The following is a 54,751-nucleotide window of genomic DNA, read 5'->3' as shown; positions in this document are numbered from 1 at the left end:
GCGCGTGGCTGCCTTTGGCCGGATGCGCGACGGTGGAAGACGCGCCCCGCGAAGAAGCCGCTTATGCGGTCGTCCCGCCGCCACCTGCTGTCGGCATGGATTATCGCATCGCTCCAGACGATGTGCTGCGCATCCAGATCTATCATGAGCCCGACCTTTCGCTGGAGGATGCCCAGGTGACCGCCGCCGGCATGGTGCGCATGCCGCTGATCGGCGACGTTTCCGTGGCCGGGCTGTCCGCCGGCGAAGCCTCCGACGTGATCGCCGGGCGCTTGGGCGAGCGCTATCTCGTCTCGCCGCAGGTCACGGTGTTCGTGAAGAAGGCGGTCGGCCGCCGCATCACCGTGGACGGCGAAGTACGCGAACCCGGCCTCTTTCCGGTTGACGGGCGGCTGACCCTCGTGCAGGCCGTCGCGCTCGCCAAGGGGCCGACGCGGCTGGCGAGCCTGGGGCAGGTGGTGGTCGTGCGCCAGATCCAGGGCCAGCGCCAGGCGGCGATGTTCGACCTGGCCGCGATCCGCCGGGGCAAGGCCGCAGATCCCGAAATCCTGCCCGGCGACATGGTGATCGTCGGACTGTCGCGCGCGAAGGCGATCCTGGGCGGCGCGCTGCTCGCGGTGCCGGCATTGGCGACCGGCTTCATCGCGCTGGACGGCGGCCGGTGAACGCCGTGCCGCACATCCTGGCCGAGGAGGAGGCGATCGCCACGTCGGAAGGACGGACGGCCCGTTTCGTCGCCGGCGCGCGCCGCACCTGGACGATCATCCGCCGCCACCGCGTGATTCTGTTCGTCACCATGGCGCTGTGCATGCTCGCCGGCGCGGTGCTGATCCTGATGTCGACGCCGGACTATCGCGCGACCGCCTCGGTCGAGGTGGAGGACGTGCCGGCCGGCGCGGCGGGCGCGGGCGCGCTCCAGCACGCGGGCACGCCGGAGGATACGGCCTCGCTGATGCAGACCGAGCTGGAGGTGCTGCGCAGCCGGGCGCTCGCGGAGAGCGTCGCGCGCGAACTGGCATTGGTGGGCACGCCCACCTTCTTCCAGGGCATGGGGAAGCGGCGCCCCGCGCAGGGCACGGGCACGCTCAGCCAGCGACAGGTTGAGCAGGAGGCGGTGATCGGTCTGCTGCGGGAGAATCTGGACGTCGAGCTGCCCGGCAAGTCGCGCGTGCTGCGCATCAGCTTCACCAGCGCTGACCCCGTGCTCTCCGCGCGGGTCGCGAACAGCTATGCCGACAGCCTGATCCGGGCCGACCTCAAACGCGGGTTCGATTCCGGCGTGCAGGCGCGACGGTTCCTGCTGGGGGAACTGGACGGCGCCCGCCGCGACCTGGAACGGGCGGAGCGGGACATGGCGGTCTATGCCGCGCGTACGGGCGTGGCGGGGGACGAAGAGAAGGCCGGCGGCGCAACGGCCTTGCCGGCGCAGGGTTCGACCACCGCGCGCCTCGACCAGCTCAACGCCTTCCGCGCGCAGGCGATGGCGGACCGCATCGCTGCCCAGAAGCGCTGGGAGAGCGCGCGCCTGGCCAGCGCGGAAACGCTGCCGGAGGTGCTGGGTAACGGCGCGATGCAGCAGCTGATGGCGGAGCGGGCGCAGGCGCGCGCCGCGATCGTGGAGGAGCGGCAGTTCCGCAAGGACGATCACCCTGAAATGCGGGAAGCGCGGGCCCGGTTGGCGGCGCTGGACGACCAGGCGCAAGCGATGGCTGGAACTATCCGCGCCTCGCTCAAGGAGCAATATGACGTAGCGGTTCATGGCGAAAGGCAGATCGCCGCGGAGATCGCCGACCTCGAACGACAGGCGGTGGTCGAGCGCGGCCGCGATGTTCAGCTCGGCATCATGGAACGCACCGTCGATACCTACCGCATGCTGCATGACAGCCTGCTCCAGCGCTATCGCGACATGGCGTCGCAGGCGGGCTTTCAGGCCGGCCGTATCCAGCCGCTCGATCGCGCCGCGGTGCCTTCGCGCCCGTCCTCGCCCAATATCGGCATCACCATGCTGCTCGCCTCGCTGGGCGGGCTGGCACTTGGTCTGCTGCTGGTGGCGGGGCGGCATATGTTCGACGACGCCGTGACCTCTGCCCAAACGCTGGCCGAGCGCGCCGACGTGCCGTTGCTGGGCGCCGTGCCGGTGACCGGCGACAGCCCGCAGCCGCCGGAAATCTTCACGCCCATTGCTGCCTCGCTGCAGCTTGCCTCGCCGGCCGGCCTGCCGCGGTCCATCCTTGTCACCAGCGCTCAGGAAGGGGAGGGCAAGTCGCTGACCCTGCACGCGCTGGCGCTGGCGCTGGCGAAGCTGGGCAAGACCGTGCTGGTGATCGACGGCGACATGCGCCGCCCAGCGCAGCACCGCCTGTTCCGGGTGGCGCCCGCCGCCGGCATCAGCGAGGCGCTGACCGGCCAGGCGGCGGCGCAGGAACTGATCGTCGATACGGGCGTGCCGGGCGTGTCGCTGCTCGCTTGCGGTGCAATGCCGCCCAATCCGGCGGAGCTGCTGTCCACACCCGCGCTCGACGCGTTGCTGGCTGAAATGACCGGGCGCTACGACAGCATCCTGGTCGACGCCCCGCCCATATTGGGGCTGACCGACGCGCCGCTGCTCGCCGCGAAGACGCAGGCGACGGTGCTGGTGGTGGAATGGGGCCGCAATCATCATGGCGGCCTGCGCGTGGCGGTAGAGCGGCTGCGACGCGCAGGCGGCTCCATCGTCGGCGCGATCCTGACGAAGCAGCAGGGCCGGGCGCAGGATTACGACTATCACCGGGCGGGGTAGGGGCGGTGACTGCTAGCGACCATTTTTGGCCCTTCCGCCAGATATCCTCATCCTTGAAATCGGCCGCTCACTCAAATGAGAGTGAGGGCCGAATAACGAAATCTGGTGGAAAACAGACCTAAAGCTGTTCTGCAACAACGCCCCATTTCGCCCGGCCACATATTTGACTAGACGAAGTAGCAAGGCCGGGTTGGGACTGTTCTCGCCGCCAGATATTACGTCCGTTTGCGCCGTGCCCAATCTTCAATGCGATCACCTGAGCACCGCCGTTCATCGAGGCGATGTATCCATGCGCTGGTATTACATCGCTCACCTGCCTACCGTCATCTAAAACCTTCGTGACTTGCAAAGGTTCGGCAGCGCAGTTCCATATACGCTGGCTCAATTGGTCGCAGCCAGTAACGCTTAACAGCACAAAAATCAGGACGATCCGCATCAGAGCGATCGTCGCACGGTGTCCAAACGTCCGCAACCGGGGCAATCGTCCGCGATTGAATTTCCCCGCCCGCAGTCAGCTATCGGCGGTGTTCTTCACAAAACAGATCGTCTGAAATCCACCCATGATCGCCGGCCATTACAAATCACCGATGCTTGAAGGTCCAGCTTCGATGTTCGGCTTCCTCCCCGTTGATGAGATATTGCATCAGATGGGTTTCACCGTTCGGCCACGCGACAAGCTCATGATCGTTGATAAAACCAACTGTGATAGCGTCACCGCTTTCGGAGGCGTCCCATATAAGAGTTAGCCTGTCGCCCGGTTCCAACTCAAAGCACTCTGGCCATGGTTCGACCGACACATAGATCGGGCCTTCCTTCTGGTTTACAAAGCTGTGCTGGATTTGCGGCATAGGGCGGGCATAAAACGCCTGCCGGATTGTGCCAAGCGTCCGCTTGCGTCAATTCTCTTCCGCAAGCCGACCTTCCGCTAGCCACCCATCCCCATCATGCCAGCGCAGGCTGGCATCTCCCTTCTTCCGGCGAGGCGCTTCGTGAAATGAGATCCCGGCTTCCACCCGAATGCCGGATACTTGGATCAGCACCAGCCCTCAGACCCGCGCCAGCAGCCCTTCCACCAGGCCTTCGAACAGCCGTCGTCCATCCGTGCGGCCGTGGGCAGGCTCGATCACGCGCTCCGGGTGGGGCATCATCCCCAGCACATTGCCGCTTTCGTTGAGGATGCCGGCGATGTTCCGGGCGGAGCCGTTGACGCTCTCCCCATAGCGCAGCGCGACGCGGCCTTCGCCTTCCAGCCGGTCGAGCGTCGCATCGTCAGCGAAATAATTGCCGTCATGATGGGCGACCGGGAAATGGATCGCCTCGCCGGCGTCATAGCGGCTGGTGAAGGCGCTCTGGGCATTGTCCACCGTCAGCGCGACGTCGCGGCAGACGAAGTGGCCGCCGGCGTTGCGCAGCAGCGCGCCGGGCAGCAGCCCGCTCTCGGTCAGCACCTGGAAACCGTTGCAGATGCCGAGCACATAGGCGCCGCGTTCCGCCGCCCGCGCCACCGCCTGCATCACGGGCGACCGGGCCGCCATCGCCCCCGACCGCAGATAGTCGCCATAGGAAAATCCGCCAGGCACGCCGATCAGGTCGATGTCGTCGGGCAGTTCCGTGTCGCGATGCCAGATCATCGCCGGCTTCGTGCCCGAAACGGCCTCGAACGCCACCGCCAGGTCGCGGTCGCAATTGCTGCCGGGAAAGACGATGACGGCGCTCTTCATGGCTCAGGCGACCTTTTCGATGCGGTAATTCTCGATCACCGTGTTGGCGAGCAGCTTGCGACACATGGCGTCGATGTCCTCGTCGCTGGTGCCGTCGGCCACGTCCAGTTCGATCAGCTTGCCGGCACGCACGTCGTTCACGCCGGAAAAGCCCAGCCCCTCCAGCGCATGATGGATCGCCTTGCCCTGCGGGTCCAGGACACCGCCCTTGAGCGTGACGAAGATGCGGGCTTTCATGGGGGCTCCTTTTGCGGGTCGGCTTTGCCGCTCCCCCTAGGCCCGGCGCGCCCGGCAGGCAAGCCATTATCCCTTTGTTAGCACCTGCGGCGATAGCGTCGCAGCCAGGGGGAATGGTAGAGCGGTATGTCGGGTCTCGCACTGGCGATGTTTGTCGGGCTGTTCGCCTGGGGGCAGCAGATCGTGGGATATGACGATCCGCAGGGCAAGGTACAGCTCGCGCTGCTCGCGACGTTCAGCTTCGGCCTTCTGATCGGCTATCGCGCCAATAAATGATGCGCGATCCGCCCGCCTGCGTTAGGCGCGGCGGATGAGTCCCGAAGTCACCTATTATCTCTGCGCCATCATCGCCGTCACGCTTTCCGGCCTTGCCAAGGGCGGCTTTTCCGGCATCGGTGCCCTTGCCATGCCGGTGATGGTGCTGGGCGTCGATCCGGTGCGGGGCGCGGCGATCATGCTGCCGATCCTGATCCTGCAGGATGCCGTCAGCGTGTGGGCGTTCCGCCGCAGCTGGGACAGCTCCGTGCTGCGGGCGATGCTGCCGGGCATGGCGATCGGCGTGGGGCTGGGCTATCTCTTCGCCGCCCAGGTGTCGGAAAAGGCGGTGCTGGGCGCCGTCGGCGGCATATCGCTGGTCTTCGGCCTGCAACGGCTGTGGAGCGAGCGGGGCGGGGCCGTCGTCCTGCCCTCCAACTCGCCGGCCTGGGTGGGGACGCTGTTCGGCGTCGCTTCCGGCTTCACCAGCCAGATCGCCCATGCGGGCGCGCCGCCCTTCCAGATGTGGGTGCTGCCCAAGCGGCTGCCGCGCGACGTGCTGGTGGGCACGACCGCCATTGCCTTTGCCGTGATGAACTGGATCAAGGTGCCGGCCTATGCCGCGCTCGGCCAATTCACCCGCGCCAACCTCCTTGCGACGGCGCTGCTGGTGCCGGTCGCCTTCGCCGCGACGCTGGCGGGCGTGGTGCTGGTCCGCCGTGTCGATCCCGCGCGCTTCTACACCATCATCTATGCGCTGATGGTGCTGCTGGGGCTGAAACTGGTGATCGACGCGCTGCTGTGAGGTTGAGGCGCGATGGACCATGGCGGTTCGCGGCCAATCTCCGTCATCCCAGCGAAGGCTGGGATCTCACTTTTCTTTTCCCGCATCAGCCTCAAAAGAAGGAAGAGAGATCCCAGCTTTCGCTGGGATGGCGGTGGACTTATGTCCGCTCTCCACCCACCATCCTGACCCTCGGATGACCCGCAGCACTAGGCTCTTCAAATGTAGGATTTCCCATGGTTTACCATGGCGGTGGAGCAGCCTCACCCCATTCGTCGCGCGCCCCGGATCGCAGGGCATTTCACCAGTCCGAATGTGGCGCCTGACTGGCGCGTCCCTGTGGCCTTGCCGTTACCCGACTGTCGCGTCGCTGGCGCGTCGGTGTCGCGCAACTGTCGCGTCAGTGGCGCGTCGCAGAGACTTTGGCGTTACTTTCCGTCCGAAAAACCCGACGACACTGTGAACTTCGCCGTGGCGCGTCCCTATCGCGCCGCGATCCCCTCACGGCGCGTCCCGTCCTCAGTCCTTGCTGCGCTTCTTGCGGTGAGTGTCGAGGTCCAGCACGGTGGTGTCCAGCCCCTCGGGCAGCAGGCCCAGCCGGCGCGCGACTTCCTGATAGGCCTCCACCTCTCCGCCCAGGTCACGGCGGAAACGGTCCTTGTCCAGCTTCTCGCCGGTCGCCATGTCCCACAGGCGGCAGCCGTCGGGGCTGATCTCGTCGGCCAGGATGATGCGGCTATAGTCGCCGTCATACAGCCGGCCGAACTCCAGCTTGAAATCGATCAGGCGGATGCCGATGCCCGCGAACAGGCCGCACATGAAGTCGTTGATGCGGATCGCCATGTCGGCGATGTCGTGCATTTCGTCCTGATTGGCCCAGCCGAAGCAGGCGATATGCTCTTCCGACACCAGCGGGTCGCCCAGCGCGTCGTCCTTGTAGCAATATTCGATCAGCGTGCGGGGCAGCTGCGTGCCTTCCTCGATGCCCAGCTTCTTGCTGAGCGATCCGGCGGCGACGTTGCGCACGATCACCTCGATCGGCACGATCTCGACCTGGCGCACCAGCTGCTCGCGCATGTTGAGCCGGCGGATGAAATGGGTGGGCACGCCGATCTGGCCGAGCAGGGTGAAGATATGCTCGGAAATGCGGTTGTTGAGCACGCCCTTGCCCGAGATCGTGCCCTTTTTCTGGGCGTTGAAGGCGGTGGCGTCGTCCTTGAAATACTGAATGATCGTGCCGGGCTCCGGGCCTTCGTAAAGGATCTTTGCCTTGCCTTCGTAGATCTGGCGGCGACGGGCCATGCGCGTTCCTGACTTCCCAACAAAGAATGCGCCCCGGCAAACCCGAATCGAAAGGATCAGCGGGTGCCGGGGCTGCTTGGAAGCGGCCCATAGAACAAAGTGGGCCGAGGCGCAATTCTTCCTCCCCGGCAGCAAGGGGCTGCTAGGCGACGCCCTTCATCTTGCGGAACGCATCGAACAGGCCAAGGAAGCGGTCGATATCGCTCTTCGACAGGAAATAGGGCGTCGCCAGGCGCAGGCGGCTGGGATTGCCGCCGCGGATGCGGACCTTGTGGTTCTTCCACAGCCAGTCCTGCAATTCCATTCGCTGTACCGGCGGCACGTTCACCGTGGCGATGGCGCAGCGCAGCGCCGGATCGGGCGAGGTCCAGCTTTCCGCGCCGCGCTTCATCATCTCCGCGTGGATATGGTCGGCCAGCATCCGGTTGCGCTTCTCGATCCGGTCGATGCCGATGGCGTTGGCGAAGGCGACCGCCGCATTGAGGCCCATCAGCGTCGGGATGCAGGACGAACCGATCTGCATGTACCGGTCCGCCTTGCGCGTCGGATCGTCATAGCCGCCCGTCGCGATGGTGTTCCACACCCGGTCCATGATCGCCTCGTCCCGCAGGTAGAGGAAGCCCGTGCCTTTGGTCGCGAACAGCCATTTGTGCATGGACCCGGTATAGAGGTCGCAGCCCAGGTCGTTGAGGTCGACCTTCATCATGCCGGGCGCATGGGCGCCGTCGACCGCGGACACGATGCCTTTCGACCGGGCGAGCGCTGCAATGTCCTTGATGGGGAGGACAACGCCGGTCGCCGTGCTGATATGGCTGACGAAGAAGATCTTCGTCCGGGGCGTTATCGCGTCGTTGATGCGGTTCAGGATGTCCGCCGGACTCTTGGGCGGTTTGGGCATGGCGAATTTCTTGACCACCATGCCGTAGCGGCGCTGGCGGAGCATCCAGGGCATTTCGCCCGACCCGTGCTCCTCGTCGGAGATCAGCACCTCGTCGCCGGCCTTCATGTCGAAGCCGTTGGCGATATAGCTGTTCGCTTCCGTGCAGTTGCGCAGGATCGCCATCTGATCGACCTGGGCGCCCATGAAGTCGGCGAAGGGCTTGCGATAGTCATCCCACGACCCGTAGCCCCAGATCGGATAATCCTCCGAACCGGCCTGTGTCATCTGCTCGGTCTGCTCGAAACCGTCGAAGATTGCCTTGAGCACGGGGCGGGGCGAGGAGCCGACGGTGCCGACATTGAGGTTCACGACGTCGGCCGGGATCAGGAACTGACGGCGCAGGGCTGCCCAATAAGCATCCTCATTCTTCCCGTAGAGGTCAGGCGGGGGCAGCGGCACCGGGGCGAGCGCCTGCGCGGACAGGGCCTCGGGCAAGGGCAGGAGGCCGCCGGCGACCGCCGCGCTGCCGAGGAAGGAACGACGGTCGAACATCGGGCACCTCGCTTGCAAAGGACGGAAGCGATCGGCGGCTCCCGCTTCCGCATGAACGAGGAAGGCAAGGAAATCCCCCGCTACAGCACGTCGCCGAACATGAACCAGAGAAGCGCGAGCCAGGCGACGAGACCGACGACGCCCACGATCACACCCGCGCGGGCACGCACTGCGGCAAGCGGGCCGCTGGGTTCATCCTCCTCGATCATGCGGGAAGGTTTAACCGTTGGTCACTTCCGCTTCAACGGCTGGCGTACCGTTCTCCTGGCGGACGGCCATGAGTCGTCCCGTGAAACACTGGCGCCACCAACTGATGTCCTGCTTCTCCACGCTGTCCATCATGGCCTGCCAGCGCCGCTTGCGTTCATCGAGCGGCATGGCAAGCGCCCGGCTGATCGCGTCCGACATCTCCTCCGGGCTGTAGGGGTTGATGAGCAGCGCGTCCTTCAGTTGCATCGCAGCGCCGGCGAAGCGCGACAGGATGAGGACGCCGGGATCGTCGGGGTCCTGGGCGGCCACATATTCCTTGGCGACCAGGTTCATGCCGTCGCGCAGCGGCGTCACCAGTCCGATCTTCGCCGCTCGGTAGATGCCGGCGAGGCGATCGCGCGGATAGCCCTGGTTGACGTACCGGATCGGCGTCCAATCGACATCGCTATATTCGCCGTTGATGCGGCCGGCGAGCGAGTCGAGCGTGGCCCGGATCTGCTGGTAACTCTCCACCTCCCCGCGGGAGGGCGGGGCGATCTGCGTCAGCACGACCTTGCGATGATGTTCGGGATGGTCCTTCAGGAAACGCGCATAGCCGTTGAAGCGCTCCTCCAGACCCTTGCTGTAGTCCAGCCGGTCGACCCCCACGATCATGGAGCGGTCCTGCAGCGAACGGCGGACCTTTTCGTGCATGTCCTTGGCAATGTCGCTGCCGGCTGCGTCGGCGAATTCCTGCGCGTTGATGCCGATGGGACAGGCCACCGCCTGGATCGTGCGGTCGCCCACGGTGACGAAATCGCCGTCCACCGTCCCGCCCATCTCGCGTTCGACATAGTGGCGGAACGATTCCAGCCATTCCTCGGTATGAAAGCCAACGACGTCATAGGCGAAGAGCGTGTTCACCAGCTTGCTGTGATGGGGCAACGACACCAGCAACCGCGTCGGCGGCCAGGGGATATGCAGGAAGAAGCCCATGCGATTCCGGTGGCCCCGGTCGCGCAGCATCTGGCCAAGCGGGATCATATGATAGTCGTGGACCCAGATGACGTCCTCGGGCTCGATCAAAGGGCTCGCAGTGTCGGCGAAGCGCTCGTTGACGCGATTGTAGCCGCCCTCGAAATCGCGCGCATATTCGGCCAGGTCGATGCGGAAATGGAACAGCGGCCACAGCGTCTTGTTGGCGTAGCCGTTATAATATTCGTCGACGTCCTGCTCCTCCAGGTCGATCGTCGCCGTCTTGACGCCGTCATCCTCGTTGAAGCCGATATGGCCGGTGAAGTTGTCGGTGACTTCGCCGGACCAGCCGACCCATATGCCGCGGCTTTCGCGCAGCGCCTGCGACAGGGCGACGGCGAGGCCGCCCTGATTTCCGGCCTTGTTCGGACGGCTTACGCGGTTGGAAATGACGATCAGACGGCTCATCGCATGACGCTCCATGGCTTGCTGAGCAGCACGGCGCAGTTGACGATGCCGACCAACGAATAGGTTTGCGGGTAATTGCCCCACAGTTCTCCCGTTGCCGGGTCGATATCCTCGGACAGCAGGCCGGCGGCCGTGCGGCGGGACAGCATCTCCTCGAACAGGGCGCGCGCCTCTTCCGTCCTACCGGTGCGGTGCAGTGCCTCGATCAGCCAGAAGGTGCAGACGTTGAAGGCGGTCACCGGCTCGCCGAAGTCGTCGGGCGCGCTGTAGCGAAGCATGTTGTTGCCGCGCCGCAGATCGGCCTCCAGCGCCTTGAGCGTGCCTATGAACATCGGATTGTCGGCGCTGAGGAAGCGCAGGTCGAGCAGTTGGAGCAGCGAGGCGTCGCGAGCGTCGTCCTCGAAATTGGCGGAGATGGCGTTGCTGTCCGTGCGCCATGCCGATTGGAGGATGCGCGCCTTCATCACCTCGGCGCGTTGGCGCCAATGCACTTCCTTCTCCGGCAGGCCCAGCGCCTGCGCCGCATGGGACAGACGGTCACAGGCTGCCCAGCACATGACCGCGCTATAGCTGTGCACATGCGCGCGCGTGCGCAGTTCCCAAAGGCCTGCGTCCGGCTTGTCATAGACCTGCCAGGCGCGTTCGCCCACGGCCTCCAGCGCTTCGAAATCGGCCAGGCCGGCCATCCGCAACAGGCGCTGGTCGATGAAGCCTTGGACGGAGGAGAGCACGATCTGGCCATAGGCATCGTGCTGGATCTGGTTATAGGCGGCATTGCCTACGCGAACCGGTCCCATGCCGCGATAGCCGGGCAGGTTCGTCGCTTCCCATTCGGTCAGCGTCGCATTTCCGCGGACGTCGTAGAGTGGCTGGATATGCCCGCCACGCGCCCCGTCCACGATATTGCGGAGGTAGACGAGATAGCTTTCGAGCACGTCGAGGGCACCCAGCCGGTTCAGAGCCTCCACCGTATAATATGCGTCCCTGATCCAGCAGTAGCGATAGTCCCAGTTGCGTCCGGAATCAGCATGCTCGGGAATGCTGGTCGTCAGCGCCGCGACGATCGCACCGGTTTCTTCATGCTGGCAGAGCTTCAGAGTAATGGCGGATCGGATGACCGCCTCCTGCCATTCGGCAGGAATGGCGAGGCCGCGCACCCAGAGCTGCCATTCATTGATGGTATCGTCCAGCATGCGTTCGACCGCCGGCCGTAATGCGTCGGAAAAGCTTTCATCCGGCCCCAGGAAGAAATGCATGTCCTGTTCCAGCCGGAAGAAGCTTTCCTGCGAGATCAGGCCGATGGGCGCGTTGGTCGACAGGCGCATCGCCATGTAGGACAGAACGATGCGGACATGGTTGGAGCCATAGGTGATCGGCACTTTTTCGCCATTCCACGAGGTCGTCGGCCGCAGGCGTACCCGGATGCGGGGGGAGCCAGCCACCGGGCGCACGACGCGGGCGAAGGCGACCGGGCGGTACATGCGGCCCTTGTGCCGGTGCCGGGGGCAGAAGTCGTAGATTTCGATCGCGTTGCCCTGGTCGTCGCTCTGCCGGGTAACGAGGACAGGCGTGTTGCGGACATAGCGCTGCTCGGTGCGCTGGCAATGCTCCAGCTCAATAGCCCAGAAGCCGCTCGCGTTCGGCGCGTCCCAAGCCTTGTCGTCTAGCAGCGCCGAAAAGACGGGGTCGCCATCGACTCGGGGAACGCAGGCCCACACCAATCGACCTGCGCAGTCGATGAGCGCGGATGCCTGGCAATTTCCGATCGGCCAGAGGTCGAGCGTTCGCTCGTTGCCGGGTGCGATATTGTCCTGCTCTGCGCTGATCGGTCCGTCCCCCCTTTTCCAGTGAACAGGGGATGCCGGACTTTCATATGTCGCGGACGGCCCCTTGGGAGAGATAATGCCTGACGGCGGCAACCTGTTCCAAGGAAAATGCCGCAGCCGTATTTCGCGGCGGACCAACCAGAATACCGGCCCCACCCAGTTCTGCAGCGGCGGCGAAGCCTTCCTCATCCGTGACATCGTCGCCAATGAACAGGGGGGTGCCGCCGGACATGGGTGCCTTTTCCATCAGGGCGCGGACGGCACTTCCCTTGTCGGCGCCACCGGGACGCAGTTCGACCAGCATCTTGCCCAGTTGCAGCGCCAGGCCGGAGCGTGCGGCAATGCGGCGGGCGAGATCGTCCGCTTCCTCCGCCCATTGCGGAGCGCCGCGGAAATGGAGGCCGACGCTGATCGTCTTGCGTTCGACCAACAGGCCAGGCTTGCCGTCTGCGAAGGCGTGGAAGGCGGCTTCGGCCTCGTCGACGGCGGGTAGGCGTGCGGGTCCCTCGATGGCCTTACCAGGATGCGCCAGTTCCAGGCCATGGGTGCCAGCAAGCAGGAAATCGCCCAAGCCTAGAGAGCGCAGGGTCGCGATAGAGCGGCCGCTGACGATGGCCAGGCGACCGACAAGCGCGCCCTGAAGCTGGGCCAGCAGGTCAAGCAATTCCCCGTCCACCACCACGCCGTCGGGTGTGTCGGCGATCGGCGCGAGCGTCCCGTCGAAATCGAGGAACAGCGCCGCCCCGCTCAGTAGCGCGGGCGGCGGAGGGGGAAGATCGGGAAGAGGGGAAAGAGCGGATTCGGACACGCGCGCAAGGTGGCGTGGTCGTCGCATTTGGCAAGCCCCGTCGCACTCTTTCCGTCGATTTTCCCGTGCGGCTTCAACGCCTGCACGGCTGCTGCTCGGCCCAGGGAGCGGACCAACTGATCCGGTGCAACACGCAGAAGGCCTGCATGATATGGGCAAGCAGCCGGTCTATTCCGGCGGTGGTTTCGACATGCCCCTCGTTCCAGAGCTGGGCATCGTAATGATCGCGCATCGTGATTTCCTTTCCTGACATGGACAGCGAGGCGGACAGTTGCGACGGGTTTCGGAATATGCCGGCCGTCGCCAAGAGGCCAACAAAAGGATGGACTGCAAATATAAGTTCAGCTTATGATATGGCGATGATGTCCCTGCCTCCCCTGGCCGCCGTCCGCGTGTTCGAGGCTGCCGCTCGACTGGAGAATTTCACTGCCGCTGCGCAGGAGCTGGGGATGACCCAGGCGGCGGTGAGTTATCAGGTCAAGTTGTTGGAAGATCGGCTTGGCCTCAGCCTGTTCCAGCGCGCGGGACGCAAGGTCGCGCTGACCGAAAAGGGACGGGAACTGGCACCGGTCATCATTCGCGCCTTCGACCAGATGCGCCAGGGCTTCGCGGCACTGACTCAGGACCATTCGGCCGTGCTGACGATCAGCTGCACCAACAGCTTCGCGCATCTGTGGCTGGCGACACATATCGGCGCGTTTCAGATGCGCCATCCCGATCTTGCCGTCCGCATCCACGCGGCGGACTCGCTGGTCGACTTCGCCCGCGATGCAATAGATGTCGCGGTCCGTGGCGGGCGCGGCAATTGGCCTGGGCTCGATGCCCAATTGCTGACGCACAACCGGCTGGCGCCGCTGTGCAGTCCCGACTGGCTGAAGCGGCACGGGCCTATCGCCGACGCGGCGACACTGCATGCCCTGCCGCGATTGTCGCCGGACGACATGTGGTGGCATGAATGGTTCGCTGCCATGAAGGTAGAGGTCGACGGCGAAGTGCCGATGCGGGGCATTGCCCTTGATTCCCAAGTGATGGAGGGGCGCGCCGCGCTGGCGGGGCAGGGTGTGGCGATCGTCAACCTCTTCCTGTGGAAAGCGGAAGTGGAGGCGGGGCTGCTGGTCGAGGCGGTGCCCTCCTATGTGCGCGAACAGGGTAGCTATTGGGTGGTGTATCCGCCGCGATCCCGCAACATCCCCAAGGTGAAGGCGTTCCGCGACTGGATCAGCGCCGAGTTCGCGGCGGAGATCGCGGCGGACCCGGAAGGCCGGTTCCTGCCGCGCTAGTCTCCCCGCCGCTTGGCCTTTGATCCCGCTTTGACGCCGGCCGCGGCCCTGCTATCCCGCACCCGATGACTGATTTCCGCGACCCGTTCGATGCCATCAAGGATCACCCGTTCGACGATGCGCTTTCGCAGCGCTATCTGGTCTATGCGCTTTCCACCATAACGGCGCGGTCGCTGCCCGACCTGCGCGATGGGCTCAAGCCCGTGCATCGGCGGTTGCTGTGGGCGATGCGGCTGTTGCGGATGGAACCGTCGGGGGCCAATCCCGACATCCTGGCGGCCAATCCTGCCCGCAACACCACGTCCTACAAGAAATGCGCGCGCGTGGTGGGCGACGTCATCGGCAAATATCATCCGCATGGCGATGCGTCCGTCTATGACGCGATGGTGCGGCTGGCGCAGGATTTCTCGCTGCGCACCCCGCTGGTCGACGGGCAGGGCAATTTCGGCAACATCGACGGCGATAATGCGGCGGCGATGCGCTACACCGAGGCGCGGCTGACGCAGGCCGCCGCCGACCTGATGGAGGGGCTGGACGAGGGCACCGTCGATTTCCGCCCCACCTATAATGGCGAGGACGAAGAGCCGGAGGTCTTTCCCGGCCTGTTCCCCAACCTGCTCGCCAATGGCGCCAGCGGCATCGCCGTCGGCATGGCGACCAGCATCCCCCCGCACAATGTCGCCGAACTGATCGACGCCGCCAGCCTGCTGATCGAGGAGCCGGAGGCGGACCATGCCCGGTTGATGACGATCGTGCACGGCCCGGATTTCCCGACCGGCGGCGTGCTGGTCGACAGCCCGGCGATCATTTCCGAAGCCTATGCCACGGGGCGCGGCGCGTTCCGCACCCGGGCGCGCTGGCACAAGGAAGAGGGCGGGCGCGGCACCTGGGTCGCGGTGGTCACGCAAATCCCTTTCCAGGTGCAGAAGTCGAAGCTGATCGAGCAGATCGCGGCGCTGATCAACGAGAAGAAGCTGCCGATCCTGGCCGATGTGCGCGACGAGAGCGACGCGGAGATCCGCATCGTGCTGGAACCGCGCGCACGGACCGTCGACGAACAGGTGCTGATGGACAGCCTGTTCCGGTTGACCGACCTGGAAACCCGCTTTGGCCTCAACCTGAATGTGCTGGATGCGACGCACACTCCCCGCGTCATGGGCCTGCGCGAGGTGCTGGTCGAATGGCTGAAGCACCAGATCGATGTGCTGGTGCGGCGGGCCCAGCATCGGCTCGACAAGATCGCGGCGCGACTGGAACTGCTCGACGGCTATATCATCGCCTATCTCAACCTCGACCGGGTGATCGAGATCATCCGCACCGAGGACGAGCCGAAGGAGGTGATGATGGCCGAGTTCAGCCTGAACGACCGCCAGGCCGAAGCGATCCTCAACATGCGGCTGCGATCCCTGCGCAAGCTGGAGGAGATGGAACTGCGGCGCGAGCATGGCGAATTGCTGAAGGAACGGGATGATCTCACCAAGCTGGTCGAGAGTCCTGCGCGTCAACGCACACGGCTGAAGCGCGATCTGGCCGAACTGCGCAAGCGATACGGGCCGGAAACCGACCATGGCAGGCGCCGCACGCTTGTCGAAGAGGCAGCGCCGGCGCGGGAGATTCCGCTGGAGGCGATGATCGAGCGCGAGCCGATCACCGTGATCCTGTCCGAGCGGGGCTGGATCAGGGCGATGAGCGGCCATCGCGATCTGGCCTCGGCCGACACGCTGAAGTTCAAGGAAGGCGACGGGCCGATGTTCGCCTTCCACGCGCAGACGACCGACAAGCTGCTGCTCGCGACGGGCAGCGGGCGGGTGTTCACTCTGGGGGCCGACAAATTGCCGGGCGGCCGAGGGTTCGGCGATCCGGTGCGGTCGCTGATCGACATGGACAATGAGGGCGCGATCGTCGCGCTGTTGCCGGCGCGGACTGGCGGCGATCTGCTGCTGGCATCGTCGGACGGGCGCGGTTTCATCGCGGCGGTGGCCGACATCATGGCCGAAACCCGCAAGGGCAAGCAGGTGGTGAATGTCCGCGCCGGCGCGAAGCTGGCCGTCGTCCACCCGATTGCGGCGGAGGCGGACAGCGTCGCGGTAATCGGCGAGAATCGCAAGCTGCTGGTCTTTTCGCTGAGCGAGATGCCGCGCATGGCGCGGGGGCAGGGCGTGCAGATGCAGCGCTATCGCGACGGTGGGCTGTCCGACGCCATCGCCTTCCGGCTGGCCGACGGGCTGAGCTGGACCATGGGCGGCGAAACGGGGCGGACCCGCACAGAGCCCGACATGCTCCCCTGGCGCGTGGCGCGGGGCGCGGCGGGACGGATGCCGCCGAACGGATTTCCGCGCGACAACAAGTTCTGAAGCGCCGTGGGCGGAACGGAGCGGCGAGTGAATTTCGGCGCGCCAGCGAAACGCCGGAGCGAAGTTCACGGTGTCGTCGGACGTTTCGGGCGAAAAGTAACGGAAAAGCCCCTGCGAAGCGACAGGTACGCGACAGGTGTGCGTCACGGGCGCGCCATCGACGCGACAGTTGGGTAACGGGAAGATCACAGCGACGCGACAGTCAGGCGACAGGGCTGCATCGGCAAAGTGCCTGCGGATCGGCGGATGCGGATGATGGCGTGAAGGGCGGAGCGATGCAGGGACCATCCCCATGATAGATCATGGGAAATCCTACATTGGAAGGACTTGTGTCCGGGCCGTTTCGGCGGCGCGAGCGGGGGCAGGGCAGGTATCTTCTTTTCACCGAAGAGGAAGAGCCCTCATCCAACCGCGCCTGCCAGCAAGCTGGCAAGGCTCCATATCCTTTCCCGCTCGCGGGAGAAGGAGGGAGGGGGCTTCGTCCATGGCGGGATCATCGTCGAACGTCGCCTTCCGTCACATGCCCCTTTACAACAGCGTTTCCGGAAAATTTACTCCTGACCGATAAGGCCCGGAAGCTATGGAACCTGCGTCGGTGCGAAACTGGCCATCTGAGCCGATCGGCGATATCTCGCCCGAGGAGGAGAGCGTGCACCTGGCGTCCATGTGCTGCAAATCGGATTGGCTCGCCGCGCTCGCTCAGGCGGCGGCGATCTTCTCCTTCGATGACGGCAAGCTCCGGATGCTGGAGGCCAATGACGCCTTTGTCGACGCATATCGCAAGAGGATGGGGGCGGACCAGGGCGGGCCACGATTCGTCGGGGAAATGGGGCAACGGATCGGCCGGTTCATTGCATCGGGCCGGCAGACGGACAGCTTCGAATTTCGTCGCGACACGGCGCTGGGCCCCGAATATTTCCTTTGTACGCTGGGACGCCTGCCTGCGACGGACGAGCAGCCCGAACGCTATCTGCTGACCGCCACCGACCGCACCAGCGAACGCTCGATCGAAAAGAACCTGCGTCGCGAGCTGCTGTCCGACGGGCTGACCGCGCTGCCAAACCGTACCGGCTTCGGCGAGGAGATCGACGATCGGCTCGCCAACCTTCCCTGGCCGGACACGGCGCAATTCGGCATCATCGCGATCGACCTCAGCCGGTTCAGCCGGGTGAACGAATCGCTGGGGCCGATGGCGGGCGACGAATTGCTGATCACCGTTGCCAAGCGGTTGAAGACCAGCCTGCGCCAGGGCGACGTTCTTGCCCGCATCGGCGGCAATGATTTTGCGATATTCGCGCGCCTGAACAATGGCTTGTCGGACGCCCTTCACATCGTGCAGCGGATCAGGGATGCGCTGAGCTCGCCCATTCGGCTGAGCGACCTGCAGATTCGCGTGGACTGCGCGATCGGTTGCGCGCTTTCCACCAGCCTGCAGGACGATCCCGACGACATCGTGCGCAAGGCGCAGGCGGCGGTGAAGATCGCCAAGCGCAGCGGCAAGGTGGAGATCTACCGCAACGGCGTGCTCAAGGAGGCACAGCGGCGCTTCTCGGTCGAGAGCCGGCTGCGCGACGCACTGGCGCAGGGCGAGATGACGCTGGCTTATCAGCCGCTGATCCACCTCCAGACCGGCGAGATCACCGGGTTCGAGGCGCTGGCGCGCTGGTCCGACCCGGAACTGGGCAACGTCTCGCCGGCCGAGTTCATCGCGGTGGCGGAGGAAAGCGGGCTTATCACGCCGCTCGGACGCTGGGCGGCCTATGAGGCGGCGCAGGCGCTGAGCCGCTGGGACGCGAAATTCGGCCAGCCGCTGCCGGTGGGCGTGAACGTCAACCTCTCCCCGATCCAGATGGCGCGAGACGACGTCGCCTCGATCTTCGAGGAGGCGCTGCGCTATTCGGGCGTGGCGGGCAAGCGTCTGACCGCCGAGTTGACCGAGAGCGCGATCATCGCCGATCCGGACAAGGCGCGGAAACTGCTGTTCGCGCTCAAGGATCTGCAGATGTCGATCGCGATGGACGATTTCGGCACGGGCTTTTCCAACCTTGCCAGCCTGCACAGCCTGCCGATCGACATATTGAAGATCGACCGCAGCTTCGTGTCGACGATGCTGCAGGACCGCGACAAGGCGGTGATCGTGCGGACCATCCTGTCGCTGGCCGAATCGCTCAACCTGCATGTGACGGCCGAGGGCATCGAGACGCAGGAACTGGCCCACGCGCTGCAGGAACTGGGCTGCTGGCAGGGGCAGGGCTATTATTTCGCGCGACCGATGAACGAGGCGGATGCCTTCGACTATTGGCGCGCGCGCTGGAATTTCGAGACGGTCTGATCGGCGATCGCGGCGACGCGGTCGGCGCCGGGGAAGCCCTCGGCGACCCACTGGTCGCGCACTTCGCCCAGCGCTCGCGCGACATCCGGGCCGGCAGGCAGGCCGCGCGCGATCAGCGCGCCGCCGCCGATCGGCAGCGTGGGGGGCGTCCAGTCCTGTAGCGCGGCGAGACTGTCGACCGGAGCGGCGGGATCGAGCAGCAGGCGGTCGACCGCGCCCTCCACACCGATTCGGAATGCGAGCGCCTGGGGGGATTCCCCGCCAGAAGATGGCTCCAGCGCGACGATCAGGCGCTTGCGGGCCTTGTTGGAAAGCTTGAGCCGGGCTCCCACCGCATCCGCCACGGCGGCATCCGGCGGCAGCAGCGCGGCAAGGCGGCGGACGGGCGAAGGGGCGATGCCCGAAGCGGCCTCGCGCGTCATCAGGGCTTCGAGACGGTCTATACCCCCCGCGTCGACCTCCGGCAGCACGGGCAGGAGGATGCCGCCGTCCACCATGAGCTGCAGCGCCCGTAGCGGCGCGGCGGTGGCGAGCAGCTTCAGCAGCTCGTCCGCGATTCGCTCGCGCGACAGGGCCATCAGGCTGTTGGCGGCAGTGCGGCAGGCTTCATAGGAGGCGGCGTCGGGCTCCTCCCGGCCGAAGCGGGCGAGGAAGCGGAAATAGCGCAGGATACGCAGATGGTCCTCGGCGATGCGCGCGGCGGGATCGCCGATGAAGCGGACGCGGCGCTGCGCCAGATCCTCGACGCCACCGAAATAGTCAGTGATCTCGCGGGTAAGCGGATCGGCGTAAAGGGCGTTGATGGTGAAGTCGCGCCGAGCCGCGTCCTCGCGCCAGTCCTGCGTATAGGCGATGGTCGCGCGCCGGCCGTCGGTGCTGACATCGCGGCGCAGGGTGGTGATCTCGACAGGGCTGCCGGAGGAGACGGCAGTGATGGTGCCATGGTCGATGCCGGTCGGGACCGCCTTGATCCCGGCACGCTCGAGCCGCTCGACGACGGCCTGGGGCGACAAGGCGGTGGCGATGTCGAGATCGCTGACCGGCAGGCCCAACAGGGTGTCGCGGACGGCGCCGCCGACATAGCGGGCAAGGCCCCGATCCGCGTCCAGCGCGGCGAGCAGGGCGTCGAGCCCGGGGCGGTGCTGCCAGGGGGCCTCAGGCAGCAAGCCGGTCATGGCCGAGCCGGTAGGACAGGTTGGCGAGGATGGCCGCCGTGACGCCCCAGATGCGGCGGTCCTGCCACATGATCTCGTAATAATGCCGCTCAAAACCTTGAAACTCGATAGACTTCTTGACGCGGGCTGCCGGGTCGAGCGCGTGGCGGAGGGGAACTTCGAACCAGTCCTCCACCTCGCCGGGCTGCGGCACCAACGGGATGTCGGGTGGGATCACGCCCAGTACGGGCACGATGTCGAAGCCGGTGAAGGTGTGATAGCGATCCGACGTTCCTATGATCTGGACAAGTCCGGGATCGAGGCCGATCTCCTCCTGCGCCTCGCGCAGTGCGCCTGCGACCTCGTCCGCATCCTCCGCTTCGACGCGGCCGCCAGGAAAGGCGATCTGGCCGGCATGCTTGCGCAGCGTGGCGGATCTCTGGGTGAGGATCAGGCCAGGATCGGGGCGGTCCGTGATGGCGACCAGCACCGCTGCCGGCGCGAGCACGATGTCGTCCGTGATGCGGGGATCGCGGATGTCGGCGGCGATCAGGTCGAGGCCGCGGCCATGGCCTTCCTCCAGCGCGAGGCGCAGACGATCGGCGAGCGTCATGCCGGATCGCCGAGCGGGAAGAAGGCGCCGTCGCTCCACAGGCCGACGGGGTCGGTGGCGTCGTCCAGCGCAAGGTTCACCAGCTCATAATAGACGCTGCGCGCGACCAGCGCCTCCAGCCCGCCGCGCACATGGAGATAGGGATGGGGGCCATCCTCGCCCTGCCGGATCGTGAGCGCATTGTCCGGGCCGGCGGCGACGATATCGCCGGTGTTGAGGCGGAAGGCGAGCTTGCGATCCCGGCCTTCGCCCTCGCTCTTGACCTCCACAGCCAGGAAAGGGGCGTCCTCCACGTCGATCGTCAGCTTCTCGACCGGAGTCACCAGAACATGCGATCCGTCGGACTCGCGCCGCAATATGGTGGAGAAGAGGCGCACCATCGCTTCCCGTCCGATCGGCGATCCCTGGTGAAACCAGGTGCCGTCGCGGGCGATGCGCATGTCGCTATGTCCGCAATGGGCCGGGTTCCACTGCTCCACCGGCGGCAGGCGGCGTTCCGCGTGCAGGCGCGCGATGTCGGCCAGCGAGAGGGGTGCGAGGTCGGGTAGCGGCTCCATCGGCATCAGGAGCAGATAGGATCGGCACGCCGCGAACGCAAAAGGGAAATCAGGCGGCGACGACGACTCGCGGACCGAGCATCCCGGCGCCGCCGATAGCGCGGCCATCGACCGACAAGGCAAGCAGGCGGCGAGGCTCGAACGGGCCGGGCGCGTCCCAGCCGGACGTGGCATCGGCGGAGAAGCCCCAGAAGCGGCCATAATATTCGGGATCGCCGATCATCATCAGCGGATCGCTGCGCTGCGCGCGTGCGGCCGCGACGACCGCGTCCATCAGCGCGCGGCCATGCCCCGTCCCCTGTGCGTCGGGATGCACCGCGACCGGGCCGACCATCACCAGCGGCGACTGGCTGCCGTCTTCCTGGGTCAACGCGACGGGCCAGCTTTGGAGCGTGCCGATCAGCCGGCCGTCATCGTCCAGCAGGGCGAAGGAAAGCTGCGGCAGCCATGCCATGCCGGCGCGGATGCGATAGGCCGTGCGGCCGTGCCGGTCGGGCCCGAAAGCCGCGTCGAGCAGCCGTTCGACCTCGCCTTCCGCTACCTTGTCGAGGGGCACCATCACTGACACGTCTTGCCGATCCGCCATCAATGGCGCATGGACCGCGCCGGAAGCGGCGGGCTTTAGCGCCTGGGCCGCAAATGAAAAGGAAAAACTGGGCTGGCGCGAGTCCTCTCGGCCGCCCGAATGGCAGGCTATGACGAGCGGGCTTGACGATTTTCTGACGCTGGAGGTCAGCAATCTGGACGTGGATGTCCTCACCGGCATCTATTCGGAAGAAACCCATCTGCCGCAGCCGCTGCGCATCTCGATCCGCGCGCGGCTGAAGGTGGCGGACCATTATGATCCCGTGACCCCGTTGTCCCGGTCGAAAAACTATATGGACCTGAAGCATGCCGCGACGGGCGCGCTGCCCGACGGCCAGCATTTCACCCTGATCGAGGCGGTGGCGGACCATATCATCGACACGATCTTCCTGCAGGACGACAAGGTGCGCCATGTCGAGGTGAAGATCGTCAAGCTGGCGCTGAGCGAGCGCGGCGAGGAGATCGGGATTACCTTGGGGCGCTGGCGGAAATAGGCCGCCCGGATACGTGATGGTTGATTCCGTCCTATGCAAGCCTCGGGGCCAAATGGCCGGAAGGGGTAGGGTGGGAGATGAGTATCCGCTACCGTCATCCCAGCGAAAGCTGGGATCTCTCTTTCCTTTTCTTCACATCGCGCCAGAAGAAGTGGGATCCCAGCTTTTGCTGGGATGACGGAATGTGGCCGAAGGCGGATGCTGTTCCAGAAGATATAGTCGCCTACTTTCCCTTGATCAGCCCGATTTCCCGCAGGCGCTCCGCCAGATAATCGTGCGCCGTGATCGGCGGGTCGCGGCGGGGATGGTCCGCATCCACGCATTGCGGCAGGGCGTCGATCAGGAAATCCGGGCGCAGGTGCAGGAAGAAGGGCATGGAATAGCGTGCATGGCCGCGCCGTTCCGGCGGCGGATTGACGACGCGGTGGCTGGTGGAAGGCAGGCGGTAATTGGTCAGCCGCTGCAGCATGTCGCCGACATTGATGGCGAGCGCGCCGGGGGGCGGCACCACCGGCAGCCAGTTGCCGTCGCGGTCGCGCAGCTCCAGCCCGCCTTCCTCGGCCCCCAGCAGCAGGGTGATGAGGTTGATGTCCTCATGCGCGCCGGCACGGATGCCGGGCGCCTGCGGCGAGACCGGCGGGTAGTGGAGAAGGCGCAGGATCGAGTTACCGTTTTCGATCGCGGAATCGAACCAGCGCTCGGGCAGCCCCAGATAGAGGGCGATCGCCGACAGCAACTCGCCGCCGACGCGGTCGAACTCGGCATAGAGACGGCTGAATGCGGGCTTGAATTCCGGCATTTCCGCCGGCCAGACATTGGGCGGCATGGCTTCGGCGAGCGGATCGCCGGCCGGCAGGTCGCGGCCGACATGCCAGAATTCCTTGAGGTCGTTTTCGCTCGCGCCCTTGGCGATCTCCACGCCGAAGGCGGTGTAGCCGCGCTGTCCGCCATTGGCGGCGGCGTCATAGCGGCGCTTGGTTTCCTCCGGCAAGGCGAAGAACCGGCGCGCCAGGGCCCAGCCTTCGTCCATGAGTTCCATGTCCATGCCATGGTCCCGGACCATGGCGAAGCCGAAGCGCTGAAAGGATTCGCCGAAGGCCGCGGCGAAATCCTGCTTCGTCATGTTCGCCATCGACAGGACGGGCACCCGTTCCAGTACCGATTCCGACACCTGATATCTCCAGATCGCACTATGTGCCGCGGCCGATCCGGCGAAGCGCGGCATTCCCATAGGCCCTCCTTGATCGCCTCCGGCCGCTGATGCAAGGAGAAGCGATGAACTACTGGCTGATGAAATCGGAGCCCGACGTCTTTTCCTATGACGACCTGGTCGAGAAGGGGAAGGCGGAGTGGGACGGCGTCCGCAACCACGCGGCGCAGCTCAACATGAAGGCGATGCGTAAGGGCGACCTGGCGCTGTTCTACCACAGCAATATCGGTCTGGAAGCGGTCGGCATCATGGAGATCGTCGAGGAGGCAGCGCCCGACAGCACCGACGAGACGGGCAAGTGGATCGCGGTTCATGTGGCGCCCAGGGAAAAGCTGGCGAAGCCGGTGACACTCAAGACCATCAAGGCGGACCCCGCGCTGGCGGGGATGGTGATGATCCGGCAATCGCGCCTGTCGGTATCGCCGCTGACCGAGGCGGAGTTCCGACATATTCTGTCGCTGTCCCGGGCCTGAGGCGCAACGCAGGATATTGCAGGCGCGAAACAGCATTGCATTTGCTGCAATCGGATCGACGTGCTTTGCGATTGAAGCGATACCGCATCGCAACATACATGGCGTTCAACAGAACAAGAATATCCAGAGGTGTTTGATCGGCATTCACAAGGAGCACACCTATGCGAATGCTGTCCAAGTTCGTTCTCGCCGGCGCCCTGAGCGCCATCGTCCTGCCCGCCGCTGCCCAGGAAGCCGGCAAGCAGCGTTTCACCCACGAAGGCTACACCTATGTGTACGAGGTGAAGGACACCAAGGCCGGGAAGGTCATCTCGGGTCGTCGTTTCCCTGACGCCGTCGCGTTCAACCTGGCCGTCAAGAACGGCCGCGTTTCGGGCGTTTCGGGCGGCCAGGACGTCGCCTTCCGCGTGGAAGAGGCCCGCGGCGCAGCCAGCGGCGCGTCTGAATAAGCTTCTCGCCGATTCATTGAAAAGGGCGGCCTTCCCCTCGGAAGGCCGCCCTTTTCGTTGGCGTCGACTAGCGCCGAAGCCTCAGCGGCAACGGCGCTTGCTGTCGATTTCCTTGCCGAGCAGCGCACCGCCGGCCGCACCCAGGATGGTGCCGGTCGCCCGGTCGCCGCGCGTGTCGATCGCACGGCCCACCAGCGCACCGCCGACGCCGCCGATGATGAGGCCGGTGGTACCGTCCGACTTGCGGCAATAGGTGCGACCGTCACGGCCGCGCCATTCCTTGTAGCGATAATGCTTGCGGGCCTGCGCGCCGTCCGTCGGGACGGCCATGGAAACAGGAACGGCCAGCGAGACGGCGGCCAGGGCCATAAGGGCTTTACGCATGATCATCTCCTCCAAAAATGCGTGAATTGCCGGTTCAACCCCTTCTTATTGGCTGCGGTTGCATGAACATACGGCAACAGGATAATGGCTTGTTTCGGAAGCAATATATTTTGAGGTGAGGCGATGACGGGTAGCGACGGATCGACGGCGCAGGCCTTGATCGAGGCGCTGGCGCTGGCGCCTCATCCCGAAGGCGGCTGGTATCGGGAGACCTGGCGAGCGGCCGCCGAGCCGGGGCAGCGGGCCGCTGGAACGGCCATTCTTTTCCTGCTCGACGAAGGGCAGCGGTCGCATTGGCACAAGGTCGATGCCGACGAGCATTGGTTCTGGCACGCGGGCGCGCCGTTGTTGCTGTCCGTGGCAGCCGAGGGGGAAGCGGCGCGCGATATTGCGGTGGGACCGGACGTGGTGGCGGGGCAGATTCCCCAGGCGCTGGTCCCGGCTGGGCAATGGCAGGCGGCCGAGCCGCAGGGCGGGTGGGTGCTGGTCAGTTGCACCGTGATTCCCGGATTCGATTTCGCCGGGTTCACGCTGGCGGAAGAAGGATGGGCGCCCGACCGGTAGGCGGGCAAAACTTATCCACAGTAATCCACAGCTTTGGTGTGTGCCGGAACGTTCATCCGTTCGAATCTGCTTGGTGCGACTCGGGATTGATGGCAGCATCCCCTTATCGGAACAGCCGGCAAGAAGCAATTCGAACCGACAGCAGTTGAGCAATCAGCCGCTTATGCGATGTCCGAGCGGCCGGCGGGCGGCGCCTCCTTCGGGAAGCGGCAAGCGCTGGACGGGTTTCCGAAAGTGCCTGCCGGGTACGCGCGAAAGTGAACGTCGGGCAGGGATGACGGAGACATGCGAAGGAAGGCGGCCTGTGGCCGCGAACCGGAGCAAAGCGGTGCGCTATCCTCTGGAGCCCGCATCGTGCACGCCGGAACAACGATCGGGCGCCGCAAGGAGCCGGATCGGGAAGTCCGACGGACGTGGGGACCGGCAGCGATGCCGGTCCCCATTTTGTTTTTGGGGCATCGGATACACCGCTTCCGAAAGAAGGCATGAAGAGCCCACTGGTGCCGGCTGAGGGATTCGAACCCCCGACCTTCGGTTTACAAAACCGCTGCACTACCACTGTGCTAAGCCGGCGCGGTGGCGTTTGCCTAGAGAAGGCGGTAAATCCGGTCAACGCGAAAAAACGGACATACTATAGGCCGCAGGCTTTACTTAGCCATTGCCTGTCTGGAATGCCTCCCAGAGAGAAAGCCGTTGCTGCTTAATCTCTTCATTCCCCGCCGGGGAGCGGTTAACAGGCCGTTGACGAAGTCGGCGGTGGCTGATTCAGTGCGGCAGTGGGATTGTCTGGCGGGTTAGCGGCGATGGCGATGGGGCGTGATAGCGAGGTCCAGTCCGATTTGATCGTGACGTGGGCGGAGATACCGCGTTCACCGGGGCATGTTTTCTACGACAAGCTCCAGAAGCTGCTGGCCGAGGCGGGCTTCGATGGCTTTGTCGAGAAGACGTGCAAGCCCTATTATGCGCCGCGGATGGGAGCCCCGTCGCTGCCGCCGGGCCGCTATTTCCGCATGCTGCTGATCGGCTATTTCGAGGGCATCGACAGCGAACGCGGGATTGTCTGGCGCTGTTCGGATTCGCTGTCGCTGCGGGAGTTCCTGCGACTGTCGAGCCGCGACAAGGTCCCTGATCATAGCTGGTTGTCGAAGACGCGGAGCCGCCTGCCGCACGAGGTACATGACCAGATCTTCGGCTGGGTACTGGCCCTCGTCGCCGGGCACGATCTGGTGAAAGGCGAGCGGATCGGCGTCGATGGCTCGACCATGGAGGCGAACGCCGCGCTGCGTACCATCGTGCGGCGTGACAATGGCGAGACCTACCGCGAGATGCTGGTGCGCATGGCGCAAGAGAGCGGCATCGACACGCCGACGATCGACGACCTTGTCCGGCTCGATCGCAAACGCAAGGGCAAGAAGCTGTCGAATGCGGACTGGGCGAGCAAGACCGATCCCGACGCGAAGGTCGCGCGGATGAAGAACGGCTCGACGCGTCTGGCCTACAAGCCCGAACACGCGGTCGATCTCGACACGGGTGTTATCGTGGCAGCGCCGATCCACCCGGCCGACAAGGGCGACACGACAACGCTCGACGCCACGCTGGAGACGGCAGCACGCAACCTCGCCGACATTGGCCTGGCGCCGACGTCCGGGGATCCCTGCGATCTTGTGACCGATAAAGGCTATCATTCGCGCGAGCTCCTCAAGGGTCTCGACGGCGACATCTGGAAGACGCGCATCGCCGAGCCGGCACCGCCGAATGGATATCTGCGCTGGCACGGCGACGAGGCTGCCCAGAAGGCCGTCTACGCCAATCGGTCTCGCCTGAAATCCGCCGTCGGACGCAAGGCGATGCGCAAGCGTGGTGAGATGGTCGAGCGTAGCTTTGCCCACGTCCTGGATCGCGGCGGCATGCGCCGCGCGTGGCTGCGCGGGCGCGAGAATGTTCACAAGCGTTATTTGATCCACGTCGCCGGGTTCAATCTTGGCATTCTCATGCGCGCCCTGTTCGGTTGCGGCACTCCGAGGGGCGCCAGGGGCGCATCCAAGGCATTCTTGTTCGTAGTTCAGACCGATGTTGCGCTCGTCATCGCCCTCGTCGCCGAGTTCGACGGAGAAAGGGCCATGCTCCTCATCGTTTTTACCCCTGAAGGCGCTGACAGACCCGGCTGAAAACCGACTTCGTCACCGCGCTGTTAAGATCCCTGCGTTCGGCCTTCCTGTAAGCTTCTTGGTCGAAATCTCCGATCTCAAAGCCGTGTTTTACAAGGGATTCCGAAACAGCATCGGGTCTCTTATAGAAGGAAAGGCATGCCGGGCTCATATTTCCGGAGCGATCGGGTAGGAGTTGCACATTGTCTGGCGCAACCAGGTTGATAAACGCGGAAGCGCGCGGTTTGAGCGAGGTTGAAAACACGTCACCAACGGGCCGCCGTCTGAGCATATAGGTCCGGCCGGGAATGGAAGACAGAATGTCAGTAATGTGGATCGCGCTGCCTTCCTCAAAAATGATCTTTTCCGCCGCCATGACATAGGCGAACTGCATCTTGAGGCTCATCTCCTCCGGCACGCAACTGACAAAGCCTTTTTTTCTGAGTCTATCTTCGAAATAGGAAATCCCAAGGACACCGCCATCACGTAGCGCGTGGCTCCGGCTATAGAATAAATGACTTGGTGCTTTTTCTATCAGCGACTTTACGGCAGTGTGAATATTTTCCTGATACGTTTTCAGATATCGGCGGTAGAATGGGTTTGTGCCGAGCCGGGTGGACGAACCCATGACTGGGACGTCCAGTTGTTCCACAGTCGTGGGCTCTGTAACGTAGAAGCGGGGAATGTCTTCCGGAATGCCCATCAGTGTCATCAAATCAAGCGCAAGTTGAGGCATTTTGACTGCTCCATCCTTCGGAGCACGCAGATTGGGAACCTGTAGGAAAATTATGCCGTTATAGAGACCCGGTTCGTCAACTACCGGCCAGAGGCGATGAAGGGAATCCGTCAATATGTGACCAAAATGATTCCATACGGGGCCTGCGAACAGATAGCGTCCGCTGAGGCGTGCATGAGCGCGGACCGGGTCTCTCACGGGCTCGTCTCGAAACCCTTTCCTGTTGGGTATCCGCGCTTCCACCGGCAACTCGTCTGCCGTGAAGCCTCCGGTGAACTTGCCATTCTTGAATATATAGGGATAAACGGTCAAACCCCGGTATGTGCTACAAATCTGCGTCGTCGGATAACCGAGCGGCTCGATAGGTAATTGTCCGGCAGTTTCGACACGCATTTATAAATTGCCTCTGATATAGAACCTTTGACTGGTGCACGCGTTGAACGGGTCATCATGATCTGCCGTGCGGCTTTTGCGGGGTCAAGCCTTCTTTGAGGATAACCGAGTGCGTCACAAGTCCTTAACCTTGGCCATATCCGTGGCCCTATTGGCTCCGTCAGCCCTAAATGCGTCCATGAAGCGCCGTCTCTACATCGACTTCGATCGCGGGCAGAGAGTGGACGGGGTGGCATCCGCAGTGATGCGGGGCGGGAATGCTTTCAACTATAAAGCCACGATTGATCCTGGCACTCAGGCAAAGGATCGACCTGCGGTCGTATCCGAAGGATGCAAATCACCGCCGGGTTGCCTTAGGGTTTCTCTAGATCCAAGCAAGCCAGGAGCGGCCAAGAACAAGATCATGTTCCCCTTCTGGTCGCATAAAAGACCCCTGCCCGGAGGTGAAAGCGGTCGCTTGCGCATCGGCGACGGTCGAACGACCAAGATCAGCTTCGATATGAAGCTGGACAGAAATTATGATACACCTTTGCACGCTTTGCTTCATTTCCAAATTTTTCAGCCTCAGAGCGTTGCCAAAACTGGCGCGGGCAACCGCCCAGGTGGGCCGGTGATTGCTCTCAACATTGTGCCTCGTAGCAAAAGAAGGAACCTTTCGCCTGACATCCAAGAATTCGTGATCGCGATCCGCAACCCCGATGCGCAGAAATTCGTCTGGTTCGATACTCGGGACAATACAGTTCTTTACAGGGGGGCGATCCAAAAGGGGGCATGGAACACATACACCTTCCAAATCACATCATCACCATTGCGGGATGGCGGCATGGGTGGTCGTGTTATATTTTTGATGAACAAGCAGAAAAAGGTGGACAAAGTCGTTCATTGGGGATTTTCTCCAAAGAACTATAATGTTCTTGATACTATGAGTATAGAACTGGGTGCATATAGAACACCGGACAAGAGCGGTCATCAGACGGTCTTCTTTGATAACTTGCTTATCGAACGCTGAGGGAAAGTCAGGCTTTCACCGTTTCCATGATGTGCAAGATATGGGAAGATGTTCCTTGTGGTTAGGCGCGCAGCGTCGTCAGATCACGCCGAAGGTCCAGCCCTCCGTTGCGGCGATATGCGGGTCGAGCAGGTCCGGCGTCCAATGTTCGGGGCGTTGGGCGGTCGCGCGCATCCAGGCGGCTGTCACCAGCGCATCGGCGCCGTGGTCGTCGGGCGGTAGCCCTTCATGGGGGGCGCTGCCGAGCGACCGCAGGGCATCGTTGAGGGCGGCGAGGTCGCGCATCTTGGTGCGTCCCCTCGGACGGCCGGCGGCGCGGGCGGCGATGCTGGTGTAGATCTCCACCACCAGCGACGCGCCCGGCGCGGGCAGCGGGTCGAAGGGCCAGATGGGCACATGACCGCGCACGCGGTGGAGCAGGCGCATGCCGGCGAAGCTCGCCTTGGCAACCTGCGCCGCGCCGATCGCGTCATAGACGGTGGAGGGCTTGTTGCCGCCATGCGCATTATAATGCGATTCGCACAGGCGGTTGTGCATGAAGGCGGCCTTCGTCCCGTCGGCCTTGCCGAAATAGAAATGGCGGCGATGGGTGCTTTCCAGCAGGCTTGCCGCGCCCAGGTCGACGTCCGTGCAGATGCTGTCGACATAGGCCCAGAAATCGGGGCCGGTTTCCGGCACCGCGTCGCCGGGCAGGTAGGCGCCACGCGCCACGAAAGGCGGAGCGAAGCTGAAGTCGAAGCCGAACAGGGTCGGCGCCTTCGCCGCTTCCGCGACCAGCCAGTCGGCGACCGCTTCGCGCGACCAGAAGCCGCCTGCCGGGTTGGCGATCAGGCGGGGCACCGCGTCGCCTTCCGTGCAGAGGGCCACCGCTATGCCCTTGTGGCGCGCGCCCTTTGCGCCCGACCAGTCGATCGCGGCGAAGCGGACGAAGCGCGGCGTCATGTCCTGCGGGGTTTGGGCTTGCGGCGAGCGGCGTTCCAGGCGTGGGAGCGCTCGATCAGCGCATGCACCCGGTCCGGGTCGGGGCTGTCGTAGCGGACGAGGACGGCGGGCCAGCCTTCATAATGGGGCGTCTGCCAGAAGGTCTCCGGCGCGGTCTCCTTCAGCATCGCGATCGTGTCCCGATCGAGCGCGAGACAGAAGGAATCGGGTTCGCGCCCCGGCATGACGAAGGCGCGGTCGTTCACCTTCACCGACGGTCCGCCATAATAGGGCGCCAGTTCGGTCCCGGGCAGGGAGAGCGCGAAGGCGGTGACGCTTTCCCAATCGAGGCTCATGCGTCCCGCTCCGCGCGCAATCGGTTCCAATGGGCGATGCGCTCGGCCACGCGCGCCTCGAAACCGCGGTCGGTGGGCGTGTAGAAGGTCTGCGGCGCCATTTCCTCGGGCCAGTAATTCGCGCCGGAGAAGCCTTCCGCCGCGTCATGGTCATATTGATAGCCCTTGCCGTAGCCGATGTCCTTCATCAGGCGGGTGGGGGCGTTGAGGATATTCTGCGGCGGCATCAGCGATCCGGTCTCGCGCGCCGACTTCCACGCCGACTTCATCGCGGCATAGGCGGCGTTCGACTTGGGCGCGGTGGCGCAATAGAGGCAGGCCTGGACGATCGCCAGCTCGCCCTCCGGCGAGCCGAGGAAATCATAGGCGTCCTTGGCGGCGAGGCACTGGACCACGGCCTGCGGATCGGCAAGGCCGATATCCTCGGTGGCGAAGCGGACGAGGCGGCGCAGTACGTAGAGCGGCTCCTCCCCGGCGGTCAGCATGCGGGCGAGATAATAGAGCGCGGCCTGCGGGTCGGAGCCGCGCAAGGATTTGTGCAGCGCGGAGATGAGATTGTAATGCCCCTCCCGGTCCTTGTCGTACACGGCGACGCGACGGTGAAGCAGGGTGGAGAGGCCCGCCGGGTCGAGCGGCTGAGGGATGTCGATCGAATAGAGCGTTTCGACCTGATTGAGAAGGAAGCGGCCATCGCCGTCGGCACTGGCGACCAGCGCCTCGCGCGCCGCGGGGGCGAGCGGCAGGGGGCGTTCCGTGAGGGCTTCGGCACGATCGAGAAGCTGCTCCAGCGCGGCGGCGTCCAGGCGGCGCAGGATCAACACCTGCGCGCGGGAGAGCAGCGCAGCGTTCAGTTCGAAGCTGGGATTTTCCGTCGTGGCGCCGACCAGCGTGACCGTGCCGTCTTCGACGAAGGGCAGGAAGCTGTCCTGTTGGGCACGATTGAAGCGGTGGATCTCGTCCACGAAGAGCAGCGTCTTTTCGCCGCGCCGGGCATGCTCCTTGGCTGTGGCGAACACCTTCTTGAGGTCGGCGACGCCCGAGAAGACGGCCGAGATGGGTTCGAAGCGCATGCCGACGGCGTCGGCGAGCAGGCGGGCGATGGTGGTCTTGCCCGTGCCCGGCGGTCCCCAGAGGATGATCGAGGACAATCGGCCGGCGGCCACCATGCGGCCGATCGCGCCTTCCGGGCCGGTCAGGTGGTCCTGGCCCACCACATCGTCCAGCGCGCGGGGGCGCAGGCGATCCGCGAGGGGGGCGGTGTCGGGCGCGGTGTTGGATCCAATATCCTCACCGCCAAAGAGATCGGCCATTCCATTCTACCGTTCGCCCTGCTTGTCGGAGGGCCGTTCTTTCTTGAAGAGAAGAGCAGGGCTTCGACAAGCCCAGCCCGAACGGAATATAGGGAAGGAAATGCGTTAGGGAACCGGGCTCGACCGGAGGCGCGCGCCTTGGGCTCGCTGGCGGATGACGCGCAGATAGGTGTCGACCAGCGCCTGGTTCACCTGATCCCAGCCATAGCGCTCGGCCCGCGCCATTGCGGCCGCTCCCGCTTGCATACGCTCTTCGGGATTACGGCAATAGGAGGACAGCGCTTCGGCAAAGGCGCCGATCGCGCCAGGGCGGATCAGGCGGCCGGTAACGCGGTCGGTCACCAGATTCTCGCTGCCGGTCGCGCGCGCCGCCACGGTAGGCAGGCCGCAGGCCATCGCCTCCAGCGTCACATTGCCGAAGGTCTCGGTGATCGACGGGTTGAACAGCATGTCCATGCTGGCAACGGCACGGCCGAGGTCCGGCCCGCTCTGGAAACCGGTGAAGACGGCGTCGGGCAGGCGGTTTTCGAACCATTCGCGCGCCGGTCCTTCCCCGACGATCAGCACCTTGTGCGGAACCTGGCGCGTCGCGAGCTGGTCGATCGTGTCGGAGAAGACGTCCAGCCCCTTTTCCATCACCAGCCGGCCGACGAAGCCGATCACCGGTCGGTCGTCGGCAATGCCGACCGAGCGGCGCCAGGCCATGTCGCGGCGGCCGGGATGGAATATCTCCCGGTCGATGCCGCGCGTCCAGATGCCGACGTCGTAGCTCATGCGCTGCTCGCGCAGGAGCTGCGCCATGGATTCGGACGGAGCGACGATCGCGTCGCAGCGGCGGTAGAAGCGGCGCAGCAGCGATTCGATCAGCGGCTCCAGAAAGGCGAGGCCGTAATAGCGCGGATAGGTCTCGAACCGGGTGTGGACGGAGGCCACCGCCGGGATGTTGCGCTCGCGCGCCCAGCTGATCGCACGATGCCCGAGCGGATCGGGACTGGAGACATGGATCAGATTGGGGCCGAACGCCTTGAGGTCGCGGCGTACGTCGCGGGAAAGACGGTATGGCACCCGATATTCGCGGCGGCCGGGGACGGAGAAGGACGGCGCGCTCACCAAGTCGCCCGTGGGCTCGAAGGCGGGGTGGCTGGTGGTCGCGGAATAGATGCGGACCGCCGCGCCCTGGCGCAGCAGATAGCCGACAAACCGGTTGAGCGCCTGGTTCGCGCCGTCGCGCACATAGTTGTAGTTGCCGCTGAACAGGGCGACGCGCAGGCCTGTGACATTCATCGGGGTCCCTTACAGCAGCATTTGCGAAAACCCAAGGGAACCGCTTTCGCCTTCGTGAATTTGAACCTTGCTGCGGGATGAACGGCCGGCGCGGTTGCACCCAAAACAGGAGAGAATGCCCCAATGACCAAGAGCTTTCGCAAAGGAACGAGGGTCACGTGGAACTGGGGACAGGGCGTCGGCCGGGGGCGCATCGCCGAGCGCTTCGAGCAGCATGTCGAACGCAGCATCAACGGGTCTAAAGTCAGCCGCAACGGGTCGGCCCGCAACCCGGCGTTCCTCGTCAAGACGGACACGGGCAGCGAGGTGCTGAAGCTCGCCTCCGAACTGGACGCGGCATAGCCGCGCGCCGCGAAGCGGCCATCGTAACCCCGCTGCATCTGTGGCACAGCGGGGCATGGCCGATTCCTTCCTGACCATCGAAGCACTGTTGACCGGCACGCCTCGCCCTTTTCGTGGCGACGATCATAGCGCGATCGCCAAATCCCCCCGGAACGGCCCGGTGCCGGTCACCTGGATGGGGCTGGGCGGCGATGCCGTCGCGGACCGCATCCACCATGGCGGGCTGGACAAGGCGGTACATCTCTATGCGCAGGACCATTATGACTGGTGGCGCGAACGCAAGCCGGGCCATCCGCTGCTGGATGCGCCGGGCGCCTTTGGCGAGAACATCGCCTCGCGCGGGATGACGGAGGCCGAGATCTGCCTGGGCGACCGCTTCAGCTTCGGGTCGGCCGTGGTGGAGGTCAGCCACGGGCGCCAGCCATGCTGGAAGCTGGATCACCGGTTCGGCGCGCGGGACGTCATGGCGACGATCGTCAGGACGGCGCGCTGCGGCATCTATTTCCGCGTGATCCGGGAGGGTGAGGCGGAGGCCGGCACCCGCATGGAACTGCTGGAGCGGCCTCTACCGGAATGGCCGATCGAGCGCGTATTCCGGTTGCTGATCGCCGGCGGCCACCGCGCCGATCCCGACGCGGTACGCGCGCTTGCCGCCATGCCCGTTCTGGCGGAGGCATGGCGGGACCGGGCGTGGAAATTGGGGTCGGTTTCCAGCGCAGGTTAGGAGCCTGTCACTTCCCCGCCGGCGTCACCTTGGGCGCGTCCGCGAAGGGCGTGATGCCGAATTCCGGATAGACCTCTGCCGGGAAGTAGAAGGCGCCGTCCTTCACCACCATGGCGATGGACTTGATCGCCTTCAGATCCTTCACCGGATCGCCGGGCAGCAGCATGAAATCGGCGAGCTTGCCCTTCTCGATCGACCCATAGCTTTCGCCCCGTCCCATATAGCGAGCTGTTTCCAGCGTCGCCCGGGCAAGGATGTCGCCGGGCGTCATGCCGATCTTCTGCATCAGCTCCAGTTCGCGATGATAGGTGAGCGCGCCGCCCGTGTCGGTACCCGGCACGATGAAGACGCCGCGCCGATTGAGCATCGTCAGCGTCGCCACGATCTTGTCGAATGCGCCGCGATAGGCCGCATCGTCGCCCGGCGCGGAGGTGTCGACCATCGCCTTCTTGAGGCTGCGCTGCGTGCCGATCGGCATATGGTCGATATAATCCACGGCGCCCGGCGGGACCTGGCCGTCGCGATTCTGGGTCAGCATCTCGTGGATGCCGATCGTGGGATCGATGGCGATCTTCTTCTCCACCATCGTGCCGATCGTCTTCTGCACGGGCGCGCTGTCGAGGTCGAGCGCGGGAAGGCGCTTGAGCGCGGTCAGGCGGAAGAGGGTGCGGGTGTCTTCCTCCGGCTTGATGACCCAGCCCAGCATGAACTGGTTGATATGGGTCATTTCGTCATAGCCGGCCGCCATCATCGCGTCCGCATTGGAGAAGGCGGGGACATGGCCCGCGACGCGCAGGCCCAGCCGATGCGCCTCCGCCACCATTGCGGGCACCCAGGCGGGGGTGATGCTGTTGTAGATCTTGACCTGCCAATAGCCGCGCGCCGCGTACCAGCGGACGGCATCGACCGCCGCCTGTTCGCTGTCGACGACGAAGCCGTTATTGGCGCTGAACGGGCTCTTCCCCTCGATGAAGCCGCTGCGGACGATATGCGGGCCGGCGATGGTGCCGCCGTCGATGCGCTTGATCAGCGTGTCGAGCACCGCATTGTCATTGCCCATGTCGCGTACGGTGGTGATGCCGGCGATGAGGTTCAGCAGCGCATCGTCCTGGCCGATATGGCCGTGCATCTCGTTGAAGCCGGCGAGAAGCGTGCCGCCCGCGCCATCGATGGTGGTTTCGCCGGGCGTGGCGGGGCTGTCCAGCGGCTCGATGGCGGCGATGCGATCGCCGTTCACCAGGACCGAGACAGGCGCGGACAGCGTCTTGCTGTCCGGCTGGAAGATGCGCACGTTGCGGATGCGGACGGGGCCGTCATAGTGATGCGCCGTCTTCTGCTGGATGCTGACATAGCGCTCGGTCGACAGCTTTTCGGCCATCGCGCGCAGCTTCGCTTCGTCCTGTTCATAGCCTTCGCGCACGATGACAAATTCGGGCGTCATGAAGGCGAAGAGGGCATTGTCGGCGTCCAGCGCGATATAGCTGGGGCTGGTGTCGATGCCGCCCAGGGCATAAACCTTGACGGCGGCCGTGCCCGCCTTGCCCGCTACACCCATGTCGCCGGCCGGATCGAGCGAGAGGATGCCGCCAGGCAGCGCGGGCAGGCGATGGTCGGCGTCCTTCAGCACGGCGCGGGCATAGAGGCCGAGCGCCCAGGGGCTGCCGCTCTGCGCGACGTAGATCGCCTGTTCCTTGGTCACGGCGCTGCCGGGGCCAGTCGAATCCTTCCAGCTCGCCTTCGCGCCGGTGCGGGAGAAGCTCTCGTTCACCTTGCTGCCGAATGTGGTCGTGCCCGTGATCGTCCATTTCGCCGGGAAGCCGTTGGCGTCGACGTCCAGCACTTCCTTCATCGTCGGGCCGCGACCGTTATTCTTGTAATCGTAGTCGATGCTGGTCTTCGCGCCGTTGGTGTCGGCGATCAGGTGGCCGACGGTCTTCTGCCCGAAGATGACGCTGAAGCGCTCTTCGCGGGCGAGGGCGGCGGCAGGGAGGAGCGAGGCGGAAAGGCCGAGGGCCAGCAGGATGCGTTTCGTCATGCGCAGCCTTCAAGCATGGCGCGCACCCGATCGTAAAGCGGGAACCGTTCAGCGCGGCGCCTCCACGCGGTCGCCATGGCTTTGCGGCGTCGAATTGACGAGGATATCGACCGGAGCGGACGACCGGTTCTGTGCCTGGTGGGCCATGCCCGGCGGGATTTCTATGCCCTGGCCGGGCGAGAGGGTGAACGTCTCTCCGCCCGCCTCCATGGTGAACTCGCCGGCGAGGACATAGAAGAATTGCCGCGCGCGCTGATGATAGTGACGGACCTCCGCCGCGCCGGGGGCCAGCCGTTCCTGGATGACCGACATGCCGTCGCGCTTCACCAGATGCCAGCCGTCATTGGTCCCGCCCCAGACATAATGTTCGGCCTTGCCCTTGTCGATCGGCGCCGCCGCCGGCGGATCGGCGGCGGCGGCGAGAAGCGGGACGAGGAGGAGTAGCGCAAGACGAGACATGCAGGGCAGAACGAGCGGGCCGCGCCGTGCCGCCATGGAACACTGGCGAAGGGCGGGGACCGTCCCTATAGCTGATCCATGGCATCGACCCAGAAAAACAAGACATCCGCCAAGGTCCGCCCGGCCGGTTTCCCCACGCGACAGCAGGTGATCGACTTCATCGCGGAATCCGACCAGCCGGCGGGCAAGCGGGAGATCGCCAAGGCCTTCGGTCTCAAGGGGCAGGAGAAGATCGCGCTCAAGGCGCTGCTGAAGGACATGGCGGACGAGGGGCTGATCGACATCGGCCCGGCGCGGGCCTTCCACAAGATGGGAGGGGTGCCCAAGGTGACGGTGCTGCGGATCGTCGATGTCGACGACACGACCCTGATCGCGACGCCGGAGCGCTGGGAGGCGGAGGGGCAGCCCGCGCCGCGGTTGCGGGTGGTGGAGCGGGGCAAGCCCAAGACCCGGCAATCCGCTCTGACGATCGGCGACCGCATTCTGGCTCGCACCGAGGAGGCCGGGCGCGGCTGGGTCGCGCACCCGATGAAGAAGCTCGCCAAGGCCAGCGAGGAGCTGCTGGGCGTGGTCGAGGAAGGCGAGGGCGGCAAGCTGTGGCTGCGCCCGGTCGACAAGCGCATCCGCAAGGACACTCCGATCAGCGATGCCGGCACGGCGAAGCGCGGCGACCTGGTGCTGGCCGAGCCGGTGGGGCGGCCGCCGCGTATTTCGGCGCGGGTGACGGACATATTGGGCGATCCCTTCGCGCCGCGCAGCTTCAGCCTGATCGCGATCCACAAGCATGGCATCCCCCATGTCTTTCCCGAGCGAGCTGAGGAGGAGGCGGTGGTCGCTTCCGCCCTGGCGCTGCACGAGGACAAGCGGGAGGACCTGCGCCATCTGCCGATCGTGGCGATCGACCCGGTGGACGCGCGCGACCATGACGACGCGGTCTGGGCCGCTCCCGACGAGGATGCGGCCAATCCGGGCGGATACAAGGCGATCGTCGCTATCGCCGACGTCAGCTATTATGTGCGGCCGGGCAGCGCGCTGGACAAGGAAGCGCGCAAGCGCGGGAACAGCGTCTATTTCCCCGACCTGGTGGTGCCGATGCTGCCGCACCAGCTGTCGTCCGACATGTGCTCGCTGCGGGCGGGGCAGGACCGGGCGGCGATGGCCTGCCACCTCACCATCAATGCGCAGGGCAAGGTGACGGGGTGGCGCTTCACGCGCGCCGTGATCCGGGTGGCGGCGGTGCTGGCCTATGAGGATGCGCAGGCGGCGATCAACGGGCAGAAGGATCATGACTTGCTGGAGCCGGCGCTGAAGCCGCTCTGGGCCTGCTGGGCGCTGTTGCAGAAGGCGCGCAAGGCACGCGATCCGCTGGCGCTGGACCTGCCGGAGCGGCGCGTGGTGCTCGACGAGCGGGGAAAGATCGTCAGCGTGGCGGTGCGCGAGCGGCTCGACGCGCACATGCTGATCGAGGATTACATGATCGCCGCCAATGTCGCGGCCGCCAAGGCGCTGGAGGCGAAGAAGGCCCCGGTGATGTACCGCGTGCACGAGCCGCCGAGCCGCGAGAAACTGGTCGCGCTCAAGGATTATCTCGCGACCTTCGACATCGATTTCGCGCTGGGGCAGGTGGTGAAGCCCTCCACCTTCAACCGCCTGATCGACCGGATCGGCGAAGCGGAGGAAAAGCCCCAGATCATGGAGCAGATCCTGCGCAGCCAGACCCAGGCCTATTACAGCCCGCAGAATATGGGGCATTTCGGGTTAGCGCTCGGCTCCTACGCGCATTTCACCTCGCCGATCCGGCGCTATGCCGACCTGCTGGTGCATCGAGCGCTGGTCGGCGCGCATGGACTGGAGCTGCCTGCGCCCAAGGGCGGCATGCCGCCCGAGCGGACGTCGCTGAGCGGCGAGGACCAGGAAAATATGGGCCGCGTCGGCGAGATGATCAGCCAGCATGAGCGGCGTGCGATGGAGGCGGAGCGGGAGACCGTCGATCGTTATGTCGCGGCCTTCCTCGCGGCGCATGTCGGCGATCTGGTGGAGGCGCGAATCACCGGGGTGCAGAATTTCGGCTTCTTCGCGACAGTCGAGGGGCTGGGCGGCGACGGGCTGGTCCCGGTGTCCACCCTGGGCGAGGAACGCTTCTATTATGACGAGGCGGCGCGGGCGCTGGAGGGGGTGGAGAGCGGTGACCGCTACACCGTCGGACAGCGGCTTCCACTGCGGCTGGCGGAGGCGGACCCCATCAACGGATCGTTGCGCTTCGAGCTGCCGGACCTGCCGGCGCCGCGCGGCGGACCGCTGAAGCGCGATCGCATGCGTCCCGGGACCAAGCGCGGACGACCCGCCAACATCCGGCATATCGGGTCGAAACGGGGAAAGCATCGGAGATAGCCGGTCTCCTTAGCCCCCGTTCGGTTCGAGCAGCTTCGAGCTTGTCGAGAAGCGACCGTCGAGAATGGTTCTCGACAAGCTCGAACCGAACGGGAGGGGAGAGGAGAGAAGACTCAGCTCAGCCGATCGATGGCGTCCGCGTCCAGGCCGCCGGGAATGATCATGATCGGGCAGGACATCTTGCCCGCGTCGGAGCCGGTGAAATGCGAGACCAGCGTGCCCGGGGGGCCGCTGGCGGCGGCGCCCAGGACCAGTGCGGCGACGTCGTCCATCTCCTCCAGCGTCTTGCGCACCACGGTGACGGGATCGCCCTGCCGCACGGTGATGCTGGGACGGATGCCGGACTCCTCGGTCAATGTCCCGGCGGCGCTGATGACCAGCGCTTCGGCGCGTTGCAGCGCCTCTTCCTCCATGGTCGCCTGCACGCCCCCCCATTGCACGAACTCGGCGGGCGGGATCAGTGCGAGGATGCGCACGGTGCCGGCTGTCTTGGCGGCGCGGCGCGCGGCGAAGCGGAGCGCGGTTTCCGCCTCCGGCGACTCGTCGACCACGACCAGATAAGTGCGCATTGCCCCGTTTCCCTGATCCTCGACCGTGGCGCACCGGAATGGCGTGCGCCGCCGGATGAACCATAGAGGTGAAATGTGGGGCATTATCGGGCCGGGTGCAAGCCGCAGCCTTGACCCTGTGCCCTAAAGCGTCAAAACGGGCCACGCACCGGCTGCACCCGGAAAAAGAAGAAGAGGCCTCCACCCATGAGCATAAAGATCCAGATGCCCGCCCTTTCCCCGACGATGGAGGAGGGGACGCTGGCGAAATGGCTGGTGAAGGAGGGCGACACCGTCTCCTCCGGCGACCTGCTGGCCGAGATCGAAACCGACAAGGCGACCATGGAATTCGAGGCCGTGGACGAAGGCACCATCGCCAAGATCCTGGTGCCCGAGGGGTCGGAGGGCGTGAAGGTCGGCACCGTCATCGCGCTGCTGGCAGGCGAAGGCGAGGATGCTTCTGCCGCCGCAGAGGAAGCGGCGCCGGCTGCGCCTGCCGCCCCCGCGGAAGCCGCGCCCAAGGCCGATGCCGTGCCCGCCAAGGCGGAAGCCCCCGCGCCCAAGGCGGACGCCGTGCCGGCTGCGGCCGAGGGTGGTCGCGTGAAGGCGAGCCCGCTGGCGCGCCGGCTGGCCGAAGAGAAAGGCATCGATCTGGCGGGTGTGACCGGGTCCGGCCCCAATGGCCGCATCGTGAAGGCCGATCTGGAGGGCGCGAAGCCGGCGCCTGCCGCCGCACCTGCACCCGCCGCTGCGGCCCCCGTTGCCGCTTCCGCGCCGGTCGCCGCCCCGGTCCATGCCGCGCAGGACTTCGGCATCCCGCACGAGGTCATCAAGCTCAGCGGCATGCGCAAGACCATCGCGCGCCGCCTGACCGAATCGAAGCAGCAGGTTCCGCACATCTACCTGACCGTCGACATCCAGCTCGACAAGCTGCTGAAGCTGCGTGGGGAGCTGAACGCCGGGCTTTCCGGCCGCGGCGTCAAGCTGTCGGTCAACGACATGCTCATCAAGGCGCTGGCCGTGGCGCTGGTCACCGTGCCGGAATGCAATGTGCAGTTCGCCGGCGACCAGATGCTGAAGTTCAAGCGCGCTGACATTTCCGTCGCAGTGTCGATCCCGGGCGGACTCATCACGCCGATCGTGACCGAGGCCGACAGCAAGGGCGTGGCGGCGATTTCGGCGGCGATGAAGGATCTGGCCGACCGGGCCAAGGAAGGGAAGCTGAAGCCCGAGGAATATCAGGGCGGCACCGCATCGCTTTCAAACATGGGCATGTTCGGCATCAAGCAGTTCGAAGCGGTCATCAATCCGCCCCAGGGCATGATCATGGCGATCGGCGCGGGCGAGAAGCGGCCCTATGTGATCGACGACAGCCTGCAGATCGCGACCGTGATGTCGGCCACCGGCAGCTTCGACCATCGCGCCATTGACGGCGCCGACGGTGCGAGGCTGATGAAGCTGTTCAAGGAGCTGGTCGAGAACCCGCTCGGCATGCTGGCCTGATGGCGGGACATGACGAGGATCCGCCGGCGCAAAGCCCGGCGGTGCGCGTCATCGCCATGCCCGCCGACACCAATCCCTATGGGGATATTTTCGGCGGCTGGCTGATGAGCCTCATGGACTCCGCGGCGGGATCGGTCGCGGCGCGGCACAGCCACGGGCGCGCCGTGACGATCGCGGTCGAGGGCATGACCTTCCTGCGCCCGGTGGTCGTGGGGGACGAGGTGTCGGTGTTCGCGACGCTGAAGTCGGTCGGCCGCACGTCGATGAAGATCGACGTCGAAGCCTGGCGCCGGACCCGGCACGACGACCGGTCCTATCGCGTGACGCGGGCGACCTTCACCTTCGTCGCCATCGGCGAGGACCGCCAGCCCCGGTCGGTTCCGCCCATGCCGGGCGAATGACAAGATTCTGGAAAAGAAGCGAGAATTGAGCATGGCTGAGAATTACGATGTCATCGTGCTGGGCTCCGGCCCCGGCGGCTATGTCGCGGCGATCCGCTGCGCGCAGCTGGGCCTGAAAACCGCCATCGTCGAGCGCGAGCTGCTGGGCGGCATCTGCCTCAACTGGGGTTGCATCCCGACCAAGGCGCTGCTGCGTTCGGCCGAGATCTTCCACTATATGCAGCATGCCAAGGACTATGGCCTGGCCGCGGAGAAGATCACCGCCGATCTCGACGCGGTGGTGAAGCGTTCGCGCGGCGTCGCCAAGCAGCTGAACCAGGGCGTCACGCACCTGATGAAGAAGAACAAGATCGCCGTGCACATGGGCACCGGCAAGCTGACCGGGAAGGGCCAGCTGACCGTGACCGACAAGGACGGCAAGGCGACCGAGCTGGCGGCGAAGAATATCATCGTCGCCACCGGGGCGCGGGCGCGCGACCTGCCCAACCTGCCTGCAGACGGCAAGCGCGTATGGACCTATCGCCACGCCATGACCCCGCCCGAAATGCCGACCAAGCTGCTGGTCATCGGATCGGGCGCGATCGGAATCGAGTTCGCCAGCTTCTACAACGACATGGGCGCCGATGTGACGGTGGTCGAGATGATGGACCGGATCGTCCCCGTCGAGGATGCGGACATCTCCGCGCACCTCGAAAAGGCGCTGAAGAAGCAGGGCATGACCATCCTGACCAAGGCTGGGGTCGAGAAGATCGAGGCCAAGGCGAGCGGCGTGACCGCGTCGATCAAGGACAAGGACGGCAAGGTCGCGACCACCGAGTTCAGCCATGTCATTGTCGCCATCGGCATCGTGCCCAACACGGCCGATATCGGCCTCAAGGAACTGGGCGTGGCGATCGACGACCGCGGCTTCCTGAAGACCGATGCCGCGTGCAAAACCAATGTCGAGGGGCTCTACGCCATTGGCGACATCACCGCGCCGCCGTGGCTCGCCCACAAGGCCAGCCATGAGGGCGTGATCGCGGCCGAGGCGATTGCGGGCAAGCATCCCCATGCCATGGATCCGCGCAACATTCCCGGCTGCACCTACTGCCATCCGCAGATCGCCAGCGTCGGCCTGACCGAGGCCAAGGCGAAGGAAGCGGGATATGAGGTGAAGGTCGGCAACTTCCCCTTCATCGGCAACGGCAAGGCGATCGCGCTGGGCGAGCCGGACGGCTTCGTGAAGACGGTGTTCGACGCGAAGACCGGCGAGCTGCTGGGCGCGCACATGATCGGCGCGGAAGTGACCGAACTGATCCAGGGCTATACCATCGGCAAGACGCTGGAGACGACCGAGGCGGAACTGATGGAAACGGTGTTCCCGCACCCGACCATCAGCGAGACGATGCACGAGAGCGTGCTGGCCGCCTATGGCCGCGTGCTCCATATCTGACCGGCGCACAGCGACGATCAGGGGCGCGGGGGCTTTTGCTCTCGCGCTCCTTTTCGTTTGCGTGGTGGCGTGGCTGCAGCGGCAGGGGATGCTGGACTGGCTGAACCTGCGGTTGATGCTGCTGGCCGGCGATGTGCGGGACGGCGGTGTCGGCCGGCACGTCACGCCGGCGATGCGGATCGCCAGCGCCGTCGGCGGGACCGGCGGAAGGCTGGTTCTGCTCGGTCTGGCCTTGCTGGTCCTGGTTGTCGGGCCGCAGGGGCGAAGGGCTGCGTGGCTGGCGGGCACCGTCGCCGGCGGAACATTGCTCAATCTGGCGCTGAAGCAGATCTTTGCCGCGCCCCGGCCCGACCTGCTGCCTCACCTCGACATGGTCACCACCTACAGCTTTCCGAGTGGCCATGCGGCGGGGAACATGATGTTCTTCGGCGCGCTGGCGATGCTGGGCGGACGGCGCTGGGGCTATGCGTCGGCGGCGATGGCCATCGCGCTGATTGGCATCAGCCGCGTCTGGCTGGGCGTGCATTGGCCCAGCGACGTGCTCGCCGGATGGGTCGAGGGGCTTGGCTGGCTGGCGCTGTGCGCGCTGTGGTTACCAGCGCGGGGAGGGCAGGAGCAGCGCGTGGATGAGGCTGTCGTGGGGCGGCATGCCGTCGGCGGTGACGAAGCCGTGGACCCAGAAGCTGTCATAGGCCGTGGCGGCGGCGATCAGGAGCAGTAGCGCCGCGCTCGCGGTGAAGACCGGCGGCGCCCAGCGCACCGGCCGGCCGGGCGACAGCGCGAGCAGGGCGAGGGGCAGGACGGGCAGGAAATAGCGCCCCTGGGTGCCCTGGATATAGTCGGCGCCGAGCGGCGTGCCGGTCAGGTACATGGCCGTTTCGATCAGCAGCGCGACACCGGCGGCGATCGCGATCCACCAGAGCCGCTGGCCGATGCCGGCGGGCGTGCCCGAGCCGCTCAGCAGGCCCGCGACGAGCATCAGCGCGGCGAGCGGATAGGCCGCGAGCGGCAGCAGGATCGCGTTCCAGCCGAAGCGGCCGACGATCTGCAGCGCATAGACCGGCGCGCGCTCGGTCACGCTGGAGATCAGGACGTGGGCATAGGCGAGCGGGTCGGCGAGGATGATGGCGAGTTGGTCGGCGAGCGGCGCGGTCATCATGGTCTCGCCGGTCTTGCGGGAGGCGATGTGGTACAGTGCCTGGCTGCCGCCCGAGAATTTCATCCAGAGGACAAAGCAGGCCGCGCCCGCCGCCATGGCGACCAGCAACAGGCAGGGCCGCGCGTCGCGGCGACCGGCGGGCAGGCGCAGACCGGCGGCCATGAGCGGCAGGTACACGCCCTTCGCCAGGGCCAGCAACGGCGCCGTCAGGAGCAGCCCGCCAGCAAGCGAGGCGGAGGCGGCCATGAAGCCCATGCGCAGCGCCAGCGCCAGGCCAAGGAAGCCGAGGCCGTTGATGACCGCATCGGGGGAAAGCGATCCGGTCTGGTAGGCGAAGGTCGGAAGCAACGCTGTCGCCAGCATCGCGTTGCGGCCGAAGGGCAGCAGGCGCAGCGCCATCAGCAACAGCACAAGGCCGGTCAGCGCGTTGACCAGCCGTCCCGCATAGAAGGCTCCCAGGCGCGGCAAGCCCAGCGCATCCCCGATCAGCAGCCCGGCGGCACCGGGCGCATAGAGGGTCGGCGCGTAGCTGGCGACATTGGGAAAGTCGGCAAAGCTCCGTCCAGGCCGCTCCGCATCGGCTGTCCAGCTGTGGGCCAGCATGGTCCGGTCATAGCGCTGGATCTGGCCGGTGGGCTCGGTGGGAAAGTCGATCGCGTGCAGTTCCACTGCCGCGCGAGGCAGGTCGGCGCCGATCAGCGCCCCGCGTTGCTCCGTCAGCACATGGCCTTCGGAAAGCATCAGCGCCTTCATATAATGCTGGTTCTCGTCGGGCGCCTGGAAGGGCGGCGTCAGGACGGCGAAGAACAGGGTGGCGATGCAGATGGCCAGAAGAAGCAGTTTTTCGGACACGGCCCACGGTGCGACGAACAGCATGTCGGCATGCTGCGCGTGCCTCCGGGAAATCCGTTCATTTCGCATCGTACCGCTTGCACCTCAGCTCCGGTTGGTGACGCGGTTCTAGGCTGTAAGGCTTAATATTTGACGGATGCGGGCGGGAAGGGGCCTGTGCCGGTTTTGGCCAGAGGTGGACACAAGGGAACCGTTCGGGCTGAGCTTGTCGAAGCCCTGCCCTTTTCTTCAAAGCACTGTGCTTGAAGAAGAAGGGAAGCCCCCTTCGACTGCCTGCCAGGGCAGGCGCTCAGGACAGGCTTCGACAAGCTCAGGGCGAACGGAGAGTGTATCCGTAATCCACCCTCCGCCATTCAGCGGAGGCTCTATTCGTCGCCCTCGTCCTCCCGCACCACCGGCGGGTGAAGGCGCAGGCGGGTGACGCGGCGGCCGTCGCTGTCGAGGATTTCGAGCTTCCAGCCGCTTTCCTCATGCTCAAGGATCTCGCCCGGTTCGGGTACGCGGCCGGCGATGACGAAGGCGAGGCCGCCCAGCGTGTCCACATCCTCCTCGATATCGCCCAGCTTCGCGTCGATCTCTTCGGCCACATCGTCCAGTTCGGCGCGGGCGTCCGCTTCCCAGAGGCCGTCGTCGAGCGGGATCAGCATTGCCTCGGGCGCGTCGTCATGCTCGTCCTCGACCTCGCCCACAATCTCCTCGACCAGATCCTCGAAGGTCAGCAGCCCTTCCGTACCCGAATATTCGTCGAGCACGATGGCGAGATGGGTGCGCTTGGCGCGCATCTCGGCCAGCAGGTCAAGCGCGCCCATGCTTTCGGGGACATAGAGGGGCTGGCGGATCAGGGGCGCGATGCTGTCGGGCACCGGCACCTTGCCGGCCAGGACAGCGAAGGCGTCGCGGATGTGGACCATGCCCACGATCGTGTCGAGCGTCTCGCGATAGACGGGGACGCGGCTGTGCCCCGCCTCGGCGAAGAGGGCTGCCAGTTCCTCGAAGCTCGCCTTCTCCTCGATCGCGACGATGTCGGCGCGCGGCAGGGCGACGTCATCCACGGTGCGTTCCGAGAAATGCAGGAGGTTGCGGACCATCTGGCGCTCGATTGCGGACAGGTCGCCCTTGGCAGGAGGAGCGGAGCGCTCGCCCTCATCCTCGCCATCATATTCGTCGAGTGCCTCTTCCAGTTCCTTGCGGAGACTGTGAGCTTCTTCCTCTCCGAAGAGGAGCGACTTGAGGCCGCTCCATAAACCACCCTCGTGGCCGCTACTGTCCGGTTCCTTGGTTGATTCCCTGGAACCCTCCTTGGGGCTGCCCTCAGCCATATGTCCCTTTCAAACCCCTGTTTCACGATCCCCATAGGGATCAGCTATGCCCAGGCTGTCGAGCGCGCGGGTTTCCAGCGCTTCCATCGCCTCGGCTTCGGCATCGACCATATGGTCATATCCAAGCAAATGAAAAGTCCCGTGCACGATCAAATGCGCGGCATGGTCCGCGACCGACAGGCCTTTCTCCGCTGCCTCGCGGGCGCAGACCCCTTCGGCGAGGACGATGTCGCCCAGCAATACCTCGCCATCATCGGTGTTGGCCGTCGCCTCCAGCAGGTCGTGCTGGACCATCGGGAAGGACAGGACGTTGGTCGGTCGATCCTTGTCGCGATAGGCCCGGTTGAGCTGGTGCACCTCCTCGTCCGAGGTGAGCTTGACCGCGACTTCATAGGTCGCGGCGTCGGTGAGGAAGGCGGCATAGGGGCTGTGGCCGATGGCCGCGGCGACGGCGCGCTCGGCCAGCGTTTCCCACTCGGTGCCGGGCCAGCCCTGCTCGTGCAGGAGGGCGACTTCGATCATCTTGCGTTCTCCGTTCGCCTAGGCATCCGGCCCCTCATAGGCCTGGACGATGCGGCCGACGACCGGGTGGCGGACGACGTCGGACACGTTGAAGGGCACCACGGCGATGCCCTCCACGCCTTCCAGCCGAGTGACGGCGTCAGCGAGGCCGGAAATGCCAGGCTGCGGCAGGTCCACCTGGCGCGGGTCGCCGCAGATCACCATGCGGCTGTTCTCGCCGAAGCGGGTGAGGAACATCTTCATCTGGGCGATGGTGGTGTTCTGCGCCTCGTCCAGCACGATGAAGGCGTTGGAGAGGGTGCGGCCGCGCATGAAGGCGAGCGGCGCGATCTCGATCTCTCCGCTGGCGATGCGGCGCTCCACCTGCTCGGCGGGGAGCGTGTCGTAGAGCGCGTCGTAAATCGGGCGGAGATAGGGATCGACCTTCTCCTTCATGTCGCCGGGCAGGAAGCCCAGCCGCTCGCCCGCTTCCACGGCGGGGCGGGAAAGGATCAGGCGATCGACGCTGCCGGCGACGAGCTGGCTCACCGCCTGGGCGACGGCGAGATAGGTCTTGCCCGTGCCCGCCGGGCCGAGGGCGAAGATGATGTCGTTGCGGGTCAGCGCCTCCATATAGGTGACCTGCGTGGCGGAGCGCGGGACGATGGTCTTCTTGCGCGTGCGGATCATCACCTTGGGCGGCTCGGCCACGTCGTGGCGGATGATGCCGTCTAGCGTGGGTTCGGCCGACATGGCGATCACGGCCTCGACAGCGCCGCCGTCGATCTCCTGTCCCGCGACGATGCGGTTGTAGAGGCCGGTCAGCACGTCGCGGGCGCGGGCGGCGGCTTCGGCCTCGCCCTCGATCTGCAGCTTGTTGCCGCGCGCGGCGATATAGACGCCGAGGCGATTTTCGATCGCGACCAGATTCTGGTCATATTGGCCGAACAGCGTGCCGAGTAGGTGCGGCCGCTCGAAGCTGACCTCCAGCCTGGCGCGTTCGGCGGTGTCGGCGCGGTGGGTGTGGTTGGGTTTCTTGGACATTCAGCAGCCTCCCTTCTTCTTTTCCGTCCGCGATGCCGGAGCAAGGCGCCATCGTTCCGAAGGACAGGTCCGGAGATGGGTTCCCGCCTGCGCGGGATCGACGGATTTTGGGATCAAGCGGCTTTCCTCCTGCTGGGTTCTCCGGCCAGGCTGTTCGGCCCGGCGCTGATGATGTCGACTTCGACCATGTCGCCGATGGCGAGGTCGGGGCCAGGGACGTGGACCGACTGGAGCCAGGGCGTCTTGCCGACCAGCTGGCCGGGATGGCGGCCCTTGCGTTCCAGCAGGATCCGGGTCCGGCGGCCGACGGTCGCGGCGTTGAATTCGGCCTGGTGCCGGTTGATGGCGGACTGCAATCGGGCGAGGCGGTCGTCCATGACCTGTAGAGCGACCCGGTCACTCATTTCGGCTGCCGGCGTGCCGGGGCGCGGGCTGTATTTGAAGGAATAGCATTGTGCATAGCGCACTTGTTCGACGATCTTCAGAGTATCTTCGAACTCCGCATCGGTTTCGCCGGGGAAGCCGACGATGAAGTCGCCCGACAGCGCGATGTCGGGTCGCACGGCACGAACACGGTCGATGATGCGCAGATAGCTGTCGACGCTGTGGCTGCGGTTCATCGCCTTGAGGATGCGATCATTGCCCGACTGCACCGGCAGGTGGAGGAAGGGCATCAGCTTGTCCACTTCGCCATGGGCAGCGATCAGGCCGTCGCTCATGTCGTTGGGATGGCTGGTGGTGTAGCGGATGCGCTCCAGGCCCGCGATCTTCGCCAGCTCGCGGACGAGCCCGTCCATGCCCTGCACGCGGCCCCGGTCGTCCTCGCCGGTCCAGGCGTTGACGTTCTGGCCGAGCAGCGTGATTTCCCGCACGCCGCCGTCGACCAGCGCCTTCGCCTCGTCGAGGATCGCCGACCAGGAGCGGCTGATCTCAGCGCCGCGCGTATAGGGCACCACGCAATAGGTGCAGAATTTGTCGCATCCTTCCATGATGGTGAGGAAGGCGGTGGGGCGCGCCTGCTTCGCGCGCCCCGGCAGGGCGGCAAATTTGGAGGCGAGCGGCATGTCGGTGTCGACGGCTTCCTCGCCACGCCCCGCCCTGTCGATCAGGTCGGGCAGGCGGTGATAGGCCTGCGGGCCGACGACGATGTCGACCGTCGGCGCGCGCCGGCTGATCTCCCCGCCTTCGGCCTGGGCGACGCAGCCGGCGACCGCGATCATCGGCCGCGAGCCATCCTCCCGCACCATGCGGCCGATATCGGAATAGACCTTTTCTGCTGCCTTCTCACGGATATGGCAGGTGTTGAGGATGACGAGGTCGGCCTCCGTTCCGTCGGCCGCAGCGGTCATGCCGCGCGTGCCCAGCATCTCCGCCATGCGCTCGCCATCATAGACGTTCATCTGGCAGCCGAAGGATTTGACGTGGAAGGTGGCCGGATTTTTCGGGGCGTCGCTGCGATTCATGCGGTCCAGCTATACAGGGGGGAGCGCCGGAGCGGAAGGCCGCTGGTGCAGCGCGATGCTGGCGGCGATCCGGTCGCGCGCCAGGGTGGCAATCTCCTTGCGATCGGCGCAGGCGGACGGGTCGAAGGGCTCCAGGAAGCGCAAGGTCACGTCCAGGCGGCCGGGGCGGGCCAGGACGCGCGACGCGTTGGTGCCAGCCGGCTCTTCGCCGACCCAGGCAATGTCCGTCGTCGCGGCGCCATAGTCGATATGGACCGGCTGGACGATGACGGGGCAGGGCGGGGACATCAGCACCGCCAGCAGGGACGGCTTGAAGGGGAGCAGCGCGGTGCCGTCGCCGGTGGTGCCCTCCGGAAACAGGGCGACCGGCTGGTGGCCCGCCATGGCGGCGCGCAGGGCGTCGATCTGTCCGGCGAGCGCGCCGCGCCGCTCGCGTGCGACGAACAGCGTGCTGTTCTGGGCGGCGAGCCAGCCGATCACGGGCCAGCCGGCGACGCCGTCATGCGAGACGAAGGCGGCGCCGGTCGCGCCGCCGAGCGCCAATATGTCGATCCAGCTCAGATGATTGGCGAGGATGAACAGGTTGCCGGACGCGGGACGGCCTTCGATCCGGACGCGCGCGCCGACACCGCGGGCGGCGAGGGCCAGGAAGCGTCGCGGCCAGGGCGAGGGGCGCCCCAGCGCACGCCAGAGCAGATGCGGCAGGAGGCAGCAGAGCAGGCTGCCCGCCAGCGCGCCGATCCGAAGCCAGCGGCGGAAGGAGCCCAAGCCGTCAGTTCTTGCGATCGAGCGCGACCCCGTAGAGTTCCATGCGATGGTCGACCAGGCGGAAGCCCAGCTTCTCGGCGATCTGCTTCTGAAGCTGCTCCAGTTCCGGATCGACAAATTCGATGACGTTGCCGGTTTCGACGTCGATCAGATGGTCGTGATGGGATTCGGGCGCTGCCTCGTACCGGGCACGGCCGTCGCCGAAGTCGTGCCGCTCCAGAATGCCCGCTTCCTCGAACAGGCGAACCGTGCGGTAGACGGTCGCGATGGAAATGCCCGAATCCACCGTGGCGGCGCGGCGATGCAGTTCCTCCACATCGGGATGGTCGGTTGCGTCGCTCAATACTTGGGCGATGACCCGGCGCTGCTCGGTTATGCGCAGTCCCTTTTCATGGCAAAGGGCCTCGACGTCGATCTTGCGGTTCATGCGGGCTCGCTGGCTCAGGGTCAAAAGTCACGGCAAGCCTAGCGGCTTTTCGCCCAAGGTAAAAGGGGCGCGTTTCCGCGCCCCTTATCAACGTCTTGCAGGCAGTGCTTACTTGCCGGCGCGGGTACGGCGGCGCTTGGTGCCCAGGCCGATCTTCTTCGCCAGCGAACGGCGCTGCTCGGCATAGTTGGGGGCGACCATCGGATAGTCGGCCGGCAGGCCCCATTTCGCGCGATAATCTTCCGGCGTCATCTGATAGTGAGTCATCAGGTGGCGCTTCAGCATCTTCAGCTTCTTACCGTCCTCAAGGCAGATGATATAGTCGGGCTTGATAGACGAGCGCACGGAAACGGCGGGTTCCGGCTTGACCTCTGGCACGGCGGCAGGCGTCGCGAGACCGGACAAGGCGCTATGAACATTCTGGATCAGCGACGACACGTCCGAAACAGCGACGCTGTTGTTCGAAACATGGGCTGCGACAATATCGGAAGTCAGGGTGATGAGCAGTTCGCTCTGTGCCGAGTCGGTTTCCATTTTTTGTCTTTCCTGCGAGGGCTCTATATTGTGCGACCCGCCCTGAAAAACGCAGTTCGAGAGCGGTATTGCGTCGCTAGCCTCTGTCGGCAGGATAGGCAAGGATTTATTCAGTCATATCATCATGTCGAGCCGAAAGCTGAGGGCATCGTGTAATTGACCATCATTGCCGCGATAGTAACCGGGACGACGGTGTACATATTCAAATCCAAGCTTTTCGTAGAGTTTTATCGCATTGTTGGACGCGCGCACTTCGAGATTCATGGACGTGATGCCCCTGCGGCGCGCCGTGCGGAGCGAGTCACTCACGAGCGCATGACCTATGCCTCTGCCACGCCACAGCGGATCCACGGCCAGCAGCAGCAGTTCGCACTCGTCGAGCACGGAACGCACCAGTGTGAAGCCGAGCGGCGCGGCGTCCAGCCGGGCGATGGTCAGCCAGGTGCCGGGCATTATCATCACCCCGGCCACCTGGGGCAATGTCCATGCCTCGCCGAAGACGGGATCGAAGGCGCGGGCCATGACCTGCATCGCGTCGGCCAGGGCGTTGCGTTCGCCCTCGTCATAGTGATCGAGATGAATGTTCGGGATCATCGCCTCTGCATATCGTCCATGGGGCGGGCGTCCGCGCCGCGCCCGTAGATCGGAATGGGTGGCAGTGCTGGCAGCGCCGCGATCAGCGGATAGTCCCGCGCGTCGGGGTAGAGACTCACCGCCGTGCCATGCCCGCGCGTGGTGACCAATGCCTCAGCGCCGGTACCGTAGAGTACCGGCGTATCCAGTTGCGCGGCGAGCGTCGCGATCGGCGTGGAGGCAGGATCGGTCAGCGGTTGTCGCCCGTCGGGCGCGAAGCTTTGCCAGAACAGCTCGCCATGCCCGCCCGTTATGGTGACGGTGATCGCGCCCTGCGCATGATCCTGCGCGGCGCGTGCGGCGATCAGAGACAGCGCGCCATAGCCCAGCAGCGGCAGTTTCCAGGCGAGTGCGAGCGCGCGGGCGGCGGCGATGCCGATCCGTACACCGGTAAAGCTGCCCGGCCCGACATCGATGGCGATCGCGTCGGCGCGGCCGCCGTCGGGAAGCGCGGCGATGACGGGCAGCAGCGCCTCCGCATGGCCGCGACCGACAATGTCATGGAAATGCGCGACGGGGACTCCGTCATCCAGCAACGCGACGGACATGGCTTGCGTCGCGGTGTCGATGACCAGAATGCGCAAGAAGGACTCCCCTGAGAACGCCGCACCGATAGGGCAGCATCATCGGTTAGCCAAGAGGGCGGCTTATGCCAAATGCGTCGTCAGACGGCGCGGACTTCCGTAACTTCCGGCACATAGTGCTTCAGCAACTGCTCGATCCCGTTCTTCAGCGTCGCCGTGGAGGAGGGGCAGCCCGAGCAGGCGCCCTGCATGCGCAGGAACACGGTGCCCTTGTCGAAACCCCGATAGACGATGTCGCCGCCGTCGTTCGCCACGGCCGGACGGACGCGGGTGTCGATGAGATCGCGGATCTGCGCGACGATTTCCGCATCCTCGGGATCGTCGGCGAAATGCACCTCCTCTTCCGGCGGCACGTCGATGCCATCGGCGCCGCCGCCTGCGAACAGCGGCATGTTGGCGGAGAAATGGTCGAGCAGGATCGAGAGCACTTCGGGCTTCACGTTGCTCCAGGCGGCGCCGGGCGCGATGGTAACGGAAATGAAGTCGCCGCCGAAGAAGACGCCGGTGACGTCTCCCAGGCCGAAGATCGTTGCGGCAAGCGGCGAAACGTCCGCCTCTTCGGGCGTGGCGAAGTCGCGGGTGCCCATGCCCATGACCACGCGGCCGGGCAGGAATTTGAGGGTCGCGGGATTGGGCGTCGCTTCGGTCTCGATCAACATGCGCGCTATGTGGCGATGGCGGGCGGGGAGATCAAGCGATGGTTGCGGGGAACTTCCCGCGCGGCGGCTCATTCCTTTTCCACATCTTGGAAGGAGAGAGACATGAGCAGCGAAGAGGATATCCGCGAGCGTTTCTGGAGCGACCTGTCCGCCAGCCCGTTCCTGATGGTGGGCCTGACCGGCAGCACCGAGCACAGCCTGCCGATGACGGCGCAGCTGGACCCGGCCGCCAACCACTGCTTCTGGTTCTATACCAGCAAGTCGAACCGGCTGGCGCCCGGCGGCCCGGCCATGGCGCAGTTCGCGAGCAAGGACCATTATCTCTTCGCCTGCATCGAAGGGACGCTGGTGCCGGAGAACGACCCGGCGGTGATTGATCGCTATTGGTCGAAGCAGGTCGAGGCCTGGTATCCGGAAGGACGGAACGACCCCAGTCTGCTGATGCTGCGTTTCGATCTGGGCACGGCGGAAATCTGGCGCGCGGACATGTCGATTACCGGCGTGTTCAAGCAGCTGTTCGGTGGCGACGTGCGTTCGGAGATGCGCGGGAAGCACGCCGAAGTCGCGCTGTAACGGCGCGCAATCGCCTATTGGGGAAAGGCGGCCGCCGGGCAATATCTGGCGGCCGCTTGCTTTTTCCTCGCTTCTGCATCATATGCGCCACAGATCGTCGGGCGTTGAGCCGCCGGCAGCGTGAGCGTTCCTCGGAACGGGCCGGCACGATCCCGAACCACCTATCCTGAGGCTTCCCTTGTCACGCGGGTCGTTTCGCAGCCCGCCTGCGTATCCGGCCGATGCCGGCTGCCGTGGCATTTTATGGAAGTATCATCATGCAATTCACTGACCTTGGCCTCGCCGAGCCGATCCTGAAGGCGCTCGCCGCCAAGAAATATACGCTCCCCACCCCAATTCAGAGCCAGGCCATTCCGGTGCTGCTGCAAGGCCGCGACCTGTGCGGCATCGCCCAGACCGGCACCGGCAAGACGGCCGCCTTCGCGTTGCCCAGCCTCGACTTCTTCGCGCGCAACCCCAAGGCGACGCCGCTCAACGGCTGCCGGATGCTGGTGCTGTCGCCGACCCGCGAGCTGGCCGCGCAGATCGCGCAGAGCTTCCGCGACTATGGCCGGTTCATGAAGCTGTCGGTCGAGGTGGTGTTCGGCGGCGTGCCGATCAACCGCCAGATCAAGGCGCTGAGCCGCGGCGTCGACATCGTCGTCGCCACGCCGGGCCGCCTGCTCGACCTGATCGACCAGCGCGCCTTCACCATCAAGGATACCGAGATCTTCGTGCTCGACGAGGCGGACCAGATGATGGACATGGGCTTCATCCATCCGCTGCGGCGGATCGCGAAGCTGCTTCCGGCCAAGCGGCAGAACCTGTTCTTCTCCGCTACCATGCCCAAGGAGATCGAGGCGCTGGCGGGCCAGTTCCTGAACGATCCGGTCAAGGTGAGCGTCGCGCCGCAGTCGACCACGGCGGAGCGGGTGCGGCAGCAGGCGACCTTCGTCAACCAGGGCGAGAAGCAGGCGCTGCTCCACCTGGTGCTGGCAAGCGAGGACATCGACCGCGCGCTGATCTTCACCCGGACCAAG

The 54,751-nt window shown here is 65.3% G+C and carries 57 protein-coding genes, 1 tRNA gene and 1 pseudogene (2 of these 59 only partly in view); 22 read left to right on the top strand and 37 right to left on the bottom strand.

Going from position 1 to position 54,751, the window contains the following annotated elements:
- Together M529_RS31155 and M529_RS31150 are read left to right on the top strand one after the other, a co-directional pair.
- Positions 1 to 665 carry the 3' portion of a polysaccharide biosynthesis/export family protein gene (locus tag M529_RS31155; RefSeq protein WP_021317179.1) on the top strand. The gene continues 16 nt to the left of window position 1, outside the view, so only the last 665 of its 681 coding nucleotides appear in the window; the start codon falls outside the window, past its left edge; its stop codon occupies positions 663 to 665.
- A gap of 5 nt (positions 666 to 670) precedes the next feature.
- Positions 671 to 2,779, top strand: coding sequence for a GumC family protein (locus M529_RS31150; RefSeq protein ID WP_408021267.1), 2,109 nt, complete (start codon positions 671 to 673; stop codon positions 2,777 to 2,779).
- 118 nt (positions 2,780 to 2,897) lie between these two features.
- Here the strand turns inward: M529_RS31150 and M529_RS49115 are convergent, their stop codons facing one another.
- The 4 genes from M529_RS49115 to purS form a co-directional block, all read right to left on the bottom strand.
- Positions 2,898 to 3,215 carry a hypothetical protein gene (locus M529_RS49115; protein ID WP_152522549.1) on the bottom strand — a complete coding sequence of 106 codons (318 nt, stop codon included), beginning with the start codon at positions 3,213 to 3,215 and terminating at the stop codon, positions 2,898 to 2,900.
- A gap of 145 nt (positions 3,216 to 3,360) precedes the next feature.
- On the bottom strand, positions 3,361 to 3,627 hold the full coding sequence (locus tag M529_RS31145) for a hypothetical protein (protein ID WP_021317177.1): 267 nt from the start codon (positions 3,625 to 3,627) through the stop codon (positions 3,361 to 3,363).
- Between the two features lie 198 nt (positions 3,628 to 3,825).
- Positions 3,826 to 4,500 (bottom strand): phosphoribosylformylglycinamidine synthase subunit PurQ, encoded by a 675-nt coding sequence (gene purQ, locus M529_RS31140; RefSeq protein ID WP_021317176.1) that lies wholly within the window; start codon positions 4,498 to 4,500, stop codon positions 3,826 to 3,828.
- 3 nt (positions 4,501 to 4,503) lie between these two features.
- The gene (gene purS, locus M529_RS31135; protein WP_021317175.1) at positions 4,504 to 4,737 is read right to left on the bottom strand and encodes a phosphoribosylformylglycinamidine synthase subunit PurS; all 234 of its coding nucleotides are present in this window, start codon (positions 4,735 to 4,737) and stop codon (positions 4,504 to 4,506) included.
- Between the two features lie 126 nt (positions 4,738 to 4,863).
- Here purS and M529_RS49975 point away from each other — a divergent pair, with 126 nt between their 5' ends.
- Together M529_RS49975 and M529_RS31130 are read left to right on the top strand one after the other, a co-directional pair.
- The gene (locus M529_RS49975) at positions 4,864 to 5,013 is read left to right on the top strand and encodes a hypothetical protein (RefSeq protein WP_021317174.1); all 150 of its coding nucleotides are present in this window, start codon (positions 4,864 to 4,866) and stop codon (positions 5,011 to 5,013) included.
- A gap of 34 nt (positions 5,014 to 5,047) precedes the next feature.
- Positions 5,048 to 5,797, top strand: coding sequence for a sulfite exporter TauE/SafE family protein (locus M529_RS31130; RefSeq protein WP_021317173.1), 750 nt, complete (start codon positions 5,048 to 5,050; stop codon positions 5,795 to 5,797).
- Between the two features lie 498 nt (positions 5,798 to 6,295).
- Here M529_RS31130 and purC read toward each other — a convergent pair whose 3' ends face one another.
- The 7 genes from purC to M529_RS49970 all read right to left on the bottom strand — a co-directional run bounded on the left by purC (position 6,296) and on the right by M529_RS49970 (position 13,008).
- Positions 6,296 to 7,078: a phosphoribosylaminoimidazolesuccinocarboxamide synthase gene (gene purC / locus M529_RS31125; RefSeq protein ID WP_021317172.1), complete on the bottom strand. Its 783-nt coding sequence runs from the start codon at positions 7,076 to 7,078 to the stop codon at positions 6,296 to 6,298.
- A gap of 142 nt (positions 7,079 to 7,220) precedes the next feature.
- A complete protein-coding gene (locus tag M529_RS31120; protein ID WP_021317171.1) occupies positions 7,221 to 8,510 on the bottom strand; it encodes an aminotransferase class V-fold PLP-dependent enzyme in 1,290 nt (429 codons plus the stop codon).
- 80 nt (positions 8,511 to 8,590) lie between these two features.
- Positions 8,591 to 8,719 carry a hypothetical protein gene (locus M529_RS50535; protein WP_021317170.1) on the bottom strand — a complete coding sequence of 43 codons (129 nt, stop codon included), beginning with the start codon at positions 8,717 to 8,719 and terminating at the stop codon, positions 8,591 to 8,593.
- 10 nt (positions 8,720 to 8,729) lie between these two features.
- The gene (otsA, locus tag M529_RS31115; protein WP_021317169.1) at positions 8,730 to 10,142 is read right to left on the bottom strand and encodes an alpha,alpha-trehalose-phosphate synthase (UDP-forming); all 1,413 of its coding nucleotides are present in this window, start codon (positions 10,140 to 10,142) and stop codon (positions 8,730 to 8,732) included.
- Positions 10,139 to 11,908, bottom strand: a complete 1,770-nt coding sequence (locus M529_RS31110) for a glycoside hydrolase family 15 protein (protein WP_269078863.1) — start codon at positions 11,906 to 11,908, stop codon at positions 10,139 to 10,141. The genes otsA and M529_RS31110 overlap by 4 nt, the downstream gene beginning before the upstream one ends.
- Before the next feature lie 103 nt (positions 11,909 to 12,011).
- Complete coding sequence (gene otsB, locus M529_RS31105; protein WP_021317167.1) at positions 12,012 to 12,776, bottom strand: trehalose-phosphatase; 765 nt, start codon at positions 12,774 to 12,776, stop codon at positions 12,012 to 12,014.
- 73 nt (positions 12,777 to 12,849) lie between these two features.
- On the bottom strand, positions 12,850 to 13,008 hold the full coding sequence (locus M529_RS49970) for a hypothetical protein (RefSeq protein ID WP_021317166.1): 159 nt from the start codon (positions 13,006 to 13,008) through the stop codon (positions 12,850 to 12,852).
- A 127-nt stretch (positions 13,009 to 13,135) separates the two neighbouring features.
- On the opposite strand from M529_RS49970, the gene M529_RS31100 reads away from it, so the two are divergent.
- From M529_RS31100 to M529_RS31090, 3 genes are all read left to right on the top strand, one after another.
- Entirely contained in the window at positions 13,136 to 14,056 is a 921-nt protein-coding gene (locus M529_RS31100) for a LysR substrate-binding domain-containing protein (protein WP_031294631.1), read from the top strand.
- Positions 14,057 to 14,121: 65 nt separating this feature from the next.
- Positions 14,122 to 16,410: a DNA topoisomerase IV subunit A gene (gene parC / locus M529_RS31095; protein ID WP_021317164.1), complete on the top strand. Its 2,289-nt coding sequence runs from the start codon at positions 14,122 to 14,124 to the stop codon at positions 16,408 to 16,410.
- A 664-nt stretch (positions 16,411 to 17,074) separates the two neighbouring features.
- The gene (locus tag M529_RS31090) at positions 17,075 to 18,742 is read left to right on the top strand and encodes a putative bifunctional diguanylate cyclase/phosphodiesterase (protein ID WP_408021266.1); all 1,668 of its coding nucleotides are present in this window, start codon (positions 17,075 to 17,077) and stop codon (positions 18,740 to 18,742) included.
- On the opposite strand, the gene M529_RS31085 is transcribed toward M529_RS31090, so the two are convergent.
- From M529_RS31085 to M529_RS31070, 4 genes are read right to left on the bottom strand one after another with little or no spacing between them, the layout of a single operon-like run.
- Positions 18,706 to 19,917 (bottom strand): CCA tRNA nucleotidyltransferase, encoded by a 1,212-nt coding sequence (locus tag M529_RS31085; RefSeq protein ID WP_021317162.1) that lies wholly within the window; start codon positions 19,915 to 19,917, stop codon positions 18,706 to 18,708. The genes M529_RS31090 and M529_RS31085 overlap by 37 nt on opposite strands.
- On the bottom strand, positions 19,898 to 20,509 hold the full coding sequence (locus tag M529_RS31080; RefSeq protein ID WP_021317161.1) for a CoA pyrophosphatase: 612 nt from the start codon (positions 20,507 to 20,509) through the stop codon (positions 19,898 to 19,900). Before M529_RS31080 ends, M529_RS31085 begins: the two co-directional genes overlap by 20 nt.
- Positions 20,506 to 21,072 carry a DUF1285 domain-containing protein gene (locus M529_RS31075; RefSeq protein ID WP_031294629.1) on the bottom strand — a complete coding sequence of 189 codons (567 nt, stop codon included), beginning with the start codon at positions 21,070 to 21,072 and terminating at the stop codon, positions 20,506 to 20,508. The genes M529_RS31080 and M529_RS31075 overlap by 4 nt, the downstream gene beginning before the upstream one ends.
- 43 nt (positions 21,073 to 21,115) lie before the next feature.
- Positions 21,116 to 21,652 (bottom strand): GNAT family N-acetyltransferase, encoded by a 537-nt coding sequence (locus M529_RS31070; RefSeq protein WP_031294627.1) that lies wholly within the window; start codon positions 21,650 to 21,652, stop codon positions 21,116 to 21,118.
- Positions 21,653 to 21,761: 109 nt separating this feature from the next.
- On the opposite strand from M529_RS31070, the gene M529_RS31065 reads away from it, so the two are divergent.
- Positions 21,762 to 22,145, top strand: coding sequence for a dihydroneopterin aldolase (locus M529_RS31065; RefSeq protein WP_021317158.1), 384 nt, complete (start codon positions 21,762 to 21,764; stop codon positions 22,143 to 22,145).
- 223 nt (positions 22,146 to 22,368) lie between these two features.
- On the opposite strand, the gene M529_RS31060 is transcribed toward M529_RS31065, so the two are convergent.
- Positions 22,369 to 23,316, bottom strand: coding sequence for an isopenicillin N synthase family dioxygenase (locus M529_RS31060; RefSeq protein WP_031294625.1), 948 nt, complete (start codon positions 23,314 to 23,316; stop codon positions 22,369 to 22,371).
- A 104-nt stretch (positions 23,317 to 23,420) separates the two neighbouring features.
- Here M529_RS31060 and M529_RS31055 point away from each other — a divergent pair, with 104 nt between their 5' ends.
- Positions 23,421 to 23,828 (top strand): EVE domain-containing protein, encoded by a 408-nt coding sequence (locus M529_RS31055; protein ID WP_021317156.1) that lies wholly within the window; start codon positions 23,421 to 23,423, stop codon positions 23,826 to 23,828.
- Between the two features lie 167 nt (positions 23,829 to 23,995).
- Complete coding sequence (locus M529_RS31050) at positions 23,996 to 24,277, top strand: hypothetical protein (RefSeq protein WP_021317155.1); 282 nt, start codon at positions 23,996 to 23,998, stop codon at positions 24,275 to 24,277.
- An 81-nt stretch (positions 24,278 to 24,358) separates the two neighbouring features.
- Here the strand turns inward: M529_RS31050 and M529_RS31045 are convergent, their stop codons facing one another.
- The gene (locus tag M529_RS31045) at positions 24,359 to 24,661 is read right to left on the bottom strand and encodes a glycine zipper 2TM domain-containing protein (protein WP_031294623.1); all 303 of its coding nucleotides are present in this window, start codon (positions 24,659 to 24,661) and stop codon (positions 24,359 to 24,361) included.
- Between the two features lie 123 nt (positions 24,662 to 24,784).
- Between M529_RS31045 and M529_RS31040 the strand changes: the two genes are divergently transcribed.
- Positions 24,785 to 25,225, top strand: a complete 441-nt coding sequence (locus M529_RS31040; RefSeq protein ID WP_021317153.1) for a cupin domain-containing protein — start codon at positions 24,785 to 24,787, stop codon at positions 25,223 to 25,225.
- A gap of 498 nt (positions 25,226 to 25,723) precedes the next feature.
- Here M529_RS31040 and M529_RS31035 read toward each other — a convergent pair.
- Positions 25,724 to 25,798 (bottom strand) — tRNA-Thr (locus M529_RS31035).
- A gap of 230 nt (positions 25,799 to 26,028) precedes the next feature.
- Between M529_RS31035 and M529_RS31030 the strand changes: the two genes are divergently transcribed.
- Positions 26,029 to 27,393 carry a transposase gene (locus M529_RS31030; RefSeq protein ID WP_013039168.1) on the top strand — a complete coding sequence of 455 codons (1,365 nt, stop codon included), beginning with the start codon at positions 26,029 to 26,031 and terminating at the stop codon, positions 27,391 to 27,393.
- Here M529_RS31030 and M529_RS31025 read toward each other — a convergent pair.
- Complete coding sequence (locus tag M529_RS31025) at positions 27,362 to 28,501, bottom strand: glycosyltransferase 61 family protein (RefSeq protein WP_084490920.1); 1,140 nt, start codon at positions 28,499 to 28,501, stop codon at positions 27,362 to 27,364. The genes M529_RS31030 and M529_RS31025 overlap by 32 nt on opposite strands.
- A 178-nt stretch (positions 28,502 to 28,679) precedes the next feature.
- On the opposite strand from M529_RS31025, the gene M529_RS31020 reads away from it, so the two are divergent.
- Positions 28,680 to 29,510 carry a hypothetical protein gene (locus M529_RS31020; protein WP_152522548.1) on the top strand — a complete coding sequence of 277 codons (831 nt, stop codon included), beginning with the start codon at positions 28,680 to 28,682 and terminating at the stop codon, positions 29,508 to 29,510.
- 78 nt (positions 29,511 to 29,588) lie between these two features.
- Here M529_RS31020 and M529_RS31015 read toward each other — a convergent pair whose 3' ends face one another.
- The 4 genes from M529_RS31015 to M529_RS31000 form a co-directional block, all read right to left on the bottom strand.
- Complete coding sequence (locus tag M529_RS31015; protein ID WP_021317150.1) at positions 29,589 to 30,452, bottom strand: hypothetical protein; 864 nt, start codon at positions 30,450 to 30,452, stop codon at positions 29,589 to 29,591.
- Positions 30,449 to 30,787, bottom strand: coding sequence for an MmcQ/YjbR family DNA-binding protein (locus M529_RS31010; RefSeq protein ID WP_021317149.1), 339 nt, complete (start codon positions 30,785 to 30,787; stop codon positions 30,449 to 30,451). Before M529_RS31010 ends, M529_RS31015 begins: the two co-directional genes overlap by 4 nt.
- Entirely contained in the window at positions 30,784 to 32,097 is a 1,314-nt protein-coding gene (locus tag M529_RS31005; protein ID WP_021317148.1) for a replication-associated recombination protein A, read from the bottom strand. Before M529_RS31005 ends, M529_RS31010 begins: the two co-directional genes overlap by 4 nt.
- 105 nt (positions 32,098 to 32,202) lie before the next feature.
- Positions 32,203 to 33,381 carry a glycosyltransferase family 4 protein gene (locus M529_RS31000; protein WP_021317147.1) on the bottom strand — a complete coding sequence of 393 codons (1,179 nt, stop codon included), beginning with the start codon at positions 33,379 to 33,381 and terminating at the stop codon, positions 32,203 to 32,205.
- Between the two features lie 123 nt (positions 33,382 to 33,504).
- Between M529_RS31000 and M529_RS30995 the strand changes: the two genes are divergently transcribed.
- Positions 33,505 to 33,723: a hypervirulence associated TUDOR domain-containing protein gene (locus M529_RS30995; protein WP_021317146.1), complete on the top strand. Its 219-nt coding sequence runs from the start codon at positions 33,505 to 33,507 to the stop codon at positions 33,721 to 33,723.
- 55 nt (positions 33,724 to 33,778) lie between these two features.
- A complete protein-coding gene (locus tag M529_RS30990) occupies positions 33,779 to 34,447 on the top strand; it encodes an MOSC domain-containing protein (RefSeq protein ID WP_021317145.1) in 669 nt (222 codons plus the stop codon).
- Positions 34,448 to 34,454: 7 nt separating this feature from the next.
- Here the strand turns inward: M529_RS30990 and M529_RS30985 are convergent, their stop codons facing one another.
- Together M529_RS30985 and M529_RS0124350 are read right to left on the bottom strand one after the other, a co-directional pair.
- Positions 34,455 to 36,482 (bottom strand): amidohydrolase family protein, encoded by a 2,028-nt coding sequence (locus M529_RS30985; protein WP_021317144.1) that lies wholly within the window; start codon positions 36,480 to 36,482, stop codon positions 34,455 to 34,457.
- A 48-nt stretch (positions 36,483 to 36,530) separates the two neighbouring features.
- Positions 36,531 to 36,941, bottom strand: coding sequence for a cupin domain-containing protein (locus tag M529_RS0124350; protein ID WP_084490931.1), 411 nt, complete (start codon positions 36,939 to 36,941; stop codon positions 36,531 to 36,533).
- A 78-nt stretch (positions 36,942 to 37,019) separates the two neighbouring features.
- On the opposite strand from M529_RS0124350, the gene rnr reads away from it, so the two are divergent.
- Positions 37,020 to 39,332, top strand: coding sequence for a ribonuclease R (gene rnr / locus M529_RS30980; RefSeq protein WP_021317142.1), 2,313 nt, complete (start codon positions 37,020 to 37,022; stop codon positions 39,330 to 39,332).
- Between the two features lie 113 nt (positions 39,333 to 39,445).
- Here the strand turns inward: rnr and M529_RS30975 are convergent, their stop codons facing one another.
- The gene (locus M529_RS30975) at positions 39,446 to 39,901 is read right to left on the bottom strand and encodes a universal stress protein (RefSeq protein ID WP_021317141.1); all 456 of its coding nucleotides are present in this window, start codon (positions 39,899 to 39,901) and stop codon (positions 39,446 to 39,448) included.
- A gap of 186 nt (positions 39,902 to 40,087) precedes the next feature.
- On the opposite strand from M529_RS30975, the gene M529_RS30970 reads away from it, so the two are divergent.
- From M529_RS30970 to M529_RS48265, 4 genes and pseudogenes are all read left to right on the top strand, one after another.
- On the top strand, positions 40,088 to 41,383 hold the full coding sequence (locus tag M529_RS30970) for a pyruvate dehydrogenase complex dihydrolipoamide acetyltransferase (RefSeq protein ID WP_021317140.1): 1,296 nt from the start codon (positions 40,088 to 40,090) through the stop codon (positions 41,381 to 41,383).
- Positions 41,383 to 41,784, top strand: a complete 402-nt coding sequence (locus tag M529_RS30965) for an acyl-CoA thioesterase (protein ID WP_021317139.1) — start codon at positions 41,383 to 41,385, stop codon at positions 41,782 to 41,784. Before M529_RS30970 ends, M529_RS30965 begins: the two co-directional genes overlap by 1 nt.
- Positions 41,785 to 41,815: 31 nt before the next feature.
- Positions 41,816 to 43,216, top strand: a complete 1,401-nt coding sequence (lpdA, locus tag M529_RS30960; protein ID WP_021317138.1) for a dihydrolipoyl dehydrogenase — start codon at positions 41,816 to 41,818, stop codon at positions 43,214 to 43,216.
- A pseudogene (locus M529_RS48265) lies at positions 43,194 to 43,760 on the top strand (phosphatase PAP2 family protein); the annotation flags it as partial. The gene lpdA and the pseudogene M529_RS48265, both read left to right, overlap by 23 nt.
- 48 nt (positions 43,761 to 43,808) lie before the next feature.
- Here the strand turns inward: M529_RS48265 and M529_RS50235 are convergent.
- The 11 genes from M529_RS50235 to M529_RS30905 all read right to left on the bottom strand — a co-directional run bounded on the left by M529_RS50235 (position 43,809) and on the right by M529_RS30905 (position 53,159).
- Positions 43,809 to 45,296, bottom strand: a complete 1,488-nt coding sequence (locus M529_RS50235) for a DUF2142 domain-containing protein (protein ID WP_040600429.1) — start codon at positions 45,294 to 45,296, stop codon at positions 43,809 to 43,811.
- Positions 45,297 to 45,592: 296 nt separating this feature from the next.
- Entirely contained in the window at positions 45,593 to 46,546 is a 954-nt protein-coding gene (locus M529_RS30950; RefSeq protein ID WP_021317136.1) for a hemolysin family protein, read from the bottom strand.
- A gap of 9 nt (positions 46,547 to 46,555) precedes the next feature.
- On the bottom strand, positions 46,556 to 47,068 hold the full coding sequence (gene ybeY, locus M529_RS30945) for an rRNA maturation RNase YbeY (RefSeq protein ID WP_021317135.1): 513 nt from the start codon (positions 47,066 to 47,068) through the stop codon (positions 46,556 to 46,558).
- A gap of 18 nt (positions 47,069 to 47,086) precedes the next feature.
- Entirely contained in the window at positions 47,087 to 48,091 is a 1,005-nt protein-coding gene (locus M529_RS30940) for a PhoH family protein (RefSeq protein WP_021317134.1), read from the bottom strand.
- Positions 48,092 to 48,204: 113 nt separating this feature from the next.
- Positions 48,205 to 49,554, bottom strand: coding sequence for a tRNA (N6-isopentenyl adenosine(37)-C2)-methylthiotransferase MiaB (gene miaB, locus M529_RS30935; protein WP_021317133.1), 1,350 nt, complete (start codon positions 49,552 to 49,554; stop codon positions 48,205 to 48,207).
- 9 nt (positions 49,555 to 49,563) lie between these two features.
- On the bottom strand, positions 49,564 to 50,322 hold the full coding sequence (locus M529_RS30930) for a lysophospholipid acyltransferase family protein (RefSeq protein WP_021317132.1): 759 nt from the start codon (positions 50,320 to 50,322) through the stop codon (positions 49,564 to 49,566).
- Between the two features lie 4 nt (positions 50,323 to 50,326).
- Positions 50,327 to 50,749, bottom strand: a complete 423-nt coding sequence (locus tag M529_RS30925; protein WP_021317131.1) for a Fur family transcriptional regulator — start codon at positions 50,747 to 50,749, stop codon at positions 50,327 to 50,329.
- Between the two features lie 108 nt (positions 50,750 to 50,857).
- Complete coding sequence (locus M529_RS30920; RefSeq protein WP_021317130.1) at positions 50,858 to 51,283, bottom strand: MucR family transcriptional regulator; 426 nt, start codon at positions 51,281 to 51,283, stop codon at positions 50,858 to 50,860.
- A gap of 114 nt (positions 51,284 to 51,397) precedes the next feature.
- Complete coding sequence (locus M529_RS30915; RefSeq protein ID WP_021317129.1) at positions 51,398 to 51,877, bottom strand: GNAT family N-acetyltransferase; 480 nt, start codon at positions 51,875 to 51,877, stop codon at positions 51,398 to 51,400.
- On the bottom strand, positions 51,874 to 52,500 hold the full coding sequence (tsaB, locus tag M529_RS30910) for a tRNA (adenosine(37)-N6)-threonylcarbamoyltransferase complex dimerization subunit type 1 TsaB (protein WP_021317128.1): 627 nt from the start codon (positions 52,498 to 52,500) through the stop codon (positions 51,874 to 51,876). Before tsaB ends, M529_RS30915 begins: the two co-directional genes overlap by 4 nt.
- A gap of 80 nt (positions 52,501 to 52,580) precedes the next feature.
- On the bottom strand, positions 52,581 to 53,159 hold the full coding sequence (locus M529_RS30905; protein ID WP_021317127.1) for a NifU family protein: 579 nt from the start codon (positions 53,157 to 53,159) through the stop codon (positions 52,581 to 52,583).
- 102 nt (positions 53,160 to 53,261) lie between these two features.
- On the opposite strand from M529_RS30905, the gene M529_RS30900 reads away from it, so the two are divergent.
- Entirely contained in the window at positions 53,262 to 53,732 is a 471-nt protein-coding gene (locus tag M529_RS30900; RefSeq protein ID WP_021317126.1) for a pyridoxamine 5'-phosphate oxidase family protein, read from the top strand.
- A gap of 257 nt (positions 53,733 to 53,989) precedes the next feature.
- A protein-coding gene (locus M529_RS30895) for a DEAD/DEAH box helicase (RefSeq protein ID WP_021317125.1) crosses the window boundary here: on the top strand, positions 53,990 to 54,751 show its 5' portion. It continues 615 nt past the right edge of the window; only the first 762 of its 1,377 coding nucleotides appear in the window; the start codon lies at positions 53,990 to 53,992; the stop codon falls past the right edge of the window.

Origin of the sequence: Sphingobium ummariense RL-3 (genome assembly GCF_000447205.1) — a bacterium.
In the GTDB taxonomy this organism is placed as follows: domain Bacteria; phylum Pseudomonadota; class Alphaproteobacteria; order Sphingomonadales; family Sphingomonadaceae; genus Sphingobium; species Sphingobium ummariense.
This window is presented reverse-complemented; position numbering and strand designations above follow the sequence as displayed.

Coding starts and splice junctions, on each gene's coding strand:
- M529_RS49115 (WP_152522549.1), bottom strand. CDS start 3,215: ATGCGGATCGTCCTGATTTTTGTGCTGTTAAGCGTTACTGGCTGCGAC.
- M529_RS31145 (WP_021317177.1), bottom strand. CDS start 3,627: ATGCCGCAAATCCAGCACAGCTTTGTAAACCAGAAGGAAGGCCCGATC.
- purQ (WP_021317176.1), bottom strand. CDS start 4,500: ATGAAGAGCGCCGTCATCGTCTTTCCCGGCAGCAATTGCGACCGCGAC.
- purS (WP_021317175.1), bottom strand. CDS start 4,737: ATGAAAGCCCGCATCTTCGTCACGCTCAAGGGCGGTGTCCTGGACCCG.
- M529_RS49975 (WP_021317174.1), top strand. CDS start 4,864: ATGTCGGGTCTCGCACTGGCGATGTTTGTCGGGCTGTTCGCCTGGGGG.
- M529_RS31130 (WP_021317173.1), top strand. CDS start 5,048: ATGAGTCCCGAAGTCACCTATTATCTCTGCGCCATCATCGCCGTCACG.
- purC (WP_021317172.1), bottom strand. CDS start 7,078: ATGGCCCGTCGCCGCCAGATCTACGAAGGCAAGGCAAAGATCCTTTAC.
- M529_RS31120 (WP_021317171.1), bottom strand. CDS start 8,510: ATGTTCGACCGTCGTTCCTTCCTCGGCAGCGCGGCGGTCGCCGGCGGC.
- M529_RS50535 (WP_021317170.1), bottom strand. CDS start 8,719: ATGATCGAGGAGGATGAACCCAGCGGCCCGCTTGCCGCAGTGCGTGCC.
- otsA (WP_021317169.1), bottom strand. CDS start 10,142: ATGAGCCGTCTGATCGTCATTTCCAACCGCGTAAGCCGTCCGAACAAG.
- M529_RS49970 (WP_021317166.1), bottom strand. CDS start 13,008: ATGCGCGATCATTACGATGCCCAGCTCTGGAACGAGGGGCATGTCGAA.
- M529_RS31100 (WP_031294631.1), top strand. CDS start 13,136: ATGATGTCCCTGCCTCCCCTGGCCGCCGTCCGCGTGTTCGAGGCTGCC.
- parC (WP_021317164.1), top strand. CDS start 14,122: ATGACTGATTTCCGCGACCCGTTCGATGCCATCAAGGATCACCCGTTC.
- M529_RS31090 (WP_408021266.1), top strand. CDS start 17,075: ATGTGCTGCAAATCGGATTGGCTCGCCGCGCTCGCTCAGGCGGCGGCG.
- M529_RS31085 (WP_021317162.1), bottom strand. CDS start 19,917: ATGACCGGCTTGCTGCCTGAGGCCCCCTGGCAGCACCGCCCCGGGCTC.
- M529_RS31080 (WP_021317161.1), bottom strand. CDS start 20,509: ATGACGCTCGCCGATCGTCTGCGCCTCGCGCTGGAGGAAGGCCATGGC.
- M529_RS31075 (WP_031294629.1), bottom strand. CDS start 21,072: ATGCCGATGGAGCCGCTACCCGACCTCGCACCCCTCTCGCTGGCCGAC.
- M529_RS31070 (WP_031294627.1), bottom strand. CDS start 21,652: ATGGCGGATCGGCAAGACGTGTCAGTGATGGTGCCCCTCGACAAGGTA.
- M529_RS31065 (WP_021317158.1), top strand. CDS start 21,762: ATGACGAGCGGGCTTGACGATTTTCTGACGCTGGAGGTCAGCAATCTG.
- M529_RS31055 (WP_021317156.1), top strand. CDS start 23,421: ATGAACTACTGGCTGATGAAATCGGAGCCCGACGTCTTTTCCTATGAC.
- M529_RS31050 (WP_021317155.1), top strand. CDS start 23,996: ATGCTGTCCAAGTTCGTTCTCGCCGGCGCCCTGAGCGCCATCGTCCTG.
- M529_RS31045 (WP_031294623.1), bottom strand. CDS start 24,661: ATGCGTAAAGCCCTTATGGCCCTGGCCGCCGTCTCGCTGGCCGTTCCT.
- M529_RS31040 (WP_021317153.1), top strand. CDS start 24,785: ATGACGGGTAGCGACGGATCGACGGCGCAGGCCTTGATCGAGGCGCTG.
- M529_RS31030 (WP_013039168.1), top strand. CDS start 26,029: ATGGCGATGGGGCGTGATAGCGAGGTCCAGTCCGATTTGATCGTGACG.
- M529_RS31025 (WP_084490920.1), bottom strand. CDS start 28,501: ATGCGTGTCGAAACTGCCGGACAATTACCTATCGAGCCGCTCGGTTAT.
- M529_RS31020 (WP_152522548.1), top strand. CDS start 28,680: ATGAAGCGCCGTCTCTACATCGACTTCGATCGCGGGCAGAGAGTGGAC.
- M529_RS31015 (WP_021317150.1), bottom strand. CDS start 30,452: ATGACGCCGCGCTTCGTCCGCTTCGCCGCGATCGACTGGTCGGGCGCA.
- M529_RS31010 (WP_021317149.1), bottom strand. CDS start 30,787: ATGAGCCTCGATTGGGAAAGCGTCACCGCCTTCGCGCTCTCCCTGCCC.
- M529_RS31005 (WP_021317148.1), bottom strand. CDS start 32,097: ATGGCCGATCTCTTTGGCGGTGAGGATATTGGATCCAACACCGCGCCC.
- M529_RS31000 (WP_021317147.1), bottom strand. CDS start 33,381: ATGAATGTCACAGGCCTGCGCGTCGCCCTGTTCAGCGGCAACTACAAC.
- M529_RS30995 (WP_021317146.1), top strand. CDS start 33,505: ATGACCAAGAGCTTTCGCAAAGGAACGAGGGTCACGTGGAACTGGGGA.
- M529_RS30990 (WP_021317145.1), top strand. CDS start 33,779: ATGGCCGATTCCTTCCTGACCATCGAAGCACTGTTGACCGGCACGCCT.
- M529_RS30985 (WP_021317144.1), bottom strand. CDS start 36,482: ATGACGAAACGCATCCTGCTGGCCCTCGGCCTTTCCGCCTCGCTCCTC.
- M529_RS0124350 (WP_084490931.1), bottom strand. CDS start 36,941: ATGTCTCGTCTTGCGCTACTCCTCCTCGTCCCGCTTCTCGCCGCCGCC.
- rnr (WP_021317142.1), top strand. CDS start 37,020: ATGGCATCGACCCAGAAAAACAAGACATCCGCCAAGGTCCGCCCGGCC.
- M529_RS30975 (WP_021317141.1), bottom strand. CDS start 39,901: ATGCGCACTTATCTGGTCGTGGTCGACGAGTCGCCGGAGGCGGAAACC.
- M529_RS30970 (WP_021317140.1), top strand. CDS start 40,088: ATGAGCATAAAGATCCAGATGCCCGCCCTTTCCCCGACGATGGAGGAG.
- M529_RS30965 (WP_021317139.1), top strand. CDS start 41,383: ATGGCGGGACATGACGAGGATCCGCCGGCGCAAAGCCCGGCGGTGCGC.
- lpdA (WP_021317138.1), top strand. CDS start 41,816: ATGGCTGAGAATTACGATGTCATCGTGCTGGGCTCCGGCCCCGGCGGC.
- M529_RS50235 (WP_040600429.1), bottom strand. CDS start 45,296: ATGCGAAATGAACGGATTTCCCGGAGGCACGCGCAGCATGCCGACATG.
- M529_RS30950 (WP_021317136.1), bottom strand. CDS start 46,546: ATGGCTGAGGGCAGCCCCAAGGAGGGTTCCAGGGAATCAACCAAGGAA.
- ybeY (WP_021317135.1), bottom strand. CDS start 47,068: ATGATCGAAGTCGCCCTCCTGCACGAGCAGGGCTGGCCCGGCACCGAG.
- M529_RS30940 (WP_021317134.1), bottom strand. CDS start 48,091: ATGTCCAAGAAACCCAACCACACCCACCGCGCCGACACCGCCGAACGC.
- miaB (WP_021317133.1), bottom strand. CDS start 49,554: ATGAATCGCAGCGACGCCCCGAAAAATCCGGCCACCTTCCACGTCAAA.
- M529_RS30925 (WP_021317131.1), bottom strand. CDS start 50,749: ATGAACCGCAAGATCGACGTCGAGGCCCTTTGCCATGAAAAGGGACTG.
- M529_RS30920 (WP_021317130.1), bottom strand. CDS start 51,283: ATGGAAACCGACTCGGCACAGAGCGAACTGCTCATCACCCTGACTTCC.
- M529_RS30915 (WP_021317129.1), bottom strand. CDS start 51,877: ATGATCCCGAACATTCATCTCGATCACTATGACGAGGGCGAACGCAAC.
- M529_RS30905 (WP_021317127.1), bottom strand. CDS start 53,159: ATGTTGATCGAGACCGAAGCGACGCCCAATCCCGCGACCCTCAAATTC.
- M529_RS30900 (WP_021317126.1), top strand. CDS start 53,262: ATGAGCAGCGAAGAGGATATCCGCGAGCGTTTCTGGAGCGACCTGTCC.